The sequence below is a fragment of the Humidesulfovibrio mexicanus genome (assembly GCF_900188225.1).
Classification (GTDB): Bacteria; Desulfobacterota; Desulfovibrionia; order Desulfovibrionales; family Desulfovibrionaceae; genus Humidesulfovibrio; species Humidesulfovibrio mexicanus.
In genome coordinates this window covers 52,982-106,657 of sequence record NZ_FZOC01000005.1, presented here as the reverse complement: position 1 = coordinate 106,657, position 53,676 = coordinate 52,982, and the positions used below count along the sequence as shown (strand labels likewise).

The following is a 53,676-nucleotide window of genomic DNA, read 5'->3' as shown; positions in this document are numbered from 1 at the left end:
ATCTTTCGGCCTTCGGCGGCATCGATGGCTGGAGCTACCGGGTTTCCGGCTCCTACACCGACGGGGGCAACCGCTACGCCCCGGGCGGCCCCGTGGACGACTCCGGCTACCTGAGCCGCAACTTCTCCGCCTATGTGGACAAGGTGCTGGGCAAGGCCAAGTTCGGCCTGCGCGCCGACAGCTTCTGGAGCCACGAGCAGGTTCCGGCGGCCGTGTCCGGCACAACGCTGGTGGAGCTCAATCTTCCGGCCTGGACCAGGGACAAGGTCTCCGGCTTCGTGGAATTCAAGGACATCAGCGACACCTTGAGCAAACTGGCGCTGAACGCCTATTTCCAGACCACCTACAAGGACTTCTACAACTACGTCGACCCCGCGGCCTTCGCCCCCAAGACCTCGCTGTGGACCAAGAACTGGCAGGACACCACCGGGGCCAGCCTGCAGACCGACTGGACCCTGGGCGGGGGGCATTACGTGGTGGCCGGGGCCGAGGCCAGCTTCGAGGACCTGAAGGCGCGCGACCACAAGACCACCAAGACCTGGCTGGGGGTGGTGACCTCCGACTCCACCTACACCAACAAGGCCCACCAGGACACCTACGCCGCCTTTGTCCAGGACCAGTGGAGCATCACCCCCGACTGGACCCTGACCATGGGCCTGCGTGAGACCATCGTGAAGTCCGAGCTTGACAGTGCGCAGGACCCTGGCCTGGCCCCTGGCACCAGCAGCGGCAACCGGCCCGTGGGCAGCATCGGACTGGTGTACTCCGGCTTCAAGGACTGGCGGTTGCGGGCCCAGGCCTCCCAGGGCTACCGCTTCCCCAATCTGCAGCAGCTCTACATCGGCACGGTGCACGGCTCCTCCCGGCCGACCTACTCCAACCCGGACCTGAAGCCCGAGACCTCCAACAACTTCGAGGTTGGCGCGCGTTACGGCGATGGCGCCTGGACCATGGACGCCGCAGCCTTCTACAGCAAGGCCGAGGACTACATCGCCACCGTGGCGCTCACCGGCACCACCTCGCAGTTCCAGAACGTCAGCGGGGCCACCACCTACGGCGGCGAGCTCGCCCTCGAATACCTCTTCGCGGATTGGAATCTCACGCCGTATGTCTCGGCCACGTACCTGCGCCGCAAATACGACGCCAACACCTACGAGACCTCGCAGACCGGAGATCCCTCGCTCTTCGGCCGCTATGGCCTGCGCTGGTTCCACGACCTGGACGCGGCCCTGCGCTTCACGGCCGATGCGTATTCCCGCCAGGCCAGCACGGCCAAGGAAGACTCCAGCGGCACGCTGTACCGCTACAACAACTGGCAGACCTACAACCTGGCCCTTGGGCTGGACTGGACCGGGGAGCGGAAATACAGCCTCTCCCTCAACCTGAACAACCTCACCAACGAAAAATATACCGAGGCCAACTCGGCCCTGGTTTCCCCCGGCTTCCATGCCGTGCTCCGCCTGGGAGCGGAGTTCTGATGGACGCCCAGAGCACCATGCTCACCGCCGGCGCGGCCTCTCCCGCGTCGGCGGACGGGAAACGGGGCGGCCTGTCGCGCCGTTGGCGGGTGAGCGAACTCATCACCATCGGCATCTTCGCCGCGGTCATCAAGGTCTCCAGCCTGGCCATCGCCCTGGCCGGAGGCGGCATGAACCCGGTGTCGCTGATGCTCAAGAACGCCGTGTTCACCGCGCTGCTGGTGGTGCTGCTGCACAAGGTGCGGGTGTTCGGCACGCTGACCCTGTTCACGCTCATCAGCGCCGTGGTGTCGCTGCTGCTCATGGGCGCGGGGCTTGCGCTGCTTCCGGCCATGCTCCTGGCGGGCCTCGCCTCGGAGACCCTGGTCATGGCCCTGGGCGGGTACGGCCGCACTGTGCCGCTGCTTCTGGGGGTGGGCTGCTACGATCTGCTCTCCAAAGGCCTGAGTTTGGCCTTCTCCTGGCTCATGATGCGCGAACAGCCCGCGCTCATGGTCACCTCAACGGTCATGGTGACGGTGGGCTACGCCGGATCGCTGCTGGGCCTCTGGTTCGGCGTGGCCTTCGTCAAGGAGCTGAGACATGCGGGCATTGTACGGGAATAGCCGGGGGGGAGGATTCCCCGCCCGCCTGGATACGCGCACCAAGATGCTGCTCTGCCTGGCCGCATCGCTTTCCTCCATCGTGCTGACGGACATGGCCGCCCTGGGGGTGCTGCTGGCCGCAAGCGTCGCATACGCGCTCTCCGCGCGGGATGTGAAAGGCCTGCTCGTAAGCTATGCCGCCGTGGCGCTCATGCTCGGAACCTCCGCCCTCTGCGTGGTGGGCATGGGGCTTCTCTGGCCCGCCATGGCCAGCCTGGAGATACAGCGTTTCGTCGTGCCCTTCATGCGCATCGTCGTGTCCATCAACGTGGTGCTGGGGCTGGCGCTCACCTCCAGGGTGCAGTCCATCCTCACGGCGCTCAAGTCCTTGCGGCTGCCCGCGCTGGTGTTCATCCCCGCCTCGGTCATGGTGCGCTTCATCCCGACCTTCATCAACGACATCCGGCAGATATGGCAAACCCTGCGCATCCGGGGCTATGTCCGCTCCCCGCTGGGCTTGGCGGCGCGGCCAGGCCTGGCCGTGCGGGTGCTGTTCATGCCGCTTGTGTTCCGGGCCTTGCGCTCGGCCGACGACCTGGCCATGGCCGCCGAGCTCAAGGGCGTGGGCGGCCAGACCAGGGTGACGGCGCACCGCGTCGGACGCCTGGCCAGGGTCGATTACCTGACATTGGCTGTGGGCGCGGGGCTGCTGGTCCTGGCCGTGTGGCTGCAACTGCGCTCCGGCCTGCGCATGTCCATGCACTAGGAGGTCACGGCGTGATCCGCTTCGAAAACGTGTGCTTCACCTACCCCTTCCGGCCCGAACCGGCCGTTTCAAACGTCAGCCTGCGCGTGCGCCCCGGCGAGGTGGTCCTCGTCACCGGAGCGAGCGGCTGCGGCAAAAGCACCCTGGTGCGTCTGGCCAACGGCTTCGCCCGGCAGCACTTCCAGGGTCGCGTTTCGGGCCGCGTGCTCATAGGCGGGCGCGACAACGCCGAACGGAGCGTATCCGACATCGCCCGTGACCTGGGCACCCTGCTGCAGGAGCCCGAGGCCCAGTTCTTCACCCTCGCCGTGGCCGACGAGCTGGCCGTGGGGCACGAGTGGCGCGGCCTGGACCCCGGGCGCATCACGGAACGCATTGCGCAGGCCGCCGCCGAGTTCGGACTCTCTGCGCTGCTGGAGCAGTCCACCCTCTCCCTGTCCGAAGGGCAGAAGCAGAAGGTGGCCCTGGCCAGCATTCTGACCATGGAGCCGCGCGCCCTGGTGCTGGACGAACCCACGGCCAACCTCGACCCGGAGTCCACCGACGACCTTGCGCGCAAGCTCGTGGAGCTGAAGGCCAAGGGGCTGGCGGTGCTGGTTTCGGACCACCGGCTCTACTGGCTGCGGGGCGTGGCCGACCGCGTGCTGGTCATGGAGCGCGGCGCCGTGGTGGCGGAGGGCCCCTTCGAAATGCTCGACGATGCGGAACTGCGCGCACGCCACGGCCTGCGCCAAAGCAGCGTGGACGATCCGCGCTGCGGCCTGCCCGCGCTGGAGGATGTCCGGTCCGGGCTGGCGGACAGCCTGGAGGCCGACGCCCTCAGCTTCGGCTACGGCGCGGGAGCCCCGCTGTTCCAAAACGCCTCTTTGCGCCTGCCCGCCGGGCGCGTGGTGGGCCTGCTTGGCCCCAATGGCGCGGGCAAGACCACCCTGGCCATGCTGCTGACCGGACTGACTGCGGCCAAGGGCGCGCGATTCTCCGCGCAGGGCGAGCGGGTCCGCCCGTCCAACCTGCTGCGGCGTTCGGGCATTGTGCTGCAGAACACCGACCACCAGCTGCACATGCGCAGCGTGGCCGATGAGGTGCACTCGGCCATGCGCGCGGCCGGGGGGGCTTCCGCTTGCGGCGGCGAGGCCGAGCGGCGCCAGCGCGTGCAGGAACTGCTGCGGCTGTACGGTCTGGACGGCCTGGCCGACAGGCACCCGCAATCGCTCTCCGGCGGGGAGCGGCAACGCTTGGTGGTGGCCTGCGGAGAGGCCAAGGAACCGGACCTGCTCATTCTCGACGAGCCCACAAGCGGACTGGACGGTGCCAACATGGGGCTCATCGCCGCCCGGCTGCGCGCCAGAGCGGAGGCCGGCTGCTGCGTCGTGCTCATCTCGCACGATCTCGAACTTCTCGGGCGGGTGTGCCACTGCGCCCTGCGCCTGCCCCTCGCCCACAACAGCAACACGACCAAGGAGGCCGCCTGATGCCCAGCGAACAGATAACGGAAACGGTGCGCGCCCGCGTGCGCGAGAACCCCAGCCTCATGCCGCGCGGCCTGGCCGAGGAACTTGGCGTCAGCGAGGCGGAGATCATCCGCAGCCTGCCCGAGGACATGCGCGTGGAGGCCCGGGCGCAGGACTTCGAAACCATCTGGGAAGTAATGTGCGGCTGGGAGAAGGTCACCTTCATCGCCGTGAACCCGGGCGTCATCGTGGAGGTGCCCTGTCGGCTGCCCAAAGGCCGCGCCGCCCACGGCATGTTCAACCTGCTGGACAAGAACAGCCCCTTGGGCGGCCACATCTTCGCCGACACGGTGGCCCAAATCTGGCTGGTGTCCAAGCCGTTCTTCGGGCTTGAAAGCCACAGCGTCCAGTTCTTCGATGCCGCGGGCGGCATTCTGTTCTCGGTGTATGCGGGCCGCGACGAGCGCCGCGCCATCCTGGACTCTGTGCGCACAGGCTTCCTCGCCCTTCGCGCCCGCTACGAGCCTTCGACCGGAGGCGCGCAATGAAGGCGCTTGTGGTCTATTCCAGCCGCACGGGCAACACCCGCTGCGTGGCCGAGGCCGTGCGCGACGCGCTTCACGCCGTCATGCCCGGCGGCGCGGAGCTTCATCCCGTTGAAAGCGCCCCGCCGCCGGACGGCTTCACCTTCATCGCCCTGGGGTTCTGGGTGGACAAGGGGCGCCCGGACGACAAGGCCTTGGGGTACATGGCGCGCGTCAACGGCCACAAGGTGGGTTTCTTCGGCACCATGGGGGCCAACCCGGACTCCGACCACGGCCGGGGCGTACTGGCCGATGCCCGCGCGCGCCTCTCGGACAACGAGATCCTCTGCGAATTCCTCTGCCTGGGAAAAATCGACCCGGCCGTTGTTTCGGCCATGAATGCGCACCACCCCATGACCCCGGAGCGCACGGCACGCATAGAGACCGCCAGAACGCACCCGGATGAGGCCGATCGCCTTGCCGCGGCGCAGGCGTTTCGCGTTGCCGCGAACGTTCTTGCGGAAACAGCGGACGCCAAGGAGGGCGCACAATGAGGCCCATGCGCGAAGAAGAGATGCGCGGACTGGTGGAGCGGGCCAAATGGGCCACCATCTGCACCGTGGACGAGTCCGGAGCGCCCTACGCCATAGAGGCGACCCCCTTCCGGCTGGACGGCACGATCTGTTTCATGATCAGCCCGCGTGGCGGAACCTTCCGGAACGTGGGACGCAACGACAAGGTGCTGCTCAAATATACCGCCACCTGGGACGGCGTCAGGGGCTGGGCCGGGGTGAGCTGCTTCGGCCGGGGCCGTTTCGTCGCGGATGACGCCCTGCTCGTGCGAGGCTGGGCCAAGCTCGGCCTGGTGCTGGGGCAAGATTTCAGCGCTGCGGCGGAGCGCTTCCTCGGCAAGGAAGCCAGTCCCCTGTTCATGGTCCAGGTGGACCACATGACCGGCCGGTGCAGCGCAAAGGCCGGGGAAACCCTGCTCCTTGACGCACAGGAGAAGGCCTTGGCGGAGGAACCCGCATGATCCTGGAATTTCTGCAACTCGTCGGTCCTGCTGGGCATGTGCTCATCGGTCTGTCCGTGGTGGCGTTGTACCTCTCCATCAAGAACATGGTGCTTTTGACCATGGTCCACCGCGATTTCCGCCGCCGCTTCGCGCGCATTGAAAACGGCACGGGGAACTACCGCGACCAGCTCTGCGGCGAGGTCTCCAACCCGCTCATCGACATCATCGCCAGCGTGGTCAAGACCCACGGCTCCCACTCCGACGATCTGCGCGCCGAAGTGGCCTACCTGTTCCACCGCAACTTCGAGAAGGTGAACCGGGGCATCACCTTCCTCAGGCTCATTGCGGTCATTGCCCCGCTTCTGGGCTTGCTCGGCACGGTCCTCGGCATGGTTTCCGTGTTCAAGGTGGTGGCGCAAAGCTCCAATGCGGATTCCGCCCTTCTGGCCGGGGGCATATGGGAGGCGCTGCTGACCACGGTGCAGGGGCTGTGCATCGCCATTCCCACCCTGGCCTTCTATTACATGCTCTCCCTGCGCATGAAGGGCTTCCATATCGAGGCGATCGAGCACAGCTACCGCGCCCTGGAGCGCTTCAAGACCACCTGCCCCCTGGCGGAAGAAGCGGCCCTGCACCGCAGAAGCGCCGACCATGCCGTGAGGCCGCCGCTGTCCCGGCTCGACACGGCGGGAAGGGGAGCCGCATGAGCGCGGATTTCGGTCTGGACAACGACTTCGACGACAGCATCGACTTGACGCCGCTCATCGACGTGGTGTTCATGCTGCTGTTGTTCTTCATCCTGGCCACAACGTTCATGAAACCGGCCATCGCCGTCAGCCTGCCCAAGGCCGCCACGGCCCAAAGCCAGACGCGGGAACGGCAGCTGGTCATCACCATCGACAGCCAGGGCCGGGTTCTCCACGGCGACCAGGTGGTGGAGCCGACGGGCTACTCCGCCCTGCTCGACATGGAACCCGGCGTCCCCATCAACTTCATGGTCCACCGGGATGCGCCGTTCCAATCCTTCATGGGCGTGGTGGACGAGGCGCGGCGCAAAGGCCGCACGAACTTCATCATCACCACGGAGCCAGACCATGCGGATCGTGGGTGAACAACGCGCCTCGGGAATCGGGGCCTCGGTCAGCCTTGGCCTGCACGGCGTGCTCGCCGTGATGCTGCTGTGGGGGGCGAGCACGGCCTTGTGCCCGCCCACGGCCGAGCACATGCCCCTGGGGGCTTGCGTGGTCCAAGTCCAGGCTGCGCCGGAGCCCCTCCCGGCCGCGCTGCCCCAGGCCCCGGTTGCGCCAAAGGCGGAGCCTCAGCCCGCCCCACTGCACCGCCCCGCTCCCGCAACACCGTCTCAGCCCCCGGCCCCGCTCACGGCCCCGGCCCCTGCCCCCACCGCTCCCGCCGCCTCGGCCGCCCCAGCGCCCCCCAAAGCCGCCGCCGTTGGCGCAGCCACCCCGGCGAACGCACCAGCGCCCCTTGGCAATCCATCGGGAATCCAACGCGCCGCGGCCCTGCGCGACCAGCTGGTCGCGGCCCTCATTGGCCGCATTGAACGCGCCAAGCGCTATCCCTTCGCCGCGCGCAAGGCCGGCATCGAGGGCGTGGTGACCATGCGCGTGCGCATCGACGAAGCCGGGCGCATTGCAGAATATTCCGTCCGGACGGACGGAGCGCCGCACCGTTGGCTGTGCGATGCGGCGGTCCAAACCATGGCCGAGGTCGATCCGCACCTGCTGCCACAGGGAAAGATGGAAACGGCTCTTGTGGTCGAGGTGCCCATCCGCTTCCACCTGCAGTAGAACCGCGCCAGCCAAAGGAAAGCCGTAACGCCCCGCCTCTTCCAACGGCAAACGCCCCGGATGCTCGCCCTGCCAGATATTCTGTCGGAGGATGGCCCGTTCGCAATGCGGGCTCCTTGCGCCGGAGCCGGAAGCCCCTGAAGCACGCCGCGGGGTTTCCCACGTCACGATTCAGCCCACCTGACCGCCTCGAATCGACGCGTTGCAGCGGTGAACGCACACACATCCCGCTGGCCCCAAACCGCATAGGCTCCAGGCCCTGATCCCGCTTCCACGCATTGCGCTCTGGCGCGCAAACGAAACAGGGCCCGCTTTCGCGGGCCCTGTGTGTGCAGATGCTGTCGGGGAAGGGCTACGGCAACAGTTGCTTGCCCGCGCGGATGGCGAAGTCGAAGAGCCCGCCGGGAACCAGGCCGAAGACCAGCACCACGGCGGCCAGGATGCCCGCCCCGCAGACGCTGAAGGGGCTGTTGTCGGGAACAGGCGCATCGTCGCCAGCATCGTGGGTGTAGGCGTGACGCACCAGGCTCAAGTAGTAGTAGATGGCGATGGCGCTGTTCAGCACAAGGGTGATGACCAGCCAGTTGTAGCCGTGGTCCCAGGCGGAGGTGATGAGGAAGAACTTGCCCATGAAGCCCATGGTCGGCGGCAGGCCCACCAGGGCGAAGGCGCCCACGCCCAAGGCGAAGGCCAGCCCGGGGGCGCGCTTGTACAAACCGTTCAGGTCGTCAAGAGTCAGGTTGCGGCCATCGGAAGCCACGCGGGACACGACCCAGAAGCAGAGCAGGTTCATGGCCACATAGGCCAGGGCGTAAAACGCCGTCGCCGAAAGGCCCATGGCCGTTCCGGAAACAAGCCCGACCATCATGTACCCCGCGTGGGCCACGGAGGAGAAGCCGAGCAGACGCTTCAGATCCCGCTGCGCAAGCGCGCAAAGGTTGCCGTAGGTCATGGACAGCGCGCCCAGCACGGCCAGCAAGGTGGTGATCTCCAGGCCGGGCTTCAAGAGCGCGGCCAGGCGGATGAGCACCACCACCGCGCCCAGCTTGGGCAGGGTGGCCACGAAGCCCGCGGTCTCGTTGCTGGAGCCCTGGTACACGTCCGGACACCAGAAGTGGAACGGGAACAGCGCCAGCTTGTAGAACATGCCGCCCAAAAAGAGCGAGAGCCCCACCACGGCCATGGGCTGCCCGGACCAGTGCCACGAGCGCTGGGCCAGCTGGTCGATGTAGCTGGTGTGCTGGCTGGCCAGGATGTAGGAGAAGCCATACAGGGCGATGGCCGTGGCCACCGCGCCGAACAGGATGTACTTGATGCCGGCCTCGGCCGCGCCCTTGTGGCCCACGCCGCCGCTGTTGCGCAACGGGATGACGGCGTACAGGCTGTAGGAACTGATCTCCAGGGCGATGTAAATGGTGATGAGCTCCACCGCCGAGGACAAGATCATCAAGCCCCAGGCCGAGATGCCAAGGAACATGAAGTAGTCCGGACGCTTGCGTTCCTCAAGGCTGGGCTGGCGGGCGGCGTTCAGCACGGCGACATAAAAGCCCGCCGCAATGGCCACCTTGAAGAACTGGGACAGCGCGTCGAGCTTGTAGGCCCCGCCGAAGATGAGCCCCTCGGCTCCCCAAGACACGATGCTCACAAACACGCCAAACCCGGCGAAGAACGGCAGCCAGCGCTCTGCGGGCGGGGTATCGGACCCGTCCCCCAGGCTCTGGCAGAACAGGGCCACGATGAGCAGCAGCTGATACAGCTCCGGGACAATCAGGATGGGATTGAACTCCACGGCGACCACTCCCTAGTTGTTGACCGGTTCGGCGGGGGTTTCCACGGCTGCGGCAACCACCGCCGCGGGCGCGGGCTGCGCCTGGGCCGTTTGTGTGGCGCTGGTGCGCGCCTTGAGGTCGCCCACCAACTTCTCCACGCTGGGATCGATGATGTTGAAGAAGACCTTGGGCGCAAGGCCTATGTAGAGCACGAACACGGCCGGGATGAGCAGGTAGGTCCACTCGCGGCTGTTCAGGTCGCGCCAGCCCTTGGCGGTTCCGGGCCGCCCCCAGGCCATTTTAAGGCTCACCCGGAACATGTAGGCCGCGCCCAGAAGCGCGCCGGGAACCAGCAACGCGCCGATGTAGTAGCTCTCCTGGAAGGCCGCCACAAAGACGAGCATTTCGCCCACGAAGCCGTTGGTGCCGGGGAAGCCGAAGCTGGCCAGGGCGTACAGGCCCCAGAAGCCCATGAAGGCCGGCAGATACTTGCCCAGGCCCATGTTGTCGGCAATGGCCCGGCTGTGGCTGCGTTCGTACACCGCGCCGATCATCATGAACAGCGCGCCGGTGATGATGCCGTGGTTGAGCATCTGGAAGAGCGCGCCCTCGACGCCGCGCAGGTTGAACAGGAAGATGCCCAGCGTCACGAAGCCCATGTGCGCCACCGAGGAGTAGGCCACCAGCTTCTTGACGTCCGACTGGCCGAGCGCGATGGCCCCGCCGTAGAGGATGCTGGCGATGGACACGGCGATCATCAGCGGGGCGAAGTACACGCTGGCCTCGGGCGTCAGCGGCAGGCAGAAGCGCAGGAAGCCGTACGTGCCCATCTTGAGCAGCACCGCGGCCAGGATCACCGAGCCCGCGCTGGGCGCCTGCACGTGCGCGGCAGGCAGCCAGGTATGGAAGGGGAACATGGGCACCTTGATGGCGAACGCCAGCGCCATGGCCAAAAACGCCCAGTACTGGAAGCGGAAGCTGAAGTTCACCTGCATCAGCTCGGGGATGGAGAAGGTGCCCCCGGTGATGCGGAAGGCCACGATGGCGGCCAGCAAAAGCGTGCTGCCCGCCAGCGTGAACAGGAAGAACTTGAGCGATGCGTACCGGCGCTGGTCGCCGCCCCAGACCGCGATGAGCAGGTACATGGGGATGAGCATGGCCTCCCAGAACACGTAGAAGAGCACGAAGTCCAGGGCCGCGAACACGCCAACGCATGCGCTGGTCATGAACAACAGGCAGAAGTGGAACTCCTTCACGCGTTTGGAGATGTAGGTCCAGGAGCACATGACGCACAGCGGCAGTATGGCCAGGGTCAGCAGCACCATGAGGTAGCTGATGCCGTCCACGCCGAGGGCGTATTCCAATCCCCATTGCGGCACCCAGTGCGCCTTTTCCACGAACTGGAAGTCGGCGTTGAACTGGAAGGAAAGCAGTGGCAGCCCCAATATGAGCTCCAGGATGCTCGCGCCGAGGGTATAGGCGCGCGCCACCTGCGGGCTCTTGATGAGGAACAGCCCTGCCGCGGCCACAAGCGGGAACACGATCAGACTTGTTAAAACCGGGTATCCGAAGTCCAAGGCTCGCTCTCCGTCTCGTTGCGGGGTTTAGGCAAGATACCAGACCAGGGCGAAAATGCCGACGGCCAAGGCGGCCGCCAGGCCCAGGTACTCCTGGAGCCTGCCGGTCTGCACCTTGGCGCCGATGACGCCCACGTTCCGGACCGTATACGCCGAGCCATCCACCACGGTGTCGATTCCCTTGGTGTCGAACCAGACAGTACCCCGCGCCAGGTTCAGCAGACCGGCAAGACCAACGGCCCGGTAGGCCTCGGTCCAGCGGTCGTCGATCCACGCCAGGGGCTTGGAGACCAGGGCCATGACGCCCCGGCCTATGAGCCGATAGAAGTAATCGAAGTCCAGGTTGGTCTTTGCGTGCGGGGTGATGACCTCCCGCGTGATGTAGAAGGCCAGCCCGGAGAAGCCGAGAAGCAGCAGCGCCTGCAGCACGTGCCACACGGTCCAGGGGTGATAGGCCTCTTCCATCTCAAAGGGCAGATAGCGGTACAGCATGTCCGGGTACAGACCCTGGGCGATGCACAGCGCCGCGCCCATGGCCATGCCCCAGTACATGTTCGCCGGGATGGGCTTGAGCTCCATCTTGTCGTTGGCGGGCTTGGCCCAGAAGGCGAAGTACGGCAGCTTAATGCCCACCGAGAGGAAGGTGCCCACCGCGGCCACCTCCATGCCGATGGCCAGCCAGTAGCGATGGGCCTCGGCCGCGCCCGCTATGGTCATGGTCTTGGAGATGAAGCCGTTGAAGAGCGGCATTCCGGAGATGGAGAGCGCCGCCACCATGTAGAGCGCCATGACCCAGGGAAGCCGGTGCACCAGGCCGCCCAGGCGGTCCAGCTTGGTGGTGCCCGCGGCGTAGAGCAGGCAGCCCGCGCCCATGAACAGAAGGCCCTTGTACAGGATGTGCGCGTAGGCGTGGGCCACCGCGCCGTTCATGGTCATGGCCGTGCCGATGCCGATGCCCGCCACCATGTAGCCCACCTGGGAAACGATGTGGTAGGACAGGATGCGCCGGGCGTTGTTCTCTATGCACGCGTACAGCACGCCGTACACGCACATCACCGTTCCGGCTATGGCCAGGGCCTCCACCCCGTGGAACCCGCGCAGAAGCACGTACACCGCGGTCTTGGTGGTGAAGGCGCACATGAACACCGAGCCGGTCACCGTGCCCTCGGGGTAGGCGTCCGGCAGCCAGGCGTGCAGGGGCACAACAGCCGCGTTGACGCAGAAGCCCAAGAGGATCATCCAGTCATACACCTGCATCTGCGCCGGGATCACGTGGTCGAAGGTGAAGTCGCCCACGGCCTTGTAGCGCATCAAGAGGCCGATGAGCAGGAAAAGCCCGCCGATGGTGTGGTACAGGAAGTAGCGGAAGCCCGCCTTTGTGGAGATGGGGTTTCTCGCCAGCCAGATGAGAAACGTGCTGCCGATGCTCATGAGCTCCCAGAACACGAAGAGTGTCAGGAAGTCGCCGGCGAAGGTGCAGCCGAAGGCCCCGCCCACGTACACGCAGGCCATGATGTGCTGGAGCTTGTCCTCCACATGCAGGGCGTACACCATGCCGATGAGGCTCATGACCGCGAACACTTGGGCGAAGATCAGCGAGAGCTTGTCGATCCGGCCGAACAGGAGCGACTGCCCCAGCCAGCTGGCCTGCCCGTAAAGCCCCGGCTCGATGGTCATGACGCTCCAGATGGCCACGATAGGCGGGATCAGGAGCAGCCATTTCCAGGCCTTGCCGGGCAAGAACGGCAAGACCAGCGCCAGGGCGTAGAAGCCCACGCTGGGATGGACGAAACCGCTAGCTATTGCGCTCATAATAGTCATCTCCCCGGCTGATCATGGGCTGGACGATCTTTTTCATGATGATGACCATGGCGAGCCCACCCACCAGGCCGAACACGGCCCAGAAGCCCGGATACGCGTCCAGCCCGAATTCCGCATGGTGCGGACGGATGAACACGTTGGCCAGGACAAGCCCCGCAAGCCCCAGGAAGAACAACGCGGAGATGATCCCCGTCTTGCTCCTCAACCAATTGAGCAACATTCCGAACAGGCTCATGTGTTTGCCCCCTAGAACTTGCCGAACACGCGGACGAAGTCCATGAACAACGCCGGGTACAGGCCCAGCAGCACCGAGATGGCCCCCGTGGCGCACAGCGGAATCACCATGGACAGCGGCGCTTCCTTGTAATGGTGGAAGTGGTCGTCCTCAGGCCTGGGCTCCCTGAAGAAGGCCCTGTAGATGACCGGCACAAAGTAGCCCGCATTCAGCGCCGTGGAAAGCATGAAGGCCAGGAAGATGATGATCTGCCCCGCCTGCAGCGCCCCGTTCACGATGTACCATTTGCTGACAAAGCCGCACACCGGCGGCATCCCGATCATGGACAGGGACGCGATGGCGAAGGCCCCGAAGGTCCAGGGCATCTTGCGTCCAAGCCCGTCCATGAGGCTGATCTTCTTCAGGTGCGTGGCCACGTAGATGGCCCCTGCCGCGAAGAACAGCGTGATCTTGGAGAAGGCGTGGTGCGCGATGTGCGCCATGCCGCCCTGCACCGCCAGAGGGGTCAAAAGCGCCACGCCGCAGACCACGTAGGAGAGCTGGGCCACGGTGGAATACGCCAGCCGGGCTTTCAGGTCGTCCTTGGTGAGCGCGATGAAGCTGGCGGCGGTGAGCGTGAAGGCCGCCACGCAGGCCGTGGGAATGCCCAGGCCCAGCTGGTCCATGACCGTAACCCCGAAGCCGGAGAGGATGATGCGGCAGACGCAGAACACGCCCGCCTTGACCACGGCCACAGCGTGCAGCAGGGCGGAGACCGGCGTGGGGGCCACCATGGCCGAAGGCAGCCAGTTGTGGAACGGCATGAGCGCCGCCTTGCCGATGCCCGCGATGTACAGCACGTACGTGACGGTGACGGCCAGCGGATGCTTGGCCACCACATCGGGCGGGAACATGCCGGTGACCACGTCGCCCAGGGCGAAGTCCAGGTGGCCCAAGAGCACGTAGGTCATGACCATGGCCGGCAGCAGGAAGAGCTTGGAGGTGCCCATCAGGTACACGATGTACTTGCGCGCACCGCCGAAGCCCTCGTCGTCCTGGTGGTGGGCCACAAGCGGATACGTGAACACGGTGATGACCTCGTAGAAGAGGTAGAGCGTGAACACGTTGGCCGACAGGGCCACGCCCTCCGCGCCGAAGATGGCCACGGCGAAGCAGACGTAGTAGCGCGTCTGGGCGTGCTCATCCAGGCTGCGCATGTAGCCGATGTTGTAGCTGGTGGCGAGCATCCACAAAAACGAGGCCACCAGGCCGAAAATGAGGGACAGACCGTCGGCCATGAAGGTGACGGTGATGCCCGGCATGATTTCAAAGAGTGTGTACTTCCAGATGTTCCCGGCCAGAACCTGCGGCGCCAGCGACAGAACCGAGGCGAAGGTCAGAGCTCCGGCAATGAAGCTCATGGCTTCACGCCGGTTCTGGTTGCCCCGGTTCAGCCAAATGAACAGCGGCGCCAGCAGGGTGAAGGCCACCGGCAGGAGAACGCGTGCGCTTTCGATGATCCCCGTCATGGCGTGCTCATCCCTTCAGAGTCGAAACGACGCTGGTTTTGGTGCTGCCAAACCGCCGGGCGATGACCACGATGATGGCCAGGACCAGGGTTGCCTCCGCCGCCGCAAGCCCCATGACGAACAGGGTTCCCAGCTGCCCCAGCACGGCGTTGGCCGGGGTGAGCTGCGCCGCCGCCACAATGGACAGCCCCGCGCCGTTGAGCATGAGCTCCACGCAGATGAGCATCCCCACCAGGGTCTTGCGCTGCGTGATGCCGAAAAGCCCCGCCAGAAGCAGAATCAGGGCCACCAGTTGATACAAGACAAGCGGACTCATTTGCCGTTCCTCCTCTCCCACGCCAGCAGCACCGCACCGGCCATGGAGACCAGCAGCACCACCGAAATCAGCTCAAAGGCAAGCCCATAAGGGCCAAGCAGGCCCAGGCCCAGCTTCTGGATGTTCACCTCCACGGGAACGCCCGTTGTGGCCAGCGGCCGGGTGAGCACCAGCCAGGACAGCACCCCGCCGGTGACCACGACCGCCAAAAGCGCCAGCACGTTCTGGTACAAGGGCGCGCTCTCCGCCTCCTCGCCGTCCGGAGAGGCGCGGGTGAGCATGATGGCGAAGAAGATGAGCACGCACACCGCGCCCACGTAGATGAGGATTTGCATGAAGGCCATGAACGGGCTGTTCAACAGCATGTACATGCCCGCGACACCCAGGAGCGTGGCGATGAGCCCCACCATGGCCCGCACAAGGCTTTTGGCCCCCACGGCCAGCAGGCTGCCGCCAAGGATGATCAGGGTGTACAGCCCGAAGGCGACTTTTGCCATCACTTCCATAGCTTACGCCTCGCTCTTCTCTGCGGGTTGTGCCGCAGGCTCGGCCGGGGCCGCGCCCTCCGTCTCCCTGAGCTTCAGCACCAGGTCGAAGAGGAAGTCGTTGCGCGAATAGCCCGCCAGGTAGATGTTCTTGGAAAACCGCAACGCGCCCGCCGGACAGTTCTCCATGCAGGTGCCGCACAGGCTGCACAATGTGTAATCGTACAAGAACTTTTCAGGATCTTTGGGCGTCTTGTCCTTGGGCTTCTCCCCGTTGGCCTTGGCCTCGGCCAGGGCCTTCTCTTCCTCGGGCGTGGGTTTCGGGGGCTTCCGCTTGACCACGGTGAGGCAGTTCGAGGGGCAGGAGATGGCGCACATGCCGCAAGAAATGCAGCGTGGCTTGAAGGGGTCCTTCACTCCTCCCACCAACTCCAGGTGGCCTTTGTAGGAGTCGGTGTTGGCCAGCGCCTTCCAGGGGTAGCGCACGGTGCGCTGCGGCTCCAGGAAATATTTCCCGGTGACGCGCAGGCCCACCATGAGGCTCCACAAGTCGGAGACGGTCTTGAAAGCTTCCTTGATGGCGTTCATAGCGCTCCCTTTACCAACGCACTTCGGTGAACTGGGCAAGCTTGACGAAGAAGCTCGTGCCAAGAAGGTTCAGCACGGCCAGGGGCAGCAGCCACTTCCAGTTGATGTTCAAGAGCTGGTCGAAACGTACGCGCGGATAGGTCCAGCGGAAGAAGACCAGGAGCAGCATCAACAATGACACCTTGAGCACGAACCACACCGGACCGGGCAGCACCGGCCCCTGCCAGCCGCCCAAAAACAGCGCCGTGGCCACGGAGCAGACCACCACCATGTTGGCGTACTCCGCCAGGAAGAACAGGCCGAAGCCCATGCCCGAATACTCGGTGTGGAACCCGGCGGTCAGTTCGCTCTCGGCCTCGGGAAGGTCGAAGGGGGCGCGGTTGGTTTCGCCAAGGGCGCTCACTATATAAATAAGGAAAGCCAGAGGCTGGGTCATGATGTTCCAGTTCCAGGGCCACGCGCCCTGCCCTTTCACCACCTGGGCCAGGTCCAGGCTGCCGGCCACGAAGCTGACCGCCAGGACAGAGAGCAGCAGCGGGATCTCGTAGGCCACGGACTGCGCCACCGCGCGCGCCGCGCCCAGCAGACCGTACTTGTTGTTGGAGGCCCAGCCGCCCAGAAGCAGCGAAAGCACCGCCAGACCGGAGAAGGCCAGAATCAGCAGCAGGCCGAGGTTGATGTCCAGGGCGTAGAGGCCGTCGCCCACGGGCAGGGGCAGGAAGAGCAGCAGCACCGGCAGGAAGGAAAGCACCGGCGCCAGCCAGAACAGGATGGGGTCGGCCTTGTCGGGCATGAACAACTGCTTGCCCACAAGTTTGAGGGCGTCGGCCAGGGGCTGCAACAATCCGTTGGGGCCGACCTCGTAGGGTCCTGGCCGCCGCTGGATGTGGCCGGCCACCTTGCGCTCCACCCAGACCATCACCAGGCCGATGAGGCCCACGCTGACGGCCACGGCCACAAGGCCCACGAGGATGCGTATGAGTTCTGCGGGCATCGCGTTCTCCTACCTGTCGATTTCCGGGATGATCAGATCGAGGCTGCCCAGGATGGCCACGGCATCGGCCAGGATGGTGCCCTTCGAGACTTCGGCGAAAAGGCTCAAGTTGCAGTAGCCCGGCGCGCGCAGCTTGCAGCGGTACAGGTTCTTGCCCCCATCGGAGACAAGATGCACGCCGATCTTGCCGCGCGCCCCTTCCACCGCGAAGTAGGACTCGCCCTTGGGGGCCTTCCAACTCGGCTTGGGCGCGCCCTTCACCAGCACCTCGCCCTCGGGCATCATGTCCAGGCACTGTTCGATGATGCGCAAGCTCTGTTCGAACTCGGCGATGCGCACATCGTAGCGGCCGCGGGCGTCCTTGAGATTTGAGGTGGGAATCTCGAAGTCCAGCTTGGGGTACACGGAATAGGGGTCGATGCGGCGCACGTCGTAGCCCACTCCCGATCCGCGCAGCACGGGGCCCGTTGCGCCGTAGCGCTGGCAGCATTCGGGCTCTATGGCTCCCACGCCCTCTATGCGGCGGCGCAGGATGATGTTGTCGGAGACCAGATCCTTGTACATGGGCAGCCGCGAGCGCATCCAGGGAATGAACTCGCGGATGAGGCGTATGGCCTCGTCGTCCAGGTCCTGGGCCACGCCGCCAACGCGGAAGTAGCTGTAGGTAAGGCGCGAACCCGTGGGCCGCTGCAGGATGTCCAGAATCTTTTCGCGGTCGTCGAAGGCGTACATGATGGGGGTGAAGGCCCCCAGGTCGAGCAGGTATGCGCCCCACCACAGGAGGTGCGAGGCGAGACGGTTCAATTCGCAGGTGACGACGCGCACGTACTCGGCGCGTTCCGGAACCTCGATGCCGGCCAGCTTCTCCACCGCGCCCACAAAGGCCCAGTTCCAGCCGATCGCGTGGCCGTAGTCCACCCGGCCCATGTTGGGAATGTACTGGGCCGCGGTTTTGATCTCGGCCATCTTCTCGTGCATCCGGTGCAGATAGCCCAGCACCGGCTCCGCGCGCAGGACGTATTCGCCGTCCAGCTCCACGATGACGCGCAACACGCCGTGGGTGGAGGGGTGCTGCGGGCCCAGGTTCAGAATCAGCGAGCCGTCCTTCGCGTCCTTGGCGAAGTTGGTGGTGTAGAAGTCTCCGGCGACCATGTCGGTAAAGGCGTTCTGTGTCATAGCTCCGCGCCGTCCTTGGGTTATGCCTTGTCGGCGGCGCCCTCTGCCGGGGCGTCGGGCGTCATGAGGGAAAAGGCGGGCGCGCAGAACACCACCTGCCCGGCCTCCAGAACGTCGCGCATCTTGGAGCGCGATTTCGGGTCCTTGCGCAGGGGGAAGCAGTCGGCCATGTCCGGGTCGATCAAAAGCGGAATGAAGTTCGGGTTGCCCTCGAACAGCACGCCGTGAAAATCGCGGACCTCGCGCTCGTGCCACTCCGCACCGTGGTACACCCCCGCAATGGAGGGAACGCTTGGCGCGTCGTGCGGGGCGATGACGCGCAGCCGCGCCCTGCCCGGCGTGTCCCAGTGGGCGAAGTTATAGTTCACCACAAACCCTTCCGCACAATCCACCGCGCCGATGTCCTCCAGGAAATACCCTGCCGCCAGCAGCCGCTCGGCGGCGCGCACCAGACTGCCCGCGGGCAAAATGGCCTGCCAGCTCAAGCCCGTCTTGCGGAACTCTCCCTTGGCCATGTAGTCCACGGCCAGGCCTTTCAGCAGCTCTTCCATCTACTTGCCCTCCTCGAAGGGCCCGTCCACAGGGGGATTGGGCCAGAAGCGCTTGCCGGTGATCTTCTCCTGCAGGAGGAAAAGCCCCTCCAGCAGGCCCTCGGGCCTGGGCGGGCAGCCGGGAACGTACACGTCCACAGGGATGAGCGTGTCCACGCCCTCCATGATGCCGTACTGGTCCTTGTAGCGGAAGGGACCGCCGGAGATGGCGCAGTTGCCCAGCGCCATGACCCAGCGCGGGGCGGGCATCTGCTCATACAGGCGCACCACGGCGGGGGCCATTTTCTTGGTCACCGTGCCGGCCACGATCATCAAATCGCTCTGCCTGGGCGAAGGGCGGAACACCTCGGCCCCGAAACGGGCGATGTCCCACCGGGCCATGCCCACGGCCATCATCTCAATGGCGCAGCAGGCCAGGCCGAAGGTCATGGGCCACAAAGACATGGACCGGCACAGGTCCACGATCTGCTTGCCCGGCCCGATGTTCAGCAGCGGGTCGGCGACAACGACGTCGGGTTTTTGCGCTATGAGATTTTGCGCGGCCATGTGAACACCCCTTTCGCCCAGAAGTAGATGATTGCGAGCGCGAGCACAGTGAGGAAGATGACCATTTCCAGGAAGGGCAGCCAGCCCTCGGTGAAACGGTAGGCCGTCGCCACCGGGAACAGGTAAAGCACGTCCACGTCGAAGGCCAGGAACAGCATCGCGTAGACGTAGTAGTTGATCCCGAAGCTCGTCCAGGCGCCGCCGTAGGGTCTCATGCCGCACTCGTACGGCATTCCCATATCCCCTCCGCGCGCACGCGGCGCCACCAGGTACGACAAAATGAGCGGACCGCCAGCAAACAGCAGTCCGCCCAGAAGGAACAGAATGATGGCGAAGTGAAGCCAGCTAAAGACCATAAAACTCCCCCTTACCGGAAGAAAACAGTCCGGAAAAATGAGCCTTGCCAAACCTTTTGGTCTATTATCCCTACTCTGCCCCGACTTGCGAAGGACGTCAACCCCTGTTCCGGAAAATCTCACCTCGTCCGTGTTTTTTTTGCCCGTCCGCGTCGGAGCAACTAGCTGATTTGCAAATATATATTTTTTACATGTTCATGTTTTCACAATCATCAAGACCCTGTGGAGAATTCCTGCTCCCCCGTAGGCAATAATCAATTTTACTCATAAAACCAAGATGATATACAAAATTCCACGGAGAAAGACACAGAGACGCACACTCCCCCACATGGCGAGACACGGTGCTACATCAAATTCAACCCGTTTGGTAGCACAATTTTATGATTCGTAACACTTTTCCCGCAGATCCCTCCGCTCCCGGCCGCTTGTGCGCCCGGCCGATTCGGCATATTGCTCATTCCAGCTGAAAAACCTCAATCCGGAGAGCGCATGGCCAACGCAAAACGCATCCTCATCACCGGCGGATCCGGCTTCCTGGGCTCCCACCTGTGCGAGCGCCTGCTGGAGGCGGGAAACGACGTTCTGTGCGTGGACAACTACTTCACGGGCCGCAAGGAAAACATCCGCCATCTGCTGGGGCACCCGCGTTTCGAGGTGCTGCGCCACGACGTGACCTTCCCCCTGTATGTGGAGGTGGACGAGATCTACAACCTCGCCTGCCCGGCCTCGCCCATCCACTACCAGCACGACCCCGTGCAGACCACCAAGACCAGCGTCCACGGGGCCATCAACATGCTGGGCCTGGCCAAGCGCATCAAGGCCAAGATTTTGCAAGCCAGCACAAGCGAGGTGTATGGCGACCCGGCCATGCATCCGCAGCAGGAAGGCTACTGGGGCAACGTCAACCCCATCGGCCCCCGCGCCTGCTACGACGAGGGCAAGCGCTGCGCCGAGACGCTCTTTTTCGACTACCACCGCCAGCACCGCCTGCGCATCAAGGTGGCCCGCATCTTCAACACCTACGGCCCGCGCATGGCGGTGGACGATGGCCGCGTGGTCTCCAACTTCATCGTCCAGGCCCTGCGCGGCGAGGACATCACCGTGTACGGCAAGGGCGACCAGACCCGCTCCTTCTGCTACGTGGACGACCTGGTGGAAGGGCTCATCCGCCTGATGGAGCACACGCCCGACGACTTCACCGGGCCGGTGAACCTGGGCAACCCGCGGGAGTTCACCATCCTGGAGCTTGCCGAAAAGGTCGTGGCCCGCCTGGGCTCGTCGTCCACAATCGTCCACAAGCCCCTGCCCCAGGACGACCCCATGCAGCGCAGGCCGGACATCGCCCTGGCCAGGACCGCCTTCGCCTGGGAGCCCAAGGTGCTGCTGGAGGACGGCCTCGGCCCCACCATCGACTACTTCAAAAAGGTGCTCGGGCTGTAGCGCATGTGCGGCATTTGCGGACACGCGCGCCCCGGCGGACTGCCCCCGGACGCGGCCGCGCGCCTGGAGGGGGTGCTGCAGCGCATCGCCCACCGGGGGCCGAACGCCACAGGCCGCTGGGCCGCGCCGGAGGTCGCCCTGGGGCACACGCGCCTGTCCATCCTGGACCTGGACACGCGCGCGGGCCAGCCCATGCACGACCCCAAAACCGGCAACGTCATCGTCTTCAACGGCGAGATCTACAACTTCCGGGCGCTTCGCGCCGAGCTGGAAGCGCAGGGCGAGCGCTTCCGCACCACCGGCGACACCGAGGTGCTGCTGGCCCTGTACCGCGTGTACGGCCAGGATTGCCTTGAACGCCTGCGCGGCATGTTCGCCTTCGCCATCTGGGACGCCGCACGCCGTGAGCTCTTCCTGGCCCGCGACCCGCTGGGCAAGAAGCCCCTGGTCTATTTCCAAAGCCCGGCCACAGCGGACGGCGGCGGGCTGGTCTTCGCCTCGGAGATACGCGCCCTGCGCGCCCATCCGGACTGCCCGTCCCTGTCCTCCGGCGCGCTGGACCCGGAGGCCCTGGACCTGTACCTGAGCACGGGCTTCGTGCCCGCGCCCAGAAGCATTTTGAAAGGCCTGCGCAAGCTGCCGCCGGGCTGCTGCGCCACCTATTCCTGCCGCGAGGGCGCCCCCGGACTCGCCATCCGCCGGTACTGGGAGCTTGATTTCCGCGCCAAGCGGCAGGTGGGCGAGGCCGAGGCCCTGGACCTGGCCTGGACCGAGCTGCGCGAGGCCGTACGCCTGCGCCTGGAGTCCGACGTGCCCCTTGGCCTGCTGCTCTCCGGCGGGGTGGATTCGAGCCTTGTGGCTGCGGTGCTGGCCGAGCTCTGCCCCGGCAAGGTGGAAGCCTTCTGCATCGGCTTCGACGAGAAGAAGTACGACGAACTGCCCCACGCCCAGGCCGTGGCCCGGCATCTGGGCATCGCCCTGCACCACGAGGTCATGCCCCCGGCGAGCATGGCCCTGCTGCCCGAGGCCGTGGAACGCTACGGCGAGCCCTACGCCGACGACTCCGCCCTGCCCGCGCTGGCGCTCTCGCGCATGGCGCGCCAGCACATCACCGTGGCCCTTGGCGGCGATGGCGGCGACGAACTCTGCTGCGGCTACCCCACCTACCGCCACGCGCGCATGGCCAGCGCCCTCTGCGCCCTGGCCCCGCTTCCCGGCGATGCGGCCCTGCGCGCCCTGGCCGCCTCGGACGGAGCCATGGCCCGCCTGCTGCGCGAGGCCGCCGCCGCCAACCTCTGGCCCGAGGCCAAGCCCCTGTTGCGCGACGAAGGCCGCCTCCGGCCCCTCAAACGCCGCCTGTACACCCCGGCCACAGCCCAGGCCGTGGCCGCCGCCCATGCGGACTGGTTTTTGCCCGTGCTCAAACGCTCGTTCCAGCGGGCGGGCAACCCGGTGGAGCGCATCCAGTACATCGACAACAGCGCCAGCCTGCCCGACGACCTTTTGGTCAAGATGGACATCGCCAGCATGGCCCACGCCCTGGAGGTGCGCTCGCCCTTGCTCGACGTGCGGCTGGTGGAGCTCTTCGCCAGCTTCCCGGTCAGCCTCAAAGTGCGCGGCCAGGAGACCAAGTACCTGCTCAAAAAGATGGCCGAAACGCGCGTACCGCCCGATGTGCTGTACCGCCGCAAGCAGGGCTTCGATCTGCCCGTGCGCGAATGGATGGCCGGACCCATGCAGGGCTTCGTGCGCGAGGCCCTGGGCCAGGCCCACCCGGCCCTGGCCGAACACCTGAACCTGGACGCCGCCCTGGCCGTGGCCAGGGAGCACGCCAGCGGCATCAACCGCAAGAACATGCTCTGGCGGCTGGTGGTGCTGGCCCTGTGGAGCCGCACGTAATAGAGGCGCCCCGCAAACCCGCGTCCAGGCCAGCCCCCCCCAAGCCCCTCCCGCCCCGCTTCGTTGACAGCCGGGGCCAAAGGCCGTAGTTCTGCGCCCAGCGTGCAACGCCCGCAGTCCCTTCCGGTTCGCGGGCTCATTTCTTTTTTGGAGGTACTCCCATGCGCGAGAAAGTCGAGGCCGCCCTGGCCAAGATCCGCCCCATGCTGCAGGCCGATGGCGGCGACGTTGAACTGGTGGACGTGACCGCGAACGGCATCGTCAAGGTGCGGCTCACCGGCCGCTGCAAAGGCTGCCCCATGTCGCAAATGACCCTCAAAAGCGGCGTGGAGCGCATCGTGCTCAAGGAAGTGCCCGAGGCCAAGGCCGTCGAGAACGTGGCGGAGTAGCCCATGACCGTCGTCACCCGCTTCGCCCCCAGCCCCACGGGCTACCTGCACATCGGCGGCGCGCGCACCGCGCTCTTCAGCTGGCTGCTCGCCAAGAACACGGGCGGCCAGTTCCTCCTGCGCGTGGAGGACACCGACCGCGAGCGCAGCACCCAGGAGGCCACGGACGCCATCATCGAGGCCATGGCTTGGCTGGACCTGGCCGCCGAGGGAACCGCCGTGTTCCAGAGCCAGCGCTTCGACCTCTACAACAGCTACATCGACCGTCTGCTGGAGTCCGGCCGCGCCTACTGGTGCCGCTGCACGCCGGACGAGGTGGAGGCCATGCGCGAGAAGGCCCGCGCCGAGGGCAAGAAGCCCAAGTACGACGGCCGCTGCCGCGATTTGGGCCTGGCCCCGGGCGATGGTCAGCGCGAGGGATGGGTGGTGCGCTTCAAGACCCCCCACGACGGCGTCACCGCCTTCCACGACATGGTCAAAGGCCCCACGGCCGTGCAGAACGCCGAAATGGACGACATGATCCTGCGCCGCGGCGACGGCTCGCCCACCTACAACTTGGCCGTTGTGGTGGACGACCACGAGATGGGCGTGACCCATGTGCTGCGCGGCGACGACCACGTGGCCAACACCCCCCGGCAAATCCTGCTGTACCAGTCCTTTGGCTGGGACGTGCCCCAGTTCGGCCACGTGCCCATGATCCTGGGGCCGGACAAGGCCAAGCTCTCCAAGCGCCACGGCGCGCTTTCCGTCATGGAATACAAGAAGATGGGCTACCTGCCCGAGGCCCTGGTGAACTACCTGGCGCGGCTCGGCTGGAGCCACGGCGATCAGGAGATCTTCAGCCGCGAGGAGCTGGTGCGGCTCTTCGGCACCGGCAACCTGGGCAACTCGCCCTCGGTCTTCGACATGAAGAAGCTGGAGTGGCTGAACGCCCACTACATCAAGGAGGCCGCGCCCGCGCGCCTGGCCGCCCTGCTGCCGGAATTCTACGAGGACACGGCAGGGCTCAGGCTCGACACCGCGTACCTTGAGGCCGTGATCCCGCTCTTGCAGCCCCGCGCCAAGACCCTTGCGGAAATGGCCGACATGGCCCGCCTGTTCCTGGTGGACGCCGCCAGCCTGCCCTACGACGACAAGGCCGTGGCCGACCACCTGAAGCCCGAGGCCCGCGAACTGCTCGCCGCGCTGCTGCCCATCTATGAGGCCCCGGCCGACTATGGCGACCACAAGGCGCTGGAAGCCGCGACCCAGGCGTTTCTGGACGAGCGCGGCCTGAAGTTCAAGGCGGTGGCCCAGCCCCTGCGCGTGGCCCTCACCGGCAAGACCGCCAGCCCCGGCCTGTTCGAGACCATGTGCGCCCTGGGCAAGCCCGAAAGCCTGGCGCGCATCAAACGGGCCCTGGCGCTGTAGCGCACCAGATGCGCGACGCTCCCTGCTTCGCCAGCGACAACTACGCCGGCGTGCATCCACGGGTCATGCGGGCCCTGGCCGAGGCCAACAGCGGCCCGGCCGGGGCCTACGGCGACGACCCGCTCACCAAAGCCGCCCGCGCCCGCTTCAAGGAGCTTCTCGGCCCCGAGGCTGAGGCCTTCTTCGTGTTCCTGGGCACGGCGGCCAACGTGCTGGCGCTGCAGGCCATGACCCGGCCGCACCACGCCGTGCTCTGCGCGGCCAGCGCGCACATCAATGTGGACGAATGCGGCGCGCCGGAACGGCACCTGGGCTGCAAACTGCTGCCTGTGGACACGCCGGACGGCAAGCTGACCCCGGCCCTGCTTGAACCCTATCTGCTGCACCTGGGCAACGAGCACCACAACCAGCCCCGCTGCGTGTCCATCACCCAGGCCACGGAACTGGGCACCGTGTACACCCCGGACGAGGTGCGCGCCCTGGCCGGGTTCGCCCATGACAACGCAATGCTGCTGCACATGGACGGCTCTCGCCTTGGCAACGCGGCGGCCGCGCTGGACTGTTCCCTGCCCGACATCACCGTTGATGCGGGCGTGGACGCGCTCAGCTTCGGGGGCACGAAAAACGGCCTCATGTTCGGCGAGGCCGTGGTGTTCTTCCGGCCGGAACCTGCGGCGGACTTCCCCTTCATCCGCAAGCAGGGGATGCAGCTCTGCTCCAAAATGCGGTTCATCGCCGCGCAGTTCCTGGCCCTGCTGGAGGACGGCCTCTGGCTTGAGAACGCCGCCCGCGCCAACGCCATGGCCCGCCTGCTGGCGGAATGCCTCGCCTCTGGGCCGGGGGTGCGCATCGTCCAGCCCGTGCAGACCAACGCCGTGTTCGCGGCCCTGGCCCCGCGCGCCATCGCGCGGCTCCGGGAGCGCTTCGCCTTCTATGTCTGGGACCAAGCGCAAAGCGTGGTCCGCTTCATGACCAGCTTCGCCACCACGGAGGACGAGGTGCGCGAGTTCGCCCTGGCCGTGCGGGCAAGCGCCAAAGAGGAAGAAGAACCGCGCAGCGCATGAAGCATAGACGGACACATGCGGTTTGCCGCTGCCGCATTGACACCTTTGTTCCTGTACGAGTATGAAGCCCTTGCGTCGGCCGGAGGTGCGCCACAGGAGGCGCCGCCGCCGTTCTTCATCCCAAAAAACACACCGGGAGGCCCCATGCAGTCCATTCTTCACACGACATTCATGCGCCACACGGCCTTCGTGCTCATCGCCGTCATGAGCCTCATCTCCTTCGCGCCCAAGGCCGAGGCGGCCCTTGTGCCCACGGCCATGAGCATGGCCAGCGAACTGCGCGCCCAGGACATGGACATCGTGCAGAAGGCCCTTGAGCACAAGGCCATCAAAGGCAAGCTCGCGGCCCTGGGCTACACCGACGAGGAAATCTCCGCCAAGCTTTCCGCCGTCTCCGACTCCGACCTGCACAGCCTGGCCACCCAGCTCGACTCCTTGGACGCCGGCGGCGACGGCGTGGGCTTCGTCATCGGGCTTCTGGTCATCGTGCTGCTGGTGGTGGTCATCCTGAAGCTCAGCGACAAGACGGTCACCATCCGGTAGCCCCAAATGGAGCACAACCGCCCGACACGGGCCGCCGGGCCGCCCTTGTGGGCGGCCCTCGCGTTTCCGGCGGCGCTGGCCGCGCTTCTGCTGGCCGCCGTGGCGCTTTCGGCCTGCGCCAGGCCGCCCGCGGGCTTTGCGCCGCCTCCGGGCCGGGGGCAGGTGCCCGGCGTGCCCTTCCACGCCCAGGAAGACCATCAATGCGGTCCGGCCTCCCTGGCCATGGTGCTCAACCACCTGGGCGACCCGGCCACTCCGCAGGAAATCTCCCGCGCCGTGTACCGCGCGGACCTGCGCGGCAGCCTGAGCCTGGACCTGGTGCTGTACGCGCGCGGGCGCGGGCATTCGGCGCGCTTTTCCAAGGGCGCGGCGGAAGACATCGCCAAGGCGGTCAACGCGGGCATCCCGCCGCTGGTCATGGTGGACGAGGGTCTGGGCGGCATCCGCGTGCCGCACTTCATGGTGGTCACGGGCTACGACGCCGAGGGAGTCATCGCCAATTCCGGCCGCAGGCAGGGCGTGCGCCTGTCCTGGGGCGCGTTCCTTTCCGTTTGGGAGGGCGCGGCACGCTGGATGCTGCTGGTGACGCCGGGCCAAGGCGCGGCCAAGGAGGGGATGTGATGCGGGGCGGAATACTTGGCGCGCTTGTTCTTGGGCTCGCCCTGCTGGCGGCGGGCTGCTCCCTGCCGCGCATCACCGTGCATGACGACCCGCTTTCGGCGGACGAACACCTGCGCCTGGGCATGGCCTACGAGGCCAAGGGCGACCTGGACGCCGCAGCCGCCGAATACGGCAAGGCCATGCACCGCGAGCCCCTGGCCCGCCTCTACCTGGGCAACGTCTTCTATGCGCGGGGCAAGCTGCCCGAGGCCGAGGCCGAATACCGCGCGGCCCTGGAGCGGCTGCCCGGCAACCCGGAGGTGCGCAACAACCTGGCCTGGGTGCTGCTCAAGCGCGGCCGCGCGCTTGAAGAGGCCCAGGCGCTGGCCGAGGCCGCCGTGGCCGCAGCGCCCTCCGAGGCCGCGCGCAAGGCCTACCGCGACACGCTGGACGCCATCCGCGCCGCGCGCGCCGCGCCGCAATAGCCCAAGGCGCACATGCCCAGCCGCTTCAACCCCGACCCTCGCGGCTTCGTCCGCGACGCCGCCACAGGCCTCGTGTGGAGCCGCTCGGCCAACCCCTTGGGCTTCCCCCTGCCCTGGACCGAGGCCCTGGCCGCCGTGGCCGACCTCAACCGCTCCTCCTTCCTCGGCTTCTCCGACTGGCGTATGCCCAACCGGGCGGAGCTGCGCTCCCTTGCGGACCACGGCGCGCGACAACCCGCCCTGCCCGCCGGGCACCCTTTCCAGGACGTGTTCCTGGGCTGGTGCTGGACCTCCACAACCAAGGCCGGGAACGAGGCCTACGCCTGGAACATGCACCTGGAGGGCGCGAGGCTGTTCTTCAGCCGCAAGGACGAGCACCGGCTGCTCTGGCCCGTGCGGGGGATGGGCGGGCTCTTGCCGCGCACCGGCCAAACGAGCTGCTTCGATGCGGCCGGAGCGCAGACCGCATGTGCCGGGACCGGGCAGGACGGGGAGCTGCGCCTGGGCGCGCCCTGGCCCGAGCCGCGCTTCAGCGTGCGCGGCGGAGAGGTGCTGGACGCCCTGACCGGGCTTTGCTGGCTGCACCCGGAACGTCTCGATCCCCGGCCCTTGGACTGGGAGGACGCGCGGGCCCTGGCCGCGTCGGTCGGGCCGGGCTGGCGTCTGCCGGGCATCCGCGAGCTGGAGTCCCTGGTCCATGCGGACCGGGCCGATCCGGCGCTTCCCGACGCCCTTGCCGCCCTGGGGCGCGTGGAGGCCGAAGGCTTCTGGTCGGCCACGGCAAGCGGCTTCGACCCGGCCTGGGCCTTTGTGCTGTACGCGCGCAAAGGCGCGATCGGCGTGGGGTTCACGGCTGGCCGCGAATTCCCGGCCTGGCCGGTGCGCGGCCCGGAACGCGAGTCGTTTGGCGGAGGCCGCTGGCGCGCCTGGGACCTGCCCTAACCCTCGCCGTCCAGGGCCACCAGCTCCATCTTGCCCCACACCCCCAGCCTGCCCCCGGCCTGGGCGAACACGCCCTCCACGCCGAGGGAACCCATTTTGCGGGCGCGGGCCAGCAGCAGGTCCAGGTCGTCCGCCGTATCGATGAGGTTGGCCAGGGCCGTGGCCGCGGCATCGGCCAGGGCGGCGCTTCTGGAGCGCACCACCACCAGCTCGCCCTTGCCCAGGCTCAAGGAATGCCCGATGGTGGCCGAGGAGGCGCACAGGCTTACGGGAAAATCGCGCGGGGATAGAGCCAGGCCCAGCCGCGCGCCGGACTGCGGGTCGCCCAGCAGGGCAACGGTGCGCTTCCGGGTGGAGCGCATGAAGATGTCGCCCCCGTTCTCCACAATGAGGTTCGGACTCAATGGCGCAAAACGCTCGGCCAGCAGCTGGGCGATGGTCCCGGCCACGGCGGCCATGGGGCCCACGTTCGCCAGGGCGGAGGCGCGGGCCATCTCGCGCACGATCTCCGGGGCGTCGTCCTGCACGGGAAAAGGCACGAGACTTTCGCGGAAGCCGGGATGGGTGAGCATGTAGTTTTTGAGCTCGCCGCGCAGCACGCGCGCCATGTCCAGCATGGGGCCGCTCAGGTCGGTCTCGGCGGTGACCATGAGATCGGTCTGCTCCAGCACCACCTGGAAGCGCCGCTCCCCCGGCTGGGCCAGGACAGACTCGCGATAGGCCCTGTGCGCGGAAAGGAATGCTTGCCTCGACATGCGGAACACGATAGCACAGGATGGCTCCGTCGCAAAGGGCGCGCCCGCCGCCGCCCCCTGCGGCCCGCGCTTGACGCGCGCGCGATTTGCCCCTATAGGGCTTGGTTCCGCACCGACGGAGACGATACCATCCTCTCAGGAGAACACATATGAGCAAGCGTACCTACCAGCCCAGCAAGATCAGAAGGAAGCGCACCCTCGGCTTCCTCGTCCGCTCCCGCACCAAGAACGGCCAGGCCGTCATCCGCCGCCGCCGCCAGAAGGGGCGCAAGAGATTAGCCCTCTAGGCTGGCCCAAGAGCCACCGCCTGCCGGACAGCAGACGCTTCGGCGCCTGTTACGACCAGGGCCGCAAGCACTTCACCCGCCATTTCGTGCTCTTCGTGCTTGAGCGCGACGCGGCGGGGGAAGGCTTGCGGCTTGGCCTTACGGTAAGCCGCAAGGTCGGGCGGGCGGTGGTGCGCAACCGCGTGCGCCGCGTGTTGCGCGAATTCTTCAGGCTGCGCCAGGCCATGATCGTCCGGCCCCTCGACATCGTCGTTGTTCCCAAGCGGAACCTGGACCCGAAGCGCATGGACATGGCCCTGGCGGAACAGGAATTCCTTCCCGTCCTGGAGCGGCTCGCCCGCGAGGCCGGAGACGGGATGACCGACGCGAGGTCTCCATGCTGAGAGGCACGCGCGGGGCGGAGCGCACCATGGCGCAGTCCGTCCTGCTGGCGTTCATCTGGCTCTACCAGAGACTTTTGTCCCCCCTCTTCGCGGGCTCCTGCCGCTTTGAGCCCTCCTGCTCGCAGTATGCCCGGCAGGCCGTGATCCTGCACGGCGCGTTCAAGGGCGGGCTCTTGACCTTGTGGCGCCTACTGCGCTGCCAGCCCCTGTGCCGGGGCGGACACGACCCCGTGCCCGTCGGTTTTACCCCCAACATCCCAGACACCCACGCGAGCTGACACATGGATACCAAACGCCTCATCGCGGCCCTGGCCCTCTCCCTTGTGATCCTTTTCGGCTGGAGCTACCTTTTCCCGCCCGACGCACCCCAGACCCCGCCCGTGGCCGCCCAGCCCGAATCCAAGCTGGAGCAGCCGACGCAAAACGCCCCCACCGCTGCCGCCGACGCCACCACCGCCCTGGCTCAGGGCCGCCCGGTCATGGTCAAGACCCCGCTCTTCACCGCCCGCTTCAACACCCAGGGCGGCGTGCTGGAAAGCTTTGTGCTGGCCAAGTACCGCGAGACCGTGGAGCCCGGCTCCGCCAACATCGACATTGTGGGTCAGGCCGCGCGCAACAAGGCCGCGCTGGGCCTCATGATCCTGCCCGAGGGCGGCGAGGTGCACACCTGGAACGCCCCCGGCTGGACCTATGAGGGCGGCGACGTGGAGCTTTCGGGCAATGCCAAGCAGACGCTGGTCTTCAGCGGCGAGGCCGCCGGGCTCAAGATCGTTCGGCGCCTCACCTTGAGCGCCGATTCCTACCTTGTGACCGAGGAGACCACCATCACCAACCCCGGACAGGCCCCGGTGTCCGGCCGGGTGGCCTTCGGCGTCGCCTCCGCTGGGCTTGCGCCCAAGGGCGACAGCTACAACGTCACCCGCATCGCCTTCGGCAAGGTCAAAAGCGGCTTCGAAGAGCACACCGACCACGGCGACCTGAAGGAGACGGGCGCGGCTTCCAAGGACCCCGTGAACTGGGCCGCCATCGAGAGCAACTACTTCCTCTTCGCCGCCCTGCCCAAGGCGGAAGGCTCCCTCGCCTTCGGCCGCCTCAAGGACGACGTGTTCAACCTGGCTGTGAGCAACGCCGCCACCTTCGAGCCCGGACAGTCCAAGACCGTGGGCTGCTCCTACTATGTCGGCCCGGCGGACCGCGGCATCCTGTCCACCATGCCCAACAAGCTTGAGGAAGCCATCGACTTCGGCTGGTTCCACATCATCGCCGTGCCGCTGTTGAAGCTGCTGAACTGGTTCTACGCCTACGTGCACAACTACGGCGTGGCCATCATCCTCTTGACCGTGCTCATCAAGCTCATCTTCTGGCCCCTTTCGCAGAAAAGCTACAAGAGCATGGAGCAGATGAAGCGGATCCAGCCCATGATCCAGAAGCTGCGCGAGAAGCACGCCGACGACAAGGAGCGCATGAACCAGGAAATCATGGCGCTCTACAAGACCTACAAGGTGAACCCGGCCGGCGGCTGCCTGCCGATGATCGTGCAGATTCCCGTCTTCTTCGGCCTGTACAAGGCCCTGCTCGGCAGCATCGAGCTCCGTCACGCGGCGTTCATCACCCACGTGCCCTTCACTGATCTCGTGTGGCTCGCCGACCTTTCGGCCAAGGACCCCTATTATGTCACCCCCCTGATCATGGGGGCCACCATGTTCATTCAGCAGAAGATGACCCCCACCGGAGGGGACCCCATGCAGGCCAAGATCATGCTGCTCATGCCTGTGGTGTTCACCTTCCTGTTCCTGAACTTCCCGTCCGGGCTCGTGGTCTACTGGCTGGTGAACAACGTCCTCTCCATCGCCCAGCAGTGGTGGATGATGCGCAGCAAGGCCTAGGGGACGCGCCGGTGGCGTAACACTCTGCTGGGAGGATACATGAGCGAAAGCAAGGAATTCCAGGGCAAGAACCTGGACGAGGCCATAGAGGCCGCGTGTCGGCATTATGACCTCAAGCGCGACAAGCTGGAGATCGAGATCGTCTCCGGCGGCTCCTCGGGCATCTTCGGCCTGGTGGGCGTGAAAAAGGCCGTCGTGCGGGCCAAGCCCCGCGGCGCCTTCAAGCCGATCATCGAACCGGAGCGCCGCGCCGAGCCCGCCCAGCGGACGGAAACGGCCGAGCGCCCCGAACGGCACGAGCGCGAGGAAGCCCCCGCGCAGGCCGAACCCGCTCCGGTCCAGGCCGAGACGGGCGAGTCGCCCGCCGCTGGCGAGACCGACGAGCCCAGACGTGGCAGCCGCCGTGGCCGTGGCCGCGGGCGAGGCGAACGCTCCGGCGATCGCACGGGCCAGCGCGGCGCAAGCGAACGCCAATCCGACCGGCCCGAGCGTTCTGAACGGTCTGACCGGCCCGACCGGCCTGAGCGGTCCGACCGGCCCGAGCGGTCCGACAGGTCCGGCGAGGGCGAGGTCGGACGCGGACGCAGCCGCCGCGAGCGTCCGCGCCGCGAGGCCGACGCCCCGCGCTCCCAGGCCCCCCGCCGCGACGAAGCGACAGGCGGCTTCGGCGACGATGAGGACAACGGCGCGCCAAGGGGCATCGACCACCTGGACCAGGCCCTGCTTGAGCAGGTGACCCGCGAGGTGGTGGGCAAGCTTCTGGAGCAGCTGGTGGAAACCGCCGTGGTGAGCGTGGAGCTCAAGCCCGACCGCGTGTGCGTGCGCATCGAGGACCCGGAGAATTCCGGCCTGCTCATCGGGCGCGAGGGCCAGACCCTGGCCAGCATCCAATACCTGGCCAACCGGCTGGTCTCCAGGCGCATGGACGCCTCCGTGCGGGTGCAGATCGACGCCGGCGACTACCGCGAGAACCAGGACGAGCGCCTGCGCCAAATCGCCCGGCATCTGGCCGACAAGGCCATGAGCACCGGCCGCACCCAAAGCACCCGGCCCATGAGCAGCTACCACCGCCGCGTGGTGCACCTCACCCTGCAGGACGACGAGCACGTCTTCACCCGCAGCAAGGGCGAGGGCTCCATGAAGCGCGTGCTCATCATGACCAAGCGCAAGGGCAAGAACGGCGAAATGCTGGAGGAGATCCCCCAGGACGCCGCACAGGAATTCAGCGAGACCTCCGGGGACTAGCCCCGGCTTGAACGCCGCGCGCGCCGCCGGGGCAGGGATTCGGTCCCCGCCCCGGCGGCCTCGTTTCAGGGAGGCGGCACATGGCCCACATGCCCCAGGGCGACACCATCGCCGCCATCGCCACGGCCCAGGGGACCGGCGCGGTGGGCATCGTCCGCTTGAGCGGCCCCAAGGCCCGCGACCTGGCCCAATCGCTCTTCCGCTCCGCGCGGGCAGGCTTTGCCGGGCTCAAGCCCTATCGCCTGCACCATGGGCACCTGCTGGACGCCAGCGGCCGCACCCTGGACGAGGTGCTCGCCGCCTTCATGCCAGGCCCGCGCTCCTTCACCGGAGAGGACGTGGCCGAACTGCACTGCCACGGCGGCCCGGCCGTGCTGCGCGCCGTGCTGGACGAACTTCTGGCGCTTGGGGCAAGGCTGGCCCTGCCCGGCGAATTCTCCTTCCGCGCCTTCCGCAACGGCAGACTCGACCTCGCCCAGGCCGAGGCCATCGCCGAAACCATCGCCGCGCCCAGCCGCGCGGCCCTGCATCTGGCGCAGATGAAGCTTTCCGGGGCGCTGTCGGCGCGCATCGCGGCCCTGCGGCAGGGGCTGGAGTCCCTGCGGGCGCACATGTCCCTGGCCGTGGATTTTCCGGACGAGGAGGTGGACTGCCTGCCGCCCGAGCGGCTCCGCCAGGGCGTTGTGGCCGCGGCCGAAGACCTTGCCGAACTGCTGCACGGCGTAGAGCGTGCGCGCGCCTGGCGCGAAGGCGCGCTGGCCGTGCTGGCGGGCCGCGTCAACGCGGGCAAAAGCAGCCTGCTGAACGCCCTGGCCGGGCGCAACCGGGCGCTGGTCTCTGCCGCGCCAGGCACCACGCGCGACTACATCGAGGAACACATCGAGCTTTCCGGCCTTCCGGTGCGCCTGGTGGACACCGCAGGACTGCGCGCGCAAGACGCTGGCGGCATCGACCCCGTGGAAGCGGCGGGGCAGGAGCTGGCGCGGGACTTCATGGGCCGGGCCGAGGCCGTGCTCTACGTGCTGGACGCCAGCCGCCAGCCGCATGTGGAGGACCGGGAGGCGCTGGGCGCCCTGGAGCCCCGGCGCACCCTGGCGGTGCTGAACAAGTGCGATCTGGCCGGGCCGGAGCAGAAGGCCGCGTCGGCGGAGCACGAAGCCCTGCTGGAAGCCCTGGGGCTTGAGCGGGTGCGCGTCTCGGCCCGCACGGGCCAGGGGCTGGAAACGCTCTGCCAGCGCCTGCGGCCGTTGCTGGCCGCAGCCGAACCCGACCCGGACGCCCTCGCCCCCAACGCCCGGCAGGCGCAGGCCATCGCCCTGGCCAGACAAGAGCTGCTGGCCCTGGCGGACGACCAGGACACCGGCCTGCCCTACGACATCCTGTCCGTGCGGCTCGACGCCGCCTGCCGCCATCTGGCGGAGCTCACGGGCGACATCGCGCCCGACGAGGTGCTCGAGGCCGTGTTCTCCCGCTTCTGCATCGGAAAATAGGAAGGCGCACAGGGCGTCAGGCCCGGGCCGCGCCTAGCGGTCGCTCCACTCCAGCTCCAGCCGGGCCAGCTCCTCCGGGGAAAGGGAGGGGGAATCCAGCAGACCCGCGCGCCTGCGCTGGGAGAACATCTCGTACAGAATCACCGCCGCGGCCACGGAGACGTTCAGGCTCTGCACCATGCCCTGCATGGGGATGTACAGCTCCTGCTCCACGCGCTCCGTCAACTCCGGCGAGGCCCCCCGGTGCTCGTTGGACAGGATCACCGCCGTCGGGATGGTGAAGTCGAACGCGTGCAGGGGCTTTGCGGTCTGGGAAAACCCGGTGCGGATGACCTGCATCCCGCGCGCGGCAAAGCCGTCCAGCATCTCTCCCGCGTCGGAATGGCTCGTGCGCTCCACCCACTTCTTGGCCGACGCCGAGGACTTTTCCCCCAAATCCGGCCACTTTTCCGTGGTGTAGTAAAGATGCACGCCGAAAATGCCGAAAGCATCGCAACTGCGCAAAATGGCCGAGACGTTGTGCGGGTCCCAGATGTTGTCCATGACCAGCGTCACGTCCTTCTGCCGCAGCGAAAGCACGTGGCGAATGCGCCCAAGGCGTTCGGGTGTGATGAATCCTCGCATGGGCGGGCTTGTACCCGCTCGCGGCCCGGCGCGCAAGTTCACGGGGCCCGGCGCGCGCATCGCGTGTTGACATTTTACGCAGTTCCGCGAATAAGCTGGTACATCGTGCGGTTTCAGCTTCTGGAGGTATACGTATGCGCGCATTGGTCGCGGAAGACGAATTCCTGGGCCGGAAGGTGCTTTCGGTCTTCCTGAACACCCTGTTCGAGGTGGACGTGGTGGTCAACGGGCTGGAGGCCGTGGAGGCCTTCAAGCTGGCCCACCAGGAGGGCCGACCCTACGACCTGCTGCTCATGGACATCATGATGCCGGAGATGGACGGGCTGGAGGCCCTGCGGCAGATACGCGCCATGGAGCAGGAGCAGAAAATCCGCCCGGCTGTCCGCGCGCTGATGACCACGGCCCTGGACGACCCCAAGACCGTGATCCGCTCCTTCCACGATGGCGAGGCCTCGGGCTACATCGTCAAGCCCGTGCGCAAGGACAAGCTCTTCGAGGAACTCAAGAAGCTCGGCTTCATAACCGACTAGGGCGGAAAAACGACGTGGGCGACGCGCTCTCCGAGGAATTCTTCGCCGAGGTGGCGGACAAGTATTATCCCCAGGTTCTGGAAGGGCTGGAGCTCTTCGGCTCGGACGAGGTGGCCCAGGGCATCGAGATTCTGGCCCGGCCCCTGCACACCATCAAGGGCGTCACCGGGTTCATGCCCGGCTTCGAGGCCGCCAGCCAGCTCACCCACAAGGTGGAGAGCTTCCTCAAGAAGCTCCAGGCCGGGACCTTGCCCCACAGCGCGGACAACATCTCGCTGGCCTCCTACGGGGTGAACTCCGTGTTCGCAGCCATTGAGCAGATACGCGACCTGGGCGCGCCGGACCAGGCGGAGATCGACGCCGTGTGCGAGATGCTCGTGCAGGCTTCCGGCGGGGCGCAGCAGGGCAAGGCGGCGGCCAGCGCCGACTGCGTGGCCCGCGAGGACGGCCCCGAGGGCCCGGTGCTGCGCCTCACCGCTGCCCGCGTGCACGGCAAGGCCCAGGCCGACCAGCTGGTCGCCGCGGTTCTTGCCCTGCCGCAGACCGCCCCGGTGACCCTGGACCTCTCCGGCGTCACAAGCTTCGGCTCCTCCGTATGGGAGGACCTCTCCGGCCTGACCGGCATGTGGACGCTGCGCGTGCGCGGGCTTTCCGGCGCGGCCAGGGAGAATTTCTACGCCTGGGAGTTCGACGCCCTGTTCCCGCAGGAGCCCATGCCCGCCCCGCAGCAGGAGGCCGGACAATGAGGGATGTCATCCGCCAGTGCATCGCCCCGCTGGAGGAGCGCATCCTCAAGCTTGAGGAGGGCCGCCCCACCGGCAACGACGTGGCCCCCGTGCTGGAGGATCTTGGGCTCACGCACGTCAAGTTCGGCTCGGCCCAGATCATCTCGCTCCTGGACATGCTGGCCGACGGCATCACCCCTGTGGACGAGAACGTGGTCACGGCGCTCTTGCGCCTGTGCGAGGCCAACAAGAAATTCCTCTACGCCCTGGCGGGCGTGCTGGAGGCGCCCAGGCCCGCTGCGCCGCAACCCGTGGCCGAGGCCATGCCCGCGGCGGCCCAAACCCTTGAAGTCCAGCCCGACGCGCCCCATGCCGACGCACCCCATGCCGACGCCGCCGCGCCAGACGCCGCCGACGACCACGCCAAACAGGCCCTGGCCGCCAGCAAGCAGGGCATCACCAGCATCCGCGTGCCTACCGAGCGTCTGGACAGCCTGATCGAGCTGGTGGGCAAGCTCATGGTGACCTTCGCCGTGCTTTCGCAGTCCGGCACGCGAGGGGCCACCCTGTCCGCCTCCACCCTGGCGGAGCTGGACACGGTGATCACCGGCCTGCAGAACCAGGTGGACGCCATCCGCCTGGTGCCCCTGAAGCAGATATTCCTGCCCATGAACCGCCTGGTGCAGAGCCTGTCGCAAAAGATGGGCAAAAAGGTGCGCTTCGTCATCAGCGGCGACGAGCTGGCCCTGGACAAGACCATCGTGGAAAGCCTGAACGAACCCTTGGTGCACCTCTTGCGAAACGCCCTGGACCACGGCCTGGAAGGCCCGGAGGAGCGCGCGGAAAAAGGCAAGGACGAGACCGGCAGCGTGCGTCTGACAGCCTACCGCAAGGGCGACACCGCCTATGTGGAGGTCACGGACGACGGCCGGGGCCTCAATGCGGAGAAGATTCTGAACAAGGCCCGGGAGCGCGGCCTGGTGGAGGAAGGCCACGAATACTCCGAGCAGGAAATCGTCCAGTTCATCCTGGCCTCGGGCTTCAGCACCGCCGAGAAGGTCACCGACGTCTCCGGACGGGGCGTGGGCATGGACGCCGTGGCCAACGCCGTGCGCGCGCAGCTCGGCGGCGACATCTCCATCGAGAACCTCACCGGAGGCGGCTCGCGCTTCCTGCTCTCCATCCCGCTGTCGCGCTCGGTGAACGAGGGCATCGTGGACGCGCTGGTGTGCCGCGTTGGCCCGGAGACCCTCATCGTGCCCTCGCGCGACGTGCTGGAGATCTACGCCCCGCGCGCAGGCGACCTGGTGTCCCTGCCCGACGGCGGCGAGACCGTGAGCGTGCGCGGGCAGATATTCCACCTGCTGCGCCTGTGCCGCCACCTGGACCTGGACGACGCCTGCCCGGACATCGACCGCGGCCTCATCATTACCGTACGCATGGGCGAGCTTTCGGCCGCGCTGCTGGTGGACGAGGTGCTGCGCCAGCAGCAGGTGGTGGTCACCGGCTTCACCGTGCCCGTACAGGACATTTACACCCTGCCCATTTTGGGCTTCGGCATGATGGGCGAAAGCGACGCGCTGGTGCTGGACATCGAGAAGCTGCTCGCCGAACTGGCCGCGCCCGCCGCCCCCCCTGCCCAGGCTTGACAGCGAAAGCCGCCGCATACTATCGCCCTTGCGTCCGGTGCCCCGCCAACGCGGGGTGAAAAGGGAATCCCGTGCGAACCGGGAGCGGACCCGCCGCCGTGAGCCCCGCGAATAGTCAGCCCCCAAGCGCGCCACTGGAAGAATGCTTCCGGGAAGGCCGGGGCCGATGGGGTGAGCCGGAAGACCTGCCGGACACGTGTCATGGCTTCTCGTCGGCAACGAGGGCTTTTGTCCGACGGGACACGCAAGGGGATGAAAACGGAGCCTCCCTTCCGCCTATTGTTGCGCGGAACGGGGGCTTTTTTTGCGTCCCCCAACTCCGCCCTCCGCTTTTGGAGGTTCCCATGCGTTCACGCGCAGTCCGTTTCCATTGGTCCCTGTTCGCCGCGGCCCTGCTGTGCCTCTGCCTTTCCGCGCCCGCCTTCGCCGGAGAGCACGGCAAGGCTCCGGAGGCCAAGCGCGGCATTCTGCTGGTGGCCTTCGGCACCAGCGTGCCCGAAGCCGCCGCATCCATCGACGAACTGACGCGGCAGGCCAAGGCGGCCTTCCCCGGCGTGCCCGTGCGCCTAGCCTATTCCTCCAAGATCATCCGCGACAAGATCGCCGGCGAAGGCGTGCAGAAGCGCTCCCCGGCCCAGGCCCTGGCCGACATGGCCGCGGAGGGCTTCACCGAGGTCGCCGTGCAGTCCCTGCATTCCATCCCCGGCCGCGAGTTCACCGACATCAGCGCCACGGCCAAGGCCTTCGAGGGAATGCCCAAGTCCATGGGCACAATCAGCGTGGGCCGCCCGCTGCTCTCCACGCCCGAGGACATCGCCCTGGCCGCCCAGGCCGTGTTGAAAAGCCTGCCCAAACGCGGGCGCGGCGAAGCCGTCGTGCTCATGGGCCACGGCACCGAGCATCCGGCCAACGCGGCTTACTCCGCCCTGCAGCTGGAACTGTGGAAGAAGGATCCCGGCGTGTTCGTGGCCACGGTGGAAAGCAGCCCCAGCCTGGAGGACATCATCCCGGCCCTCAAGCGCATGGGCGCGCGCACCGTGCACCTGCTGCCGCTGATGAGCGTGGCCGGCGACCACGCCCACAACGACATGGCCGGCAGCGAGGAGGACTCCTGGGTCAGCATCCTCAAGGCCAAGGGCTTCGCGCCAAAGGCCGAGCTCACGGGCCTGGGCAGCCGTCCGGCCGTGGCCAGGCTGTGGATCGAGCACCTGAAGGACGCCGTGAAGGAACTGGACCACTAGCATGACCGGGCAGGGCGAACACGAAACCGGGGCCACAGGGCCAGTGCGGCGGGACTTTCGCTCCGCCGCACTGCGCGCCCCGGACCGACCTGTCGTCCGGGCCGCCGTCCGGGCGCTCGCCCTGCCCGTCGCGCTGGCGGCGGGACTTGCCGCCACAATGGTCCTGGCCTGCGCCGTGGGCAGCTATCCCACCACGGCCCAGGACGCACTGCGCGCCCTGGCCCAAGCGGCCGGGATCCCCCTTGGCGCGCCCGTGGCCCCGGACCTGGCCTTGGTGGTGGTGGACATCCGCCTGGCGCGGGTGCTCCTGGCGGGCCTCACCGGCGCGGCCCTGGCCGTGGCGGGCGCGGCCTTCCAGGGCGTGCTGCGCAACCCCCTGGCCGACTCCTTCACCCTGGGCGTCTCCGGCGGCGCGGCGTTCGGCGCCTCTGCGGCCATCCTGGGCGGGCTGGCCGGGCAGGCCGCGCAAACGGGCCAGGCCATGGCCCTGCCCGCCTGCGCCCTGGCCGGAGCGCTCGGCGCGCTGGCCCTGGTGCTGTTGCTGGCGCGCGCCGGAGGCGGGCCGCTCTCCGGCCTGCGGCGGGAAACCGTGGTCCTGGCGGGCATAGTGGTGTCCACCTTCCTCTCCGCCCTTATTTCGCTCTTGAAAAGCCTGGACGAGGAGTCCGTGGCCAGCATCGTGTTCTGGGTCATGGGCAGTTTCCAGGGCCGGGGCTTCGAGCACGCGGAGCTGGCCTGGCCGTACATGCTGCTTGGCGCGGGACTGGTGTTCTGGCGCGCGCGCGAGCTGGACCTGCTGGCCCTGGGCGAAACCCAGGCGCGGATGCTGGGCCTGGACGCCGGGCGCTCGCGCCTGTGGCTGCTTCTGGGCGCAAGCCTGCTCTCCGGCGCGGCCGTGGCGGTCAGCGGGGTCATCGGCTTCGTGGGGCTGGTGGTGCCGCACCTGGCGCGGCTGTTCCTGGGGGCCGGGCACGCGCGGCTCCTGCCCGCCTCGGCCCTGCTGGGCGCGCTTCTGCTCATCTGGTCCGACGTGGCGGCGCGCAGCGTGCTGCCCGGCGGAGCCGAACTGCCCGTGGGCGTGGTGACGGCCCTTGTGGGCGGACCGTTCTTCTGCCTGCTGCTGGCCCGCAGGGGTCTCATGGCCAGGGGCGGGGGCGGCGCATGATCCGCGCTTCGGGCTTGCGCTCCGGCTACGGCGGCCGCGCGGTGCTGCACGGGGTGGACCTGCGCCTTGCGGCGGGCGAGTTCGCGGCCCTGCTCGGCCCCAACGGCTCGGGCAAGACCACGCTGCTGCTGACGCTGGCCGGGGTGCTGACGCCCCTGGACGGCCGGGTTGAGCTGGACGGCCGAGACCTGGCGCGGATCTCCGCGCGGGAGCGGGCGCGCCTGGCCTCCTGCGTGCCGCAAAGCGTGCAGGTGCCGCAGGGCTTCACCGTACGGGAGCTGGTGCGCATGGGCCGCTACGCCCATGCCGGATTTTTCGGCGGCTGCGGGCCGGAGGACGAAGCCGCCGTGGACGCGGCGCTTTCCGAGGCCCGCTGCCAGGAGCTGGCCCCGCGCGAGGCCTGCGGGCTTTCCGGCGGGGAGCGCCAGCGCGTGCTGTTGGCCCGCGCCCTGTGCCAGGGCCGCCGCCTGCTGCTTTTGGACGAGCCCACCAGCGCCCTGGATTTGGCCCGGCGCGTGGAGGCCTTCGACCTGCTGGCCGCACAGCACAGGGCTGGCGGCACGGTGCTGGCCGCGGCCCACGACCTGAACCTGGCCGCCCTGTACTGCCCCCGGCTGATCTTCCTCAAGGGCGGGCGGGTGGCGCTCGACGGCCCCACGGCCGAAGTCTTCACCGAAGCGAACCTGAAGGACATCTATGAGACCGACATCCGCGTGGCCCCGCACCCCGTCACCGGCGCGCCCCAGGCGCACATGGTTCCTGGCGCTGGCCCTGGCCGTCCTTAGCGCGGCCCTGTGCACGGCCCGCCCGGCCCTGGCCGGGGTGCGCGTCACCGACGACACCGGCCGGGAGATCGTGCTGCCGCGCCCGGCCGTGCGCGTCATCGCCCTTTACGGGGCCTTCAACGAGATCCTGGACGGCCTGGGCCGGGCGGAGGCCATCGTGGCGCGCACCAACGCCGACACAACCCCGGCGCGCATCGCCAAGCTGCCGGTCATCGGCACGCACATGCGCCCCAACATCGAGGCCGTGCTGGCCCAGAAGCCCGACCTGGTGCTCCAGATGGCCGGGCGCAAGGAGGCCTCCATCCCGGTGGACGCCCTTATGCGCCACGGCGTGAGCGTGGCCGTGTTCCGCGCGGGGAGCTTCGCGGAGCTCATGAGCGTCATCCGCCGGGTGGGAACCCTCACCGGGGCGGACGACAGGGCCGAGGCCATGGTGCTGGGCCTGCAGGCCCGGCTGGACGCCGTGGACGCGCAAGTGGCCCGCACCAGCGGCCGACCCCGCACGTTCTTCGAGGTGCGCTCGCCCAACATGTTCAGCGTGGGGCAAAAAAGCCTGGTGACGGAAATCATCCGCCGGGCGGGCGGCATCAACTGCGTGCAGACGCCGGAGCGCTTCGCGCACCTGAGCGAGGAGGAGGTCATCCGCCTGGCCCCGGAGGCGTACGTCATCCAGCGCGGCCCCATGAACCCGGCCCCCCTGCCGCTGGCCGATCGCCCGAGGCTGCGCGGCCTCCCTGCGACCAAAAGCGGTCGGGCCTGGTTCGTGGACGAAATGAAGTATTCGCGGCCCGGCCCGCGCAACGTGGACGCCGTGGAGGAGCTCGCCCGGCTGCTGCATCCAGAAATCGCCCGCAAACCGGGCGCAAAGGACACCAAATGACCCGTTACGGAACCTTGCACGGCATCGGCGTCGGCCCCGGCGACCCGGACCTCATCACGCTCAAGGCCGTCAAGATATTGCAGAACGTCGATGTCGTGCTGGCCGCGGCATCCACCAAGAACGAGGCCTCGCTGGCGCTGTCCATCGCCCGGCCGCACCTGCGCCAGGGCGCGCAGATCCTGCGCCTGGACTTCCCCATGACCCGCGACCAGGCCGTGCTGGACCAAGCCTGGCGCGACAACGCGCGCGCCGTGGCGGACATCCTGGCCCAGGGCAAAAGCGCCGCCTTCCTGACCCTGGGCGACCCCCTTACCTACAGCACCTTCGGCTACCTGCTGCGCACCCTGAACGGCCTGCTGGCGGAGATTCCCGTGCAAGTGACGCCGGGCATAACCAGCTACCAGGCGGCTGCCGCGCACACGGGCCGGGTGCTGGTGGAAAGCGGCGAGAGCCTGGCCGTGGTCTCCGGCGTGGCCGGGGAGGCGGAGCTGGAGCGCGTGCTCTCCTCGGCCCAGGCGGCGGTGATCCTGAAGGCCTACAAGAACATGCCGGTCATCCGGCGGGTGCTGGCGCGCCTGGGGCTTTCGGACGCGGCCGTGTTCGTCACCCGGCTGGGGCTGGAGGACGAGGCGGTCTTCCACGGCCTGGACGCCGTGCCGGACAGGCCCAGTTACTTCTCGCTGATCCTGGTGCGCAGGGGCTGACCGAGCCCGAAACCCGATCCGCCGCCTATTCCACCAGCAACAGGTGCAGGTCGCAGACGTTGGTGCGCGTGGGTCCGGTCTTGTACAGCCCGCCTATGGCCTCGAAGAAGTGATAGGAGTCGTTGGCGCGCAGGGCCTGGCTCATGGAGAGCCCGGCCTCCTTCGCCCGGGCCAGCATCCCGGCCGAGGCGTAGGCCCCGGCGGCGTCCGTGGGGCCGTCGCTGCCGTCGGTGGAGGCAGACAAAAACGCCAGTCCGCGCCCGGCCTCGGGATCGCGGTCCAGCTCCGCCAGAAAGGCCAGGGCCATCTCCTGGTTGCGGCCGCCCTTGCCCTCGCCCGTCAGGGTGACCACGGTCTCCCCGCCAAGAATGACGCAGGCCGGGGGCGCGACCAGCATTCCCGTGCGCCGGGCGTCCTGCCCGATGCCCGAGAGAAAGCGCGCCACCTCGCGGGCCTCGCCCGTGAGCAGGCAGGTGAGCGGCGCCACGTTGAGCCCCAGCTCCCGCGCCTTGTGGCAGGCGGCCAGAAGCGCCGCGTGGTTGGTGCCGATGAGCAGGTTCACGGCGCGTTCCAGGGCCGGGTCGCCGGGCTTGGGCGTTTCCGGAATCTCCCCTGCCGCGCCCAGCTCCAGGGCGCGCAGGGCCTGCTGCGGAATGCGCCCCGCGATGCCGTAGCCCCGCACGATTTCGAGCGCCTGGGCATAGGTGCTGGAATCGTCGCTGGTGATGCCCGAGGCGATGGTGTCCAGCCGGTCGCCCACCACGTCGGAAAGGATGAGCGAGATGCTGCGCGCCGGGGCCAGCAGGCGCAGAAAACGTCCGCCCTTGAGCTCGGAAAGGTGCTTGCGCACGCAGTTGATCTCGCGGATGTCCGCCCCGCAGGAGAGCAGGGCGCGGGTCACGGCCTGCTTGTGCTCCAGGGTCAGGGCCACCTCGCGCCCGGCGTCGCTATAGCGCATGGGCGCGGGCAGAAGCGCGGAGCCGCCGCCGGAAATGAGGTTCAGCACCAGGGTATTCTCGTCGGCCTGGCGCGCCAGCTCGGCCATGCGCCGCGCCGCCTCCACCCCGGCCTGGTCCGGCACCGGGTGCGCGGCCTCCACCTGGCCGATGCGCGCAAGCCGCTCCGTGTGGCCGTACTTGGTGCACACCAGCCCGCCCCACTCCAAGCCCTCCGGCAGCCCGGAGAGGATGCCCTCCAGGGCCAGGGCCATGCGCGCGCTGGCCTTGCCGCAGCCCAGCACCAGCACGCGAGAATAGCGCGAAAGCTCCTCCTCGTGCCGGGCCTGGTCCAGCTGCACCACCAGCCGCCCGCCCTCCAGCCGCACGCGCTCGGTGATCATTCCGTAGGGGTCGATGCGCTCCAGCGCCGCCTCGAAAATGGCGCGGAGGGTCGAAAACTGCGGTTCGTCGCGCATGGGGGCTCCTGTGTGGCGAAGGGTTGGCGCTGCCAGGGCGCAGGCTATGCGTTTTGCCCGCCCGGCACAAGCCTGCGTTCGCCTTGGCCGAAGCCTGGATCAAAATCTTCCGTCGGCACGGCCGCTTGACCCAGGCCAGGGCCGAGACTAGCTTGTGAATACATTCACAACGACAAGGCGTCACGGACAGCAGCTTCCCCCCTAAACAAAGGAGCGCCCCATGTGGGACAACAGCTTCGACACCCATGAAATCAAGGAGATTCGCACCCGGACCACGACCTACCTCGGCGCAGGGGCCATAACGCGCATCCACGACATCGCCGCCGCGCTCAAGGCGCGCGGGGTGGACAGCGTGCTCTGCGTCACCGGCGGGCGCTCCTACCGTCTCACCGGAGCCTGGGACCATGTGGCCGCGGCCTGCGGCGAGCACGGCATCCGCATGGCGCTTTACGACAAGATAACGCCCAACCCCACAACCGACGCCATCGACGCGGCCGCGTCCATCGGCCGCCTGCACGGGGCCCAGGCCGTCATCGCCATCGGCGGGGGAAGCCCCATAGACGCGGGCAAGAGCGCGGCCATCCTGCTGGCCAATCCCGGCCGCACGGCCGACCAGCTGTACAGCCTCGCCTTCACGCCCAAGGCCGCCGTTCCCATCGTGGTGGTGAACCTCACCCACGGCACGGGCAGCGAGGTGAACCGCTTCGCCGTGGCGACCATCACCAGGCTGAACCACAAGCCGGCCATCGCCTACGACTGCCTCTACCCCCTCTACTCCATCGACGACCCGGCGCTCATGACCCGGCTTTCCCCGGCGCAGACGCGCTTCGTCAGCATCGACGCCGTGAACCACGTCATCGAGGCGGCCACGGCCACAACCGCCAACCCGCTCTCCATCCTGCTGGCCCAGGAGACCATCCGCCTGGCCGCCGCGCACCTGCCCACTGCCCTCGCCAACCCGGAGGATCTGCGCGCGCGCTACTGCCTCTCCTACGCCGCGCTCATCGCGGGCACGGCCTTTGACAACGGGCTGCTGCACTTCACCCACGCCCTGGAGCACCCCTTGAGCGCCGTGAAGCCCGAGCTGGCGCACGGCCTGGGCCTGTCCATGCTGCTGCCGGCCGTCATCCGCCAGTGCTACCCAGCCAGGCCGGAGGTGCTGGCGCAGATCCTCGCGCCCATTGCGCCGGGGCTTACGGGGCGCCCGGAGGAGGCCTTCGACGCCGCCCTGGCCGTGGAACGCTGGCTTGCGGAGCTGGGCGTGCCGCAAAAGCTCCAGGACGAGGGCTTCAGCGAGGGTGATGTGGACGGTTTGTGCACCCTCGTCGAGACCACGCCGTCGCTGGGGCTGCTGCTTTCGGTCGCGCCGGTGCCGGGCACGCGCCAGCGCGTGGCCGAGATCTACCGCCAGTCCCTGCGTTCCCTGGCTGCCTGACCACTGGCCGGGGCAGCGTCAACATGCTCCAACCGCCCCCCGTCCGGCTGCGCCAACGCCGGGCGGGGGCATTGTTGCGTCCACCCTCTTGACGTTTTGAGCATATGCCCATAATCCGGCAAGAACGGAGGAGGAAATGCCCAGACCACGCTGCTGTCGCCGCATCGGCGCGGCCCCGACCTGCCGGGTGTTCAAGCCTGCGGGCACCCCGCTGGAAGGCCTGGAGCAGGTGCGCCTCGCCCTGGAGGAGTACGAGGCGGTGCGCCTTGCCGACCTTGAGGGCCTGTACCAGGAGGACGCGGCCGCGCGCATGGGCGTTTCGCGCCAGACCTTCGGCCGCACGGTAGGCGCTGCGCGGGCCAAGATCGCCCGCGCCCTGGTGCTGGGCCTGGCGCTGCGCATCGAAATCCCCCAGGACGATGCGGAAAAGCTCCCGCCGCGCGAGTTTCTCTGCCCGGACTGCGGGTATTTTGGGCCTGTGCCCTGCGCCGACGGCTGGCCGGAGGACTGCCCCGGCTGTGGAAACCGGAGCTTCCGCCGCAAGCGCCGCCAAGGCCCCGGACCCGTCGCCCAGGGCGCACGAAAAAAACAATCCTGCCCCCCAAAAAAGGAGCGCTGACATGATCAAGATCGCCGTGCCCACATGCGCAGGCCAGGTGGACGAGCACTTCGGCCAGTGCGAGTCCTTCACCATCTACAGCATCAACGACGACAAGGCCGTGGTGGGGCAGGAACGCTTCGCCCCGCCGCCGTCCTGCGGCTGCAAGTCCAATCTCATCCCCGTGCTTGTGGAGCGGGGGGTCACGGTGCTGGTGGCCGGAAACATGGGCGAAGGCGCGGCGGAACGTCTCAAGGAGGCGGGCATACGGGTGTATCGGGGCGCAAAAGGCGATGTGGCCGAAGCCGTGCAGGCCTGGCTCGAAGGCGCGCTCAAAGACAAGAAAACCGTCTGCGACGGACGCTGCGACGGCGAAAAACGCGACTGCCAGTCCTAGCGCCGCTCCAGGCGGCTCCCGCCCTTTCGCCACGCGCCGCCGCCGTTGCGCAGCGGTTTGCGTTGCGCACGCCTCCCGGCCCGAACCCCACCAGGCCGGACGCGGGCACGTTCGTCGGCTTACTCCGCCAGCGCCTGTCCGAGGCGTTCGGCCTCTCCTCCCTGCTCCGCCTCAAGCATCTCCATGAGCGAACGGACAATGCCCGCCTCGTCGGCTCCCTCCTGGCGCAATGCGGCCACATGCTCGCCAAGGCGGCGCAACAGGGGATCGTCAAGGCGGTGCGCCTGTTCCAGAAACATGGGCCCCTCGCCGGTCAGCAGCCAGTTGGCGTTGATTCCCAGGCGAAATACCCAGTTGGCGAGCACACAGGCCGAGGGCAAACGCCCGGTGTGCAGATAGCCGGAAAAGGTCTGCTTGGTGATCTCGCCCAGGCGGGCGATGTTGGCCCCGGTACGGCCGGTGGCCTTGCGCATCTGGAGCAGGCGCTCCACGAAGGCGTCCGGGGAAAAGGAATCTGGTGCTGCGCTCACTGGGCGTGCCCTCTGTGTCGTGTTATACGTATACATAAGTAAGATATCGTCAACCTGAAGCATGGTCTTACCCTTGATCGCCGCTTTCGCCAAGGGGGGGAGCCATGACCTCCCCGAATTCTCCCCGGACCCAGAGGGGATTTGTGGTGACGGAATATTGGGGAAGCGTTGCATAGTCCGCAATATTTATATACCCTCCATCGTGAGCGAGCGCTCCCCCCCAATTCAGCGTCGGCGCCGACCCAAGGCCCCGCCGCCCAGACTTGGCGCCCGCCCCGGAGATTCCATGAGCACCACCCCCCAAGAGACCCTGGCCGCCTGTGGCGGCAGGCGTCGGCCGCGGGGCTGCGCCGCACGGCCCGAGCACGCAGCCTGTGGCGAAGCCTGCCCAGACCTTTCCACATGCCTGCGCAAGCTGATTCCCGGCTGGGCCTGCGCCCTGATCCGCTTCACGCTCGACTCCGGCGGCCGCGCCTGCCTGCCTTTCGCCAGCGGAAGCTTCGAATCCGTGCACAGCATGTCGCTTGAGGCCGTTCACCGCGACACGACCCCGCTGTTCCACATGGTGCATCCGGAAGACTTCGACCGCGTGCTGGTGTCCATGATGCACAGCGCGCGCACCCTCAGCCCCTGGCAACAGGAGTATCGCATCCTGCCGCAGGAAGGCGGCCAGCGCTGGCTGCGCAGCTGCCTGCTGCCCCACCCCGATGGCCGGGGCAACGTGGTGGGCTACGGGCTCATCGCGGACGTGACCGAGGAACGGCGCGCCCGCGACGAACTGCTGGAGCTGTGCGGTCTGGGGCAGGTGGGCGTGTTCCGCGCCGATTGCTCCGGCCGCTACCTGGAGGTGAACCGCCAGTACGCCGAGCTGTGCGGGTTCCAAAGCCCTGAGCTGCTGCTGCAACGGTTCAGCAGCTTCCGCGAGCAATGCCTTGAGGGCGCGGAGGAGCATGGGGCCATGCTGCGCGTGCTCGACCGCGTGGAGGCCATCCAGCTGTATGCCCTGGCCCTGCGCACGGCCGATGGCGGGGTGGCGTGGATTTCGCTGAACCTGCGCGCCCAGCGCGATGGGCAGGGGCGCATGACCGCCTGGGAAGGCTTTTGCGCGGACATTACGGAGCAGATGCAGCGGCAGGTGCTGGCAGGGCGCTGCGATGCATTCAGCCGCGCCAGTTTCGGCGACGACCCGGCCCTGCCCGCCCGGCGCAAAAAAGAGCCCGCCGAAGCGGGCTCCCAGGGATTGTGCCAAGTGTTGGCGCATGTGCGCGCCGACATCCTCTGGCGGCTCAGGCTGCCGCGCCTGTCTTAAATCTGCACTGCGCGCGCCGCTTTAAGGGTCGCCTCCAGGTCCGCATCGCTGTGGGCGAAGGAGGTGAAGGCGCATTCGAAGCCCGAAGGCGCAAGGTTGACGCCATGCGCGCGCATCTGCCGGTAGAACTCGCCGTAGGCCGCATTGTCGGAGGTCTTGGCCGTGGCGTAGTCCGTCACCGGGGTCTTGGTGAAAAAGAGGGTGAACATGCTGGCCAGCTGGTTCAGCACGATGTCCCTCCCCTTGGCGCGCAGGATGTCCGCCAGCTCCCCGGCGAACGCGGCCGTCCGGCGCTCCAGGGCGGCGTAATCCTGGGCGGCGAGACGCTTCAGGGTGGCGAGGCCAGCGGCCATGGCCACGGGATTGCCGGAAAGCGTGCCCGCCTGGTACACCGGCCCGCTGGGCGCAATGTGGGCCATGATCTCCTTCCTGCCGCCATAGCAGCCCACGGGGAAGCCGCCGCCGATGATCTTGCCCAGGGTGGTCAGGTCCGGGCGCACGCCGAAGCGCTGCTGCGCGCCGCCAAGGGCCGCGCGGAAGCCGGAAATGACCTCGTCGAAGATCAAGAGCGCGCCGTGGCGGGTGCAAATCTCGCGCAGGCCCTCAAGGAAGCCCGGCGCAGGCGGAATAAGCCCCACGTTGCCCGCCACGGGCTCCACGATGACGCAGGCGATGTCGCCGCCATGGGCCTGGAACTGGGCTTCGACTCCGGCCAGATCGTTGTAGGGGGCCAGCAGGGTAAGCCCGGCGATGGCGTCGGGAACGCCGGGGGTGCCGGGAATGCACAGGGTGGCCACGCCGCTGCCCGCGCTCACCAGAAAGCCGTCGCTATGGCCGTGGTAGCAGCCGTCGAACTTCAGCACCTTGGCCCGGCCGGTGAAGCCGCGCGCCAGGCGCACGGCGCTCATGGTGGCCTCCGTGCCGGAGCTGACCATGCGCAGCAGCTCCATGCCGGGCATGATCTCGCGGATCAGCTCGCCCAGCTCCACCTCCGCCGGACAGGGCGCGCCAAAACTGGCGCCCTTGCGCGCCGCGGCCACGGCCGCCTCTTCCACGGCCTTGTCCGCATGGCCCAGGAGCATCGGCCCCCAGCTCATGACGTAGTCGATGAACTCCTCTCCGTCCACGCTCCACATGCGGCTTCCCGCCGCGCGGTCGATGAACACCGGCTCGCAGCCCACGCTCTTGCACGCGCGCACCGGGCTGTTCACGCCGCCGGGCAGAATGTTCTGGGCGCGTTCGAAATAGGCTTGTGACGTGCTGGTCATGGTGGATTCTCCCTTTGCTGTGTGTCTTGGGGGCTAGAAGTAGCGCATGGAGGTTTTCTTGAGCTCGCGGAGCGAGGCCAGGGTCTGGTGGTCGGCCACGCCGGTCTGGCGTTCCAGCTCCTCCACCACGCGCGCGGTGTCGCCGGGATTCTTGCCGTGGATCATGGTATAGAGGTTGTAGCGCCACTGGGGGTAGGTGCGGCGGATGTAGCAATGGCTGATCTCGGGCCGTTGGGCCATGAGCTCGCCCACGCGCAGGGCCTCGGCCTCGTCGTCCACGCGCCAGGCGACCATGGCGTTGTGCCAGTAGCCCGCCTTCTGGTGGCGCAAGGTGGCCCCGAAGCGGCGGATGATCCCTTCTTCCTTCAGCCGCGCGATGAGCGCCAGCACCTCGGCCTCGGTCGCTCCGGCCTGGGCCGCAATGTCGGCATAGGGCGTGGGCGAGTCGGGCAGGTCCGTCCCGGCCAGGGCCAGGATGCGGCGTTCGGCCTCGGTGAACTGGGGGGCTGGGGCATGGCTCATGGCGTGCTCGCTTGGTTGTGGTGCGCATTCGCCCGCATGGCGCGGGAGGGGTTCTTGTATCCGAGGCCGCGCGGCCTTGCAACTCGGGCCGGGTGCGGGACTGATGCGGGGCTTGCCACCCCCCGCGCCAGCGGGTATGAGGGCGCACATCGGGCCTTTGCCGCCCGCCCGCCGCGCACATGCGGCAATCCCCCTGACAAGGAGCGCGACGCATGAAGACCGCCGTCATCGGCGCTGGGAGCTGGGGCACCACCCTGGCCGACCTGCTGGCGAAAAAAGGCGTTCCCACCACCCTCTGGGTGCGCGAACCCGAACTGCTGGCGGAAATGAAGGAAACGGGCCGCAACACCTGGTTCCTGCCGGACATCCAGCTCTGCCCGGACCTGCAGCTGCACGCGAACCCGGCCCGCGCCTTCGCCGGGGCCAAGGTGTTTTTGCTGGTGGTGCCCAGCCAGTTCATGCGCGCCAGCCTCACCAGCTTCCGCGACATCCTGCCCAAACGGCCGGTGATGGTCTGCGCCAGCAAGGGCATCGAAAACGGCACCCTCGCACCCATGAGCCAAGTGGTGGCCGAGGCCCTGGACGGCCTTTCCCCTCGCTACGCCGCCCTCTCCGGCCCCAGCTTCGCCAAGGAGGTGAGCCTGGGAATGCCCACCACCGTCAGCCTGGGCTGCGCGGACAAGAAGCTGGGCCGCGAGCTGCAGGCGCTGTTCTCCACCGAGACCTTCCGCGTGTACACCAACCCGGACTTCCTGGGCGTGGAGCTTGGCGGGGCGCTCAAGAACGTCATGGCCATCGGCGCTGGCATCGCCGACGGCCTGGGCTTCGGCCACGACGCGCGGGCCGCGCTCATCACCCGTGGCCTGGCCGAAATGAGCCGCCTGGGCAAGGTCATGGGCGCCAAGCCCAAGACCTTCATGGGCCTTTCGGGCATGGGCGACCTGGTGCTCACCTGCACGGGCGACCTCTCCAGAAACCGCACAGTGGGCATGAAGCTCGGTCAAGGCCGCAAGCTGGCCGACATTCTGGCCGAGACCAAGACCGTGGCCGAGGGCGTGCGCACCACGCAAAGCGTGTTCCAGCTCTCCCGCAAGCTGGGCGTGGAGCTGCCGCTCACCGAACAGGTCTACCGCATCCTGTACGAGGACAAGGACCCGGCCCAGGCCGTGCGCGACCTCATGACCCGCGAGCTCAAGGACGAATAGGCCGCACTCCCCCGCCACATTCGAAAGGCCGGGCCGGCCCCGGCCTTTTTTTGCGCCCGCGGCAGACCGCATCCGCCCGTTTTTCGACGGTTTTTGCGCACCCCTGTCGCGGTCTTGCACACCGGAAACATGCCCGGCCCGTTCAATATTTTAAACAGCGTTTGATTCTGGCGCGTTACACGCTGGCATGGGGAATGCTTTTCTTCCGAACAGCATCCGCCGGATGACCCGGCGGGCATGACGAAAACGCACGGCCGGGTTCGCCCGGCGCTTCCAAAGGAGCACGAAATGAACAGCAGAGCCCTCGCCCCCCTCCTCGCCGCCGCACTCTGCATCGGCCTGTACGCCACCCCAGCCTTGGCGCAGCTTTCGGTCAGCGTCACCATCTCCGACGCCCCGCCCCCGCCGCGCGTGGAGCGGGTTCACAAGCACCGGCCCGGCTGGGTCTGGGTGCCCGGAACCTGGTACTGGGAGGGCGGACGCCACCACTGGGCCGACGGCCGCTGGATCAAGGCGCGGCCAGGCCAGCGCTGGGAACCCGCCCGCTGGGAACGCCGCGGGCCATACTACCGCTATGTGGCCGGGGGCTGGGCCCCGGATCGGGAATACCACCACCGCGACCATGACCGCGATGACCACGACCGCGACCACGGCCGCCATGGCAACGGGCACGGGCACAGGAAGCACCACCGCGACTAGACCACGCGCAACGTCTTCGCAGGCCCGGACGGCACGAACGTCCGGGCCTTTTCTCGTCCTCGGCGCGGCGGCGCGTTGCGGCCCATGGGGCTGTCTGCTATCCTGCCCGGGAACGGACACGCACTGGGGGAGACAACGCCATGTTCACGCGACATGTTCGGACCATTTGCGCCACGTTTTTTTTCGCCGGGGTGTGCGGCCTGCATGTCCAGGCGGCCCTGGCGCAGGGCGCGCCGCAGGCCTGCCTGGACGCCCAAAGCGCCATGGACGCCCGCGCCCCGGCCCAGACGCAGCTGGACCTCCTCACCCGCTGCCTCCAGTCGCCAGGCCTTCCGCCGGAGATTTCCGCCTCCGTGCTGAACAATCGCGGACAGATCCACTATGCCCGCCATGACGCCGCCGCAGCCATGGCCGATTTCCAGCAGGCCCTGCGCCTGGCGCCAAAGCTCGCCCAGGCCTGGTACAATCTGGCCATCGTCCACGAGGAGGGCGGCCGGCGGGATGAAGCCCTCAAATGTTACGGCAGGGCCGTGGAGGCCGAGCCGAAATTTCCGGCCGCGTTCTACCGCCGCTGCGGACTTTTTTGGCGCATGGGCCAAGCCGCCCCGGCCGTGGAGGACTGCTCCCAGGCCCTGTCCCTGCTGCCCGGCTTCGCCGAAGCGCGCCTGATGCGGGCCAAGGCCCTGGAGGCCCTGGGGAAGCATGAGGAAGCCCTGGCCGACCTGAACGAGATCCTGTCCGCCAATCCGAAAAACGCCGTGGTCCTGGGGCTGCGCGGCGGCGTGCTGGCCGCCTTGGACCGCAAGGAAGAGGCCCTGGCCGACTATGATGCCATGCTGGCCCTTGGTCCCGCTGATCGGCAAACCTATTTGAGCCGGGCCGTGGGTTTGGCGCGCCTGAAGGAGTATGACCGCGCCGTGGCGGACTACGGGCGCGTCCTGGCCCACAAGCCCGACGACGTGGAGGCCCTGCTGGGCCGCGGCAGGGTGTTCTTCGCCATGAAGCAGTACGGCTACGCCGTGCAGGACGGCGACCTGGCCCTCAAGGCCGATCCCCGCAATGTGCAGGCCCACCTGGACCGGGGCGACGCCTACTTCGCCCTGGAGCAGCACCGCAACGCCGTGCGCGACTACAGCGCGGCCATCGAGCTGCGGCCCAAAAACGCCCAGGCCTACCTCAAGCGGGCCTACGCCTTCAAGAAGCTGGGCGAAAACGAGCGCGCCGTGGCCGATGGCGCCACGGCCAAGCGGCTGGACCCCAGCCTGGACGTGCCGAACTTCGCCTCGTTCTGGCAGTCCATCACATCCGTCTTCGACTAGCGGCCTTCACACCACACGCCGAGGGGCGCACGTGGGGCATACCAGGCCCCGTGCGGAGGGCGGCCCGCAGCGAGGCTATGCGCCCCTAAGGCGGAACATGGAGAGTGTTCCGCTCCCCCCGTCCACTGATGATGTCATCTCATGTTCCCCTGTCCTGAAATGCAGTGAGGCGTGCTGGCTCGACAGAAAGCGCCCTTCCACCGTTGCGCCCTCCAGCAAGGCGGAAACCGGGCGCTTCCCTGTCCAGGCACGCCCGCTATCCTTCCTGCTGCTCCCAAAGGAAATGTTCCAAATGCTGCACCACGGCGACG

The 53,676-nt window shown here is 67.6% G+C and carries 60 protein-coding genes and 1 riboswitch (2 of these 61 only partly in view); of the genes, 40 read left to right on the top strand and 20 right to left on the bottom strand.

What is annotated here, in order from left to right; translation table 11 throughout:
• The 10 genes in view from CHB73_RS11835 to CHB73_RS16530 are tightly spaced (at most 11 nt apart) and all read left to right on the top strand, a layout consistent with a single transcriptional unit that may run on beyond the window.
• Positions 1-1,478 carry the 3' portion of a TonB-dependent receptor plug domain-containing protein gene (locus CHB73_RS11835; RefSeq protein WP_089274797.1) on the top strand. Its footprint begins 583 nt before the window's first position, so only the last 1,478 of its 2,061 coding nucleotides appear in the window; the start codon falls outside the window, past its left edge; the stop codon is at positions 1,476-1,478.
• Entirely contained in the window at positions 1,478-2,083 is a 606-nt protein-coding gene (locus CHB73_RS11830; RefSeq protein WP_235641593.1) for an MptD family putative ECF transporter S component, read from the top strand. Before CHB73_RS11835 ends, CHB73_RS11830 begins: the two co-directional genes overlap by 1 nt.
• A complete protein-coding gene (locus CHB73_RS11825) occupies positions 2,061-2,828 on the top strand; it encodes an energy-coupling factor transporter transmembrane component T family protein (RefSeq protein ID WP_089274796.1) in 768 nt (255 codons plus the stop codon). Before CHB73_RS11830 ends, CHB73_RS11825 begins: the two co-directional genes overlap by 23 nt.
• A gap of 11 nt (positions 2,829-2,839) precedes the next feature.
• Positions 2,840-4,300: an ABC transporter ATP-binding protein gene (locus CHB73_RS11820; protein WP_089274795.1), complete on the top strand. Its 1,461-nt coding sequence runs from the start codon at positions 2,840-2,842 to the stop codon at positions 4,298-4,300.
• Positions 4,300-4,827, top strand: a complete 528-nt coding sequence (hutX, locus tag CHB73_RS11815; RefSeq protein ID WP_089274794.1) for a heme utilization cystosolic carrier protein HutX — start codon at positions 4,300-4,302, stop codon at positions 4,825-4,827. Before CHB73_RS11820 ends, hutX begins: the two co-directional genes overlap by 1 nt.
• A complete protein-coding gene (locus CHB73_RS11810; protein WP_089274793.1) occupies positions 4,824-5,357 on the top strand; it encodes a flavodoxin family protein in 534 nt (177 codons plus the stop codon). The genes hutX and CHB73_RS11810 overlap by 4 nt, the downstream gene beginning before the upstream one ends.
• Positions 5,354-5,836 (top strand): pyridoxamine 5'-phosphate oxidase family protein, encoded by a 483-nt coding sequence (locus CHB73_RS11805; protein ID WP_089274792.1) that lies wholly within the window; start codon positions 5,354-5,356, stop codon positions 5,834-5,836. Before CHB73_RS11810 ends, CHB73_RS11805 begins: the two co-directional genes overlap by 4 nt.
• Positions 5,833-6,525, top strand: a complete 693-nt coding sequence (locus CHB73_RS11800; RefSeq protein WP_089274791.1) for a MotA/TolQ/ExbB proton channel family protein — start codon at positions 5,833-5,835, stop codon at positions 6,523-6,525. The genes CHB73_RS11805 and CHB73_RS11800 overlap by 4 nt, the downstream gene beginning before the upstream one ends.
• Positions 6,522-6,929, top strand: a complete 408-nt coding sequence (locus CHB73_RS11795; RefSeq protein WP_089274790.1) for an ExbD/TolR family protein — start codon at positions 6,522-6,524, stop codon at positions 6,927-6,929. The genes CHB73_RS11800 and CHB73_RS11795 overlap by 4 nt, the downstream gene beginning before the upstream one ends.
• Complete coding sequence (locus CHB73_RS16530; RefSeq protein ID WP_143337378.1) at positions 6,913-7,626, top strand: TonB family protein; 714 nt, start codon at positions 6,913-6,915, stop codon at positions 7,624-7,626. Before CHB73_RS11795 ends, CHB73_RS16530 begins: the two co-directional genes overlap by 17 nt.
• A 352-nt stretch (positions 7,627-7,978) precedes the next feature.
• Here the strand turns inward: CHB73_RS16530 and CHB73_RS11785 are convergent, their stop codons facing one another.
• From CHB73_RS11785 to CHB73_RS11725, 13 genes are read right to left on the bottom strand one after another with little or no spacing between them, the layout of a single operon-like run.
• The gene (locus tag CHB73_RS11785) at positions 7,979-9,415 is read right to left on the bottom strand and encodes an NADH-quinone oxidoreductase subunit N (protein ID WP_089274789.1); all 1,437 of its coding nucleotides are present in this window, start codon (positions 9,413-9,415) and stop codon (positions 7,979-7,981) included.
• A 12-nt stretch (positions 9,416-9,427) separates the two neighbouring features.
• Entirely contained in the window at positions 9,428-10,972 is a 1,545-nt protein-coding gene (locus CHB73_RS11780; protein WP_089274788.1) for a complex I subunit 4 family protein, read from the bottom strand.
• 27 nt (positions 10,973-10,999) lie between these two features.
• Positions 11,000-12,784, bottom strand: a complete 1,785-nt coding sequence (locus CHB73_RS11775; protein ID WP_407656629.1) for a Na(+)/H(+) antiporter subunit D — start codon at positions 12,782-12,784, stop codon at positions 11,000-11,002.
• A complete protein-coding gene (locus CHB73_RS11770) occupies positions 12,768-13,028 on the bottom strand; it encodes a PIN domain-containing protein (RefSeq protein ID WP_089274786.1) in 261 nt (86 codons plus the stop codon). Before CHB73_RS11770 ends, CHB73_RS11775 begins: the two co-directional genes overlap by 17 nt.
• 11 nt (positions 13,029-13,039) lie before the next feature.
• A complete protein-coding gene (locus CHB73_RS11765) occupies positions 13,040-14,536 on the bottom strand; it encodes a monovalent cation/H+ antiporter subunit D family protein (RefSeq protein WP_089274785.1) in 1,497 nt (498 codons plus the stop codon).
• Between the two features lie 7 nt (positions 14,537-14,543).
• Positions 14,544-14,852, bottom strand: a complete 309-nt coding sequence (gene nuoK / locus CHB73_RS11760; RefSeq protein ID WP_089274784.1) for an NADH-quinone oxidoreductase subunit NuoK — start codon at positions 14,850-14,852, stop codon at positions 14,544-14,546.
• Positions 14,849-15,358 carry an NADH-quinone oxidoreductase subunit J family protein gene (locus CHB73_RS11755; protein WP_089274783.1) on the bottom strand — a complete coding sequence of 170 codons (510 nt, stop codon included), beginning with the start codon at positions 15,356-15,358 and terminating at the stop codon, positions 14,849-14,851. Before CHB73_RS11755 ends, nuoK begins: the two co-directional genes overlap by 4 nt.
• 3 nt (positions 15,359-15,361) lie before the next feature.
• Positions 15,362-15,925, bottom strand: coding sequence for a 4Fe-4S binding protein (locus CHB73_RS11750; protein WP_089274782.1), 564 nt, complete (start codon positions 15,923-15,925; stop codon positions 15,362-15,364).
• 10 nt (positions 15,926-15,935) lie between these two features.
• Positions 15,936-16,919, bottom strand: coding sequence for an NADH-quinone oxidoreductase subunit NuoH (nuoH, locus tag CHB73_RS11745; RefSeq protein WP_089274781.1), 984 nt, complete (start codon positions 16,917-16,919; stop codon positions 15,936-15,938).
• 9 nt (positions 16,920-16,928) lie between these two features.
• Positions 16,929-18,095, bottom strand: a complete 1,167-nt coding sequence (locus tag CHB73_RS11740; protein ID WP_089274780.1) for an NADH-quinone oxidoreductase subunit D — start codon at positions 18,093-18,095, stop codon at positions 16,929-16,931.
• Positions 18,096-18,115: 20 nt separating this feature from the next.
• Entirely contained in the window at positions 18,116-18,646 is a 531-nt protein-coding gene (locus CHB73_RS11735) for an NADH-quinone oxidoreductase subunit C (protein WP_089274779.1), read from the bottom strand.
• Positions 18,647-19,192 carry an NADH-quinone oxidoreductase subunit B gene (locus tag CHB73_RS11730; RefSeq protein ID WP_089274778.1) on the bottom strand — a complete coding sequence of 182 codons (546 nt, stop codon included), beginning with the start codon at positions 19,190-19,192 and terminating at the stop codon, positions 18,647-18,649.
• Complete coding sequence (locus CHB73_RS11725) at positions 19,171-19,548, bottom strand: NADH-quinone oxidoreductase subunit A (protein ID WP_089274777.1); 378 nt, start codon at positions 19,546-19,548, stop codon at positions 19,171-19,173. Before CHB73_RS11725 ends, CHB73_RS11730 begins: the two co-directional genes overlap by 22 nt.
• A 489-nt stretch (positions 19,549-20,037) precedes the next feature.
• Between CHB73_RS11725 and CHB73_RS11720 the strand changes: the two genes are divergently transcribed.
• The 9 genes from CHB73_RS11720 to CHB73_RS11680 all read left to right on the top strand — a co-directional run bounded on the left by CHB73_RS11720 (position 20,038) and on the right by CHB73_RS11680 (position 28,320).
• Entirely contained in the window at positions 20,038-20,988 is a 951-nt protein-coding gene (locus CHB73_RS11720; RefSeq protein ID WP_089274776.1) for a UDP-glucuronic acid decarboxylase family protein, read from the top strand.
• 3 nt (positions 20,989-20,991) lie between these two features.
• Positions 20,992-22,887, top strand: a complete 1,896-nt coding sequence (gene asnB, locus CHB73_RS11715) for an asparagine synthase (glutamine-hydrolyzing) (RefSeq protein ID WP_089274775.1) — start codon at positions 20,992-20,994, stop codon at positions 22,885-22,887.
• A 161-nt stretch (positions 22,888-23,048) separates the two neighbouring features.
• Complete coding sequence (locus tag CHB73_RS11710; protein WP_089274774.1) at positions 23,049-23,276, top strand: NifU family protein; 228 nt, start codon at positions 23,049-23,051, stop codon at positions 23,274-23,276.
• Positions 23,277-23,279: 3 nt separating this feature from the next.
• On the top strand, positions 23,280-24,686 hold the full coding sequence (gene gltX, locus CHB73_RS11705) for a glutamate--tRNA ligase (RefSeq protein WP_089274773.1): 1,407 nt from the start codon (positions 23,280-23,282) through the stop codon (positions 24,684-24,686).
• 8 nt (positions 24,687-24,694) lie between these two features.
• A complete protein-coding gene (locus CHB73_RS11700; protein WP_089274772.1) occupies positions 24,695-25,750 on the top strand; it encodes a threonine aldolase family protein in 1,056 nt (351 codons plus the stop codon).
• Between the two features lie 144 nt (positions 25,751-25,894).
• The gene (locus CHB73_RS11695) at positions 25,895-26,293 is read left to right on the top strand and encodes a PA2779 family protein (RefSeq protein ID WP_218819413.1); all 399 of its coding nucleotides are present in this window, start codon (positions 25,895-25,897) and stop codon (positions 26,291-26,293) included.
• A gap of 6 nt (positions 26,294-26,299) precedes the next feature.
• Entirely contained in the window at positions 26,300-26,914 is a 615-nt protein-coding gene (locus tag CHB73_RS11690) for a C39 family peptidase (protein WP_089274771.1), read from the top strand.
• Positions 26,914-27,378, top strand: a complete 465-nt coding sequence (locus CHB73_RS11685) for a tetratricopeptide repeat protein (protein WP_089274770.1) — start codon at positions 26,914-26,916, stop codon at positions 27,376-27,378. The genes CHB73_RS11690 and CHB73_RS11685 overlap by 1 nt, the downstream gene beginning before the upstream one ends.
• Positions 27,379-27,390: 12 nt before the next feature.
• Complete coding sequence (locus CHB73_RS11680; protein ID WP_089274769.1) at positions 27,391-28,320, top strand: Lcl C-terminal domain-containing protein; 930 nt, start codon at positions 27,391-27,393, stop codon at positions 28,318-28,320.
• Here CHB73_RS11680 and CHB73_RS11675 read toward each other — a convergent pair.
• Positions 28,317-29,075, bottom strand: coding sequence for a UPF0280 family protein (locus CHB73_RS11675; protein ID WP_089274768.1), 759 nt, complete (start codon positions 29,073-29,075; stop codon positions 28,317-28,319). The two genes, CHB73_RS11680 and CHB73_RS11675, sit on opposite strands and share 4 nt — an antisense overlap.
• Positions 29,076-29,224: 149 nt before the next feature.
• Here CHB73_RS11675 and rpmH point away from each other — a divergent pair, with 149 nt between their 5' ends.
• From rpmH to mnmE, 6 genes are all read left to right on the top strand, one after another.
• The gene (gene rpmH / locus CHB73_RS11670) at positions 29,225-29,362 is read left to right on the top strand and encodes a 50S ribosomal protein L34 (RefSeq protein WP_089274891.1); all 138 of its coding nucleotides are present in this window, start codon (positions 29,225-29,227) and stop codon (positions 29,360-29,362) included.
• Positions 29,350-29,745 carry a ribonuclease P protein component gene (gene rnpA / locus CHB73_RS11665; protein WP_089274892.1) on the top strand — a complete coding sequence of 132 codons (396 nt, stop codon included), beginning with the start codon at positions 29,350-29,352 and terminating at the stop codon, positions 29,743-29,745. Before rpmH ends, rnpA begins: the two co-directional genes overlap by 13 nt.
• A gap of 26 nt (positions 29,746-29,771) precedes the next feature.
• A complete protein-coding gene (gene yidD, locus CHB73_RS11660; RefSeq protein WP_218819404.1) occupies positions 29,772-30,023 on the top strand; it encodes a membrane protein insertion efficiency factor YidD in 252 nt (83 codons plus the stop codon).
• Positions 30,024-30,026: 3 nt separating this feature from the next.
• Positions 30,027-31,631: a membrane protein insertase YidC gene (gene yidC, locus CHB73_RS11655; RefSeq protein WP_089274766.1), complete on the top strand. Its 1,605-nt coding sequence runs from the start codon at positions 30,027-30,029 to the stop codon at positions 31,629-31,631.
• 39 nt (positions 31,632-31,670) lie between these two features.
• Positions 31,671-32,876 (top strand): RNA-binding cell elongation regulator Jag/EloR, encoded by a 1,206-nt coding sequence (jag, locus tag CHB73_RS11650; protein WP_089274765.1) that lies wholly within the window; start codon positions 31,671-31,673, stop codon positions 32,874-32,876.
• An 80-nt stretch (positions 32,877-32,956) separates the two neighbouring features.
• Positions 32,957-34,366, top strand: a complete 1,410-nt coding sequence (mnmE, locus tag CHB73_RS11645; protein ID WP_235641592.1) for a tRNA uridine-5-carboxymethylaminomethyl(34) synthesis GTPase MnmE — start codon at positions 32,957-32,959, stop codon at positions 34,364-34,366.
• A 33-nt stretch (positions 34,367-34,399) separates the two neighbouring features.
• Here the strand turns inward: mnmE and CHB73_RS11640 are convergent, their stop codons facing one another.
• On the bottom strand, positions 34,400-34,990 hold the full coding sequence (locus CHB73_RS11640) for a TrmH family RNA methyltransferase (protein ID WP_089274764.1): 591 nt from the start codon (positions 34,988-34,990) through the stop codon (positions 34,400-34,402).
• Positions 34,991-35,124: 134 nt separating this feature from the next.
• Between CHB73_RS11640 and CHB73_RS11635 the strand changes: the two genes are divergently transcribed.
• The 8 genes from CHB73_RS11635 (at position 35,125) to cobI (ending at position 42,669) form a co-directional block, all read left to right on the top strand.
• Positions 35,125-35,520: a response regulator gene (locus tag CHB73_RS11635; RefSeq protein ID WP_089274763.1), complete on the top strand. Its 396-nt coding sequence runs from the start codon at positions 35,125-35,127 to the stop codon at positions 35,518-35,520.
• A gap of 14 nt (positions 35,521-35,534) precedes the next feature.
• Positions 35,535-36,266 carry an Hpt domain-containing protein gene (locus CHB73_RS11630; protein ID WP_089274762.1) on the top strand — a complete coding sequence of 244 codons (732 nt, stop codon included), beginning with the start codon at positions 35,535-35,537 and terminating at the stop codon, positions 36,264-36,266.
• Complete coding sequence (locus CHB73_RS11625; protein WP_089274761.1) at positions 36,263-37,894, top strand: chemotaxis protein CheA; 1,632 nt, start codon at positions 36,263-36,265, stop codon at positions 37,892-37,894. Before CHB73_RS11630 ends, CHB73_RS11625 begins: the two co-directional genes overlap by 4 nt.
• An 18-nt stretch (positions 37,895-37,912) precedes the next feature.
• Positions 37,913-38,101, top strand: a riboswitch (cobalamin riboswitch).
• Between the two features lie 137 nt (positions 38,102-38,238).
• Positions 38,239-39,135, top strand: a complete 897-nt coding sequence (locus CHB73_RS11620; RefSeq protein ID WP_089274760.1) for a sirohydrochlorin cobaltochelatase — start codon at positions 38,239-38,241, stop codon at positions 39,133-39,135.
• Position 39,136: 1 nt separating this feature from the next.
• A complete protein-coding gene (locus CHB73_RS11615) occupies positions 39,137-40,300 on the top strand; it encodes a FecCD family ABC transporter permease (protein WP_407656628.1) in 1,164 nt (387 codons plus the stop codon).
• Positions 40,297-41,085: an ABC transporter ATP-binding protein gene (locus tag CHB73_RS11610; RefSeq protein WP_089274759.1), complete on the top strand. Its 789-nt coding sequence runs from the start codon at positions 40,297-40,299 to the stop codon at positions 41,083-41,085. The genes CHB73_RS11615 and CHB73_RS11610 overlap by 4 nt, the downstream gene beginning before the upstream one ends.
• The gene (locus tag CHB73_RS11605; RefSeq protein ID WP_089274758.1) at positions 40,997-41,965 is read left to right on the top strand and encodes an ABC transporter substrate-binding protein; all 969 of its coding nucleotides are present in this window, start codon (positions 40,997-40,999) and stop codon (positions 41,963-41,965) included. Before CHB73_RS11610 ends, CHB73_RS11605 begins: the two co-directional genes overlap by 89 nt.
• Entirely contained in the window at positions 41,962-42,669 is a 708-nt protein-coding gene (gene cobI / locus CHB73_RS11600) for a precorrin-2 C(20)-methyltransferase (RefSeq protein ID WP_089274757.1), read from the top strand. Before CHB73_RS11605 ends, cobI begins: the two co-directional genes overlap by 4 nt.
• 25 nt (positions 42,670-42,694) lie before the next feature.
• Here cobI and CHB73_RS11595 read toward each other — a convergent pair whose 3' ends face one another.
• Positions 42,695-44,083 (bottom strand): glycerate kinase type-2 family protein, encoded by a 1,389-nt coding sequence (locus CHB73_RS11595; protein WP_089274756.1) that lies wholly within the window; start codon positions 44,081-44,083, stop codon positions 42,695-42,697.
• Positions 44,084-44,303: 220 nt separating this feature from the next.
• Between CHB73_RS11595 and CHB73_RS11590 the strand changes: the two genes are divergently transcribed.
• The 3 genes from CHB73_RS11590 to CHB73_RS11580 all read left to right on the top strand — a co-directional run bounded on the left by CHB73_RS11590 (position 44,304) and on the right by CHB73_RS11580 (position 46,513).
• A complete protein-coding gene (locus tag CHB73_RS11590) occupies positions 44,304-45,518 on the top strand; it encodes an iron-containing alcohol dehydrogenase (RefSeq protein ID WP_089274755.1) in 1,215 nt (404 codons plus the stop codon).
• Between the two features lie 136 nt (positions 45,519-45,654).
• Positions 45,655-46,137 (top strand): DUF134 domain-containing protein, encoded by a 483-nt coding sequence (locus CHB73_RS11585; protein WP_089274754.1) that lies wholly within the window; start codon positions 45,655-45,657, stop codon positions 46,135-46,137.
• A 1-nt stretch (position 46,138) separates the two neighbouring features.
• The gene (locus CHB73_RS11580; protein ID WP_089274753.1) at positions 46,139-46,513 is read left to right on the top strand and encodes a NifB/NifX family molybdenum-iron cluster-binding protein; all 375 of its coding nucleotides are present in this window, start codon (positions 46,139-46,141) and stop codon (positions 46,511-46,513) included.
• Positions 46,514-46,632: 119 nt separating this feature from the next.
• Here CHB73_RS11580 and CHB73_RS11575 read toward each other — a convergent pair whose 3' ends face one another.
• On the bottom strand, positions 46,633-47,043 hold the full coding sequence (locus CHB73_RS11575) for a helix-turn-helix domain-containing protein (protein ID WP_089274752.1): 411 nt from the start codon (positions 47,041-47,043) through the stop codon (positions 46,633-46,635).
• Positions 47,044-47,329: 286 nt separating this feature from the next.
• On the opposite strand from CHB73_RS11575, the gene CHB73_RS11570 reads away from it, so the two are divergent.
• Positions 47,330-48,352, top strand: coding sequence for a PAS domain-containing protein (locus CHB73_RS11570; protein WP_179217019.1), 1,023 nt, complete (start codon positions 47,330-47,332; stop codon positions 48,350-48,352).
• Here CHB73_RS11570 and hemL read toward each other — a convergent pair.
• Positions 48,349-49,620 (bottom strand): glutamate-1-semialdehyde 2,1-aminomutase, encoded by a 1,272-nt coding sequence (hemL, locus tag CHB73_RS11565; RefSeq protein ID WP_089274750.1) that lies wholly within the window; start codon positions 49,618-49,620, stop codon positions 48,349-48,351. The genes CHB73_RS11570 and hemL overlap by 4 nt on opposite strands.
• Positions 49,621-49,653: 33 nt before the next feature.
• Entirely contained in the window at positions 49,654-50,142 is a 489-nt protein-coding gene (ahbB, locus tag CHB73_RS11560) for a siroheme decarboxylase subunit beta (protein WP_089274749.1), read from the bottom strand.
• A 212-nt stretch (positions 50,143-50,354) separates the two neighbouring features.
• On the opposite strand from ahbB, the gene CHB73_RS11555 reads away from it, so the two are divergent.
• The 3 genes from CHB73_RS11555 to CHB73_RS11545 all read left to right on the top strand — a co-directional run bounded on the left by CHB73_RS11555 (position 50,355) and on the right by CHB73_RS11545 (position 53,365).
• Positions 50,355-51,347: an NAD(P)H-dependent glycerol-3-phosphate dehydrogenase gene (locus CHB73_RS11555; protein WP_089274748.1), complete on the top strand. Its 993-nt coding sequence runs from the start codon at positions 50,355-50,357 to the stop codon at positions 51,345-51,347.
• Between the two features lie 288 nt (positions 51,348-51,635).
• On the top strand, positions 51,636-52,046 hold the full coding sequence (locus CHB73_RS11550) for a YXWGXW repeat-containing protein (RefSeq protein WP_089274747.1): 411 nt from the start codon (positions 51,636-51,638) through the stop codon (positions 52,044-52,046).
• A gap of 140 nt (positions 52,047-52,186) precedes the next feature.
• Positions 52,187-53,365, top strand: coding sequence for a tetratricopeptide repeat protein (locus CHB73_RS11545; protein WP_089274746.1), 1,179 nt, complete (start codon positions 52,187-52,189; stop codon positions 53,363-53,365).
• A 256-nt stretch (positions 53,366-53,621) separates the two neighbouring features.
• On the opposite strand, the gene CHB73_RS11540 is transcribed toward CHB73_RS11545, so the two are convergent.
• Positions 53,622-53,676, bottom strand: partial view of a putative sensor domain DACNV-containing protein gene (locus CHB73_RS11540; protein ID WP_089274745.1) — the 3' portion only. It continues 1,139 nt past the right edge of the window; only the last 55 of its 1,194 coding nucleotides appear in the window; its start codon lies off the right edge, out of view; its stop codon occupies positions 53,622-53,624.

What these genes read in the sequence shown, in the direction of transcription:
- CHB73_RS11830 (WP_235641593.1), top strand. Translation starts at nt 1,478, where the DNA reads ATGGACGCCCAGAGCACCATGCTCACCGCCGGCGCGGCCTCTCCCGCG.
- CHB73_RS11825 (WP_089274796.1), top strand. Translation starts at nt 2,061, where the DNA reads ATGCGGGCATTGTACGGGAATAGCCGGGGGGGAGGATTCCCCGCCCGC.
- hutX (WP_089274794.1), top strand. Translation starts at nt 4,300, where the DNA reads ATGCCCAGCGAACAGATAACGGAAACGGTGCGCGCCCGCGTGCGCGAG.
- CHB73_RS11810 (WP_089274793.1), top strand. Translation starts at nt 4,824, where the DNA reads ATGAAGGCGCTTGTGGTCTATTCCAGCCGCACGGGCAACACCCGCTGC.
- CHB73_RS11805 (WP_089274792.1), top strand. Translation starts at nt 5,354, where the DNA reads ATGAGGCCCATGCGCGAAGAAGAGATGCGCGGACTGGTGGAGCGGGCC.
- CHB73_RS11800 (WP_089274791.1), top strand. Translation starts at nt 5,833, where the DNA reads ATGATCCTGGAATTTCTGCAACTCGTCGGTCCTGCTGGGCATGTGCTC.
- CHB73_RS11795 (WP_089274790.1), top strand. Translation starts at nt 6,522, where the DNA reads ATGAGCGCGGATTTCGGTCTGGACAACGACTTCGACGACAGCATCGAC.
- CHB73_RS16530 (WP_143337378.1), top strand. Translation starts at nt 6,913, where the DNA reads ATGCGGATCGTGGGTGAACAACGCGCCTCGGGAATCGGGGCCTCGGTC.
- CHB73_RS11775 (WP_407656629.1), bottom strand. Translation starts at nt 12,784, where the DNA reads ATGAGCGCAATAGCTAGCGGTTTCGTCCATCCCAGCGTGGGCTTCTAC.
- CHB73_RS11770 (WP_089274786.1), bottom strand. Translation starts at nt 13,028, where the DNA reads ATGAGCCTGTTCGGAATGTTGCTCAATTGGTTGAGGAGCAAGACGGGG.
- CHB73_RS11765 (WP_089274785.1), bottom strand. Translation starts at nt 14,536, where the DNA reads ATGACGGGGATCATCGAAAGCGCACGCGTTCTCCTGCCGGTGGCCTTC.
- nuoK (WP_089274784.1), bottom strand. Translation starts at nt 14,852, where the DNA reads ATGAGTCCGCTTGTCTTGTATCAACTGGTGGCCCTGATTCTGCTTCTG.
- CHB73_RS11755 (WP_089274783.1), bottom strand. Translation starts at nt 15,358, where the DNA reads ATGGAAGTGATGGCAAAAGTCGCCTTCGGGCTGTACACCCTGATCATC.
- CHB73_RS11750 (WP_089274782.1), bottom strand. Translation starts at nt 15,925, where the DNA reads ATGAACGCCATCAAGGAAGCTTTCAAGACCGTCTCCGACTTGTGGAGC.
- nuoH (WP_089274781.1), bottom strand. Translation starts at nt 16,919, where the DNA reads ATGCCCGCAGAACTCATACGCATCCTCGTGGGCCTTGTGGCCGTGGCC.
- CHB73_RS11740 (WP_089274780.1), bottom strand. Translation starts at nt 18,095, where the DNA reads ATGACACAGAACGCCTTTACCGACATGGTCGCCGGAGACTTCTACACC.
- CHB73_RS11735 (WP_089274779.1), bottom strand. Translation starts at nt 18,646, where the DNA reads ATGGAAGAGCTGCTGAAAGGCCTGGCCGTGGACTACATGGCCAAGGGA.
- CHB73_RS11730 (WP_089274778.1), bottom strand. Translation starts at nt 19,192, where the DNA reads ATGGCCGCGCAAAATCTCATAGCGCAAAAACCCGACGTCGTTGTCGCC.
- CHB73_RS11725 (WP_089274777.1), bottom strand. Translation starts at nt 19,548, where the DNA reads ATGGTCTTTAGCTGGCTTCACTTCGCCATCATTCTGTTCCTTCTGGGC.
- CHB73_RS11720 (WP_089274776.1), top strand. Translation starts at nt 20,038, where the DNA reads ATGGCCAACGCAAAACGCATCCTCATCACCGGCGGATCCGGCTTCCTG.
- asnB (WP_089274775.1), top strand. Translation starts at nt 20,992, where the DNA reads ATGTGCGGCATTTGCGGACACGCGCGCCCCGGCGGACTGCCCCCGGAC.
- CHB73_RS11710 (WP_089274774.1), top strand. Translation starts at nt 23,049, where the DNA reads ATGCGCGAGAAAGTCGAGGCCGCCCTGGCCAAGATCCGCCCCATGCTG.
- gltX (WP_089274773.1), top strand. Translation starts at nt 23,280, where the DNA reads ATGACCGTCGTCACCCGCTTCGCCCCCAGCCCCACGGGCTACCTGCAC.
- CHB73_RS11700 (WP_089274772.1), top strand. Translation starts at nt 24,695, where the DNA reads ATGCGCGACGCTCCCTGCTTCGCCAGCGACAACTACGCCGGCGTGCAT.
- CHB73_RS11695 (WP_218819413.1), top strand. Translation starts at nt 25,895, where the DNA reads ATGCAGTCCATTCTTCACACGACATTCATGCGCCACACGGCCTTCGTG.
- CHB73_RS11690 (WP_089274771.1), top strand. Translation starts at nt 26,300, where the DNA reads ATGGAGCACAACCGCCCGACACGGGCCGCCGGGCCGCCCTTGTGGGCG.
- CHB73_RS11685 (WP_089274770.1), top strand. Translation starts at nt 26,914, where the DNA reads ATGCGGGGCGGAATACTTGGCGCGCTTGTTCTTGGGCTCGCCCTGCTG.
- CHB73_RS11680 (WP_089274769.1), top strand. Translation starts at nt 27,391, where the DNA reads ATGCCCAGCCGCTTCAACCCCGACCCTCGCGGCTTCGTCCGCGACGCC.
- CHB73_RS11675 (WP_089274768.1), bottom strand. Translation starts at nt 29,075, where the DNA reads ATGTCGAGGCAAGCATTCCTTTCCGCGCACAGGGCCTATCGCGAGTCT.
- rpmH (WP_089274891.1), top strand. Translation starts at nt 29,225, where the DNA reads ATGAGCAAGCGTACCTACCAGCCCAGCAAGATCAGAAGGAAGCGCACC.
- yidD (WP_218819404.1), top strand. Translation starts at nt 29,772, where the DNA reads ATGGCGCAGTCCGTCCTGCTGGCGTTCATCTGGCTCTACCAGAGACTT.
- yidC (WP_089274766.1), top strand. Translation starts at nt 30,027, where the DNA reads ATGGATACCAAACGCCTCATCGCGGCCCTGGCCCTCTCCCTTGTGATC.
- jag (WP_089274765.1), top strand. Translation starts at nt 31,671, where the DNA reads ATGAGCGAAAGCAAGGAATTCCAGGGCAAGAACCTGGACGAGGCCATA.
- mnmE (WP_235641592.1), top strand. Translation starts at nt 32,957, where the DNA reads ATGGCCCACATGCCCCAGGGCGACACCATCGCCGCCATCGCCACGGCC.
- CHB73_RS11640 (WP_089274764.1), bottom strand. Translation starts at nt 34,990, where the DNA reads ATGCGAGGATTCATCACACCCGAACGCCTTGGGCGCATTCGCCACGTG.
- CHB73_RS11635 (WP_089274763.1), top strand. Translation starts at nt 35,125, where the DNA reads ATGCGCGCATTGGTCGCGGAAGACGAATTCCTGGGCCGGAAGGTGCTT.
- CHB73_RS11625 (WP_089274761.1), top strand. Translation starts at nt 36,263, where the DNA reads ATGAGGGATGTCATCCGCCAGTGCATCGCCCCGCTGGAGGAGCGCATC.
- CHB73_RS11620 (WP_089274760.1), top strand. Translation starts at nt 38,239, where the DNA reads ATGCGTTCACGCGCAGTCCGTTTCCATTGGTCCCTGTTCGCCGCGGCC.
- CHB73_RS11615 (WP_407656628.1), top strand. Translation starts at nt 39,137, where the DNA reads ATGACCGGGCAGGGCGAACACGAAACCGGGGCCACAGGGCCAGTGCGG.
- CHB73_RS11610 (WP_089274759.1), top strand. Translation starts at nt 40,297, where the DNA reads ATGATCCGCGCTTCGGGCTTGCGCTCCGGCTACGGCGGCCGCGCGGTG.
- CHB73_RS11605 (WP_089274758.1), top strand. Translation starts at nt 40,997, where the DNA reads ATGAGACCGACATCCGCGTGGCCCCGCACCCCGTCACCGGCGCGCCCC.
- cobI (WP_089274757.1), top strand. Translation starts at nt 41,962, where the DNA reads ATGACCCGTTACGGAACCTTGCACGGCATCGGCGTCGGCCCCGGCGAC.
- CHB73_RS11595 (WP_089274756.1), bottom strand. Translation starts at nt 44,083, where the DNA reads ATGCGCGACGAACCGCAGTTTTCGACCCTCCGCGCCATTTTCGAGGCG.
- CHB73_RS11590 (WP_089274755.1), top strand. Translation starts at nt 44,304, where the DNA reads ATGTGGGACAACAGCTTCGACACCCATGAAATCAAGGAGATTCGCACC.
- CHB73_RS11585 (WP_089274754.1), top strand. Translation starts at nt 45,655, where the DNA reads ATGCCCAGACCACGCTGCTGTCGCCGCATCGGCGCGGCCCCGACCTGC.
- CHB73_RS11580 (WP_089274753.1), top strand. Translation starts at nt 46,139, where the DNA reads ATGATCAAGATCGCCGTGCCCACATGCGCAGGCCAGGTGGACGAGCAC.
- CHB73_RS11570 (WP_179217019.1), top strand. Translation starts at nt 47,330, where the DNA reads ATGAGCACCACCCCCCAAGAGACCCTGGCCGCCTGTGGCGGCAGGCGT.
- hemL (WP_089274750.1), bottom strand. Translation starts at nt 49,620, where the DNA reads ATGACCAGCACGTCACAAGCCTATTTCGAACGCGCCCAGAACATTCTG.
- ahbB (WP_089274749.1), bottom strand. Translation starts at nt 50,142, where the DNA reads ATGAGCCATGCCCCAGCCCCCCAGTTCACCGAGGCCGAACGCCGCATC.
- CHB73_RS11555 (WP_089274748.1), top strand. Translation starts at nt 50,355, where the DNA reads ATGAAGACCGCCGTCATCGGCGCTGGGAGCTGGGGCACCACCCTGGCC.
- CHB73_RS11550 (WP_089274747.1), top strand. Translation starts at nt 51,636, where the DNA reads ATGAACAGCAGAGCCCTCGCCCCCCTCCTCGCCGCCGCACTCTGCATC.
- CHB73_RS11545 (WP_089274746.1), top strand. Translation starts at nt 52,187, where the DNA reads ATGTTCACGCGACATGTTCGGACCATTTGCGCCACGTTTTTTTTCGCC.